Raw genomic sequence first — 57,671 nt, forward strand, 5'->3', positions numbered from 1 at the left:
GCTATTTCAGGCGGCTTCCCTTTCTCTTGGGCTGCATTCGGCTTAGATATAGCAGTGTTATTGTTTGTATCCCTCTGAAGCGTCTCTCGAAGCCCCGGAATAAAGTCATCTCTTCGTTCTTGACGGGCAGTTCCCTTCGAAGCTAACAGCACCTCGGCCCGTTTCATCACTTTCTCCGGCAGTCCGAACCGTCTGGCAATTGCAAAGGCATGGCTTTCGCCCGACTCTCCGATTTCAAGGCGGTACAACGGCTGCAGCGTTTCGGAGTCGAAGGCCATTTTGCCGTTCTGGCAGCCAGGCGTGACCGATGCGAAAGATTTGATCTCGTTAAAATGCGTCGTGGCTGCAGCCAGCGCTCCGCTGGCTAGCAGTTCCTCGAGTACAGCGATAGACAGCGCGATCCCTTCTGTCGGATCCGTGCCTGCGGCGAGCTCATCGAGCAGCAATAACGATCGAGGCGCGGCGCATTTGAGCATCTCGCCGAGCACGGTAATATGGGAAGAGAACGTGCTGAGCGACTGCTCCAGACTTTGACCGTCGCCGACATCGGCAACGACATGACGGAAAATGCCAATCTCGCTTCCTTCATCCGCTGGGACGAGCAGCCCGGATTGGATCATGAGGACGAACAGCCCGATCGTCTTCAACGTTACCGTTTTGCCGCCGGTGTTAGGTCCGGTAATAATAAGCTGCTTCCAGCCGAAGCCGAGCTCCGCGCCTAGAGGCACGGAGCTCGCGCCGAGTAACGGGTGACGTGCGTCAATGAGTCGTATAACAGGTTTATCCGACAACTTGATCCGCTTGCCTGCAATCGATCTCGACTGCTTCGCCCTTGCCGTAATAAAGTCGAAGGAGGCCATGGCCTCGACATTGCGTTTAAGCTCATAAGCGTATGCCTCCGCCTGTTCCGATAGCGCGGACAACACGATCGTCCGCTCTCGATCCTCCTCTGCCTTCCACTGTCCCAATTCCTGCTGCAGATCGGATACGTCATTCGGCTCAACGAACAGCGTCTGGCCGCTTGACGATTCATCCCACACCGTACCGGGCACTTGCTTTCTTAATTCGCGTTTAACCGGTATGACGTACCGATCCCGTCGCCTGCTCACGATCGGTTCCTGCAAGGCCGACTTGTATTTGCTAAGCGTCTGCTCCAGCTTGCGCTGGATCTTGTCTTCCGCCGCATAAATATGTCTGCGAATATAAGCCAGATCAGGACTGGCCTGATCGGTCAGCAGTCCGTAGCGGATACAGCGGGCAAGCTCCTCTCTGAGCTCCGGACAATCGAACATCGAATCCGCGTAGGCGGCTATCGTCGGGGCGATATGCCTCTTGCTGTTCATATATTTCTTCATCTGGGCGACCGATGTGAGCCATACGGCCAATTGATCTAGCTCGGCCTCATTATAGATGCGCCCCTTGCCCAGCAATGCCATGAAAGGCTCTATCCCTTCCATTGCCGAAAGCGGAATGCTTGCGCCGCTTGCAAGAAGGTCGCTTGCCTCGGCCGTCTCCTGCAGCCATGCTTCGACTCGGCGCTGCTCGGTGCTCGGCTGCATGCGCTCGGCTAGCGCTTTGCCTGCGGCAGATACCGTATAACCGATCACTTGCTCCTTAATTTTGTCGTACTCCAACCGTTTCAATGTTGCTTCATTCATTGTTTATAAGCCTCCTTTTGGTTATAAAAAAAGACAGGAACAGAACGCGGGCGCGTTCCATTCCTGTCATCATTAATCGACTTAGCCCATATGCAGACGAATCAGTCATTCACCGTAGGCTAAACAACGCTACGATTGCTTATTCGAATAGATCTGCATAAAAAAACCGTGCTGCTAGAGCACGGTGATGGGCCGCTGTCGAATGCATTCAGGCGGAAATCCTCATGTTCTTAACTCATGGCGGCAGATGACGAAATAGAGCCCTGCGCATACAGCTGAGCTGACATGCGAAACAAGACTTGTCGTGCATCTGACCTTATCCAATTTAGGAGTTAAGAACACCGGTAATCATTAAAATTTCCCCTTTTCCATAAACATCGCCATTTCATGCGATGAAAACGTGAATAGCCTAAAGGCATGTTATACAATAACTTTACATAAAAACAAGCTCCTCTGTCAAGGGGCACGTAACGATCTGCCTCTACACTGACAAGGCGGTGCCTCAGACTTCAAGCTCTAAGCCCGTGTAAGCGAATGAAACACCGTCAGGCAGCGGATACGAATGACGCAGATCGATATCATGAGACATATGGGTGAAGTAGGTTGTCCGCGGCTTCCACTTCTGAATGAGAGCAAGCGCCTCCGTCACATCGTATACGGATCTTGTGTCATAGGCAAATGGCTCTTCATAGAAGCTTGTACCAAAGATAAGCATATCAAGGCCATAGAGAGGCTCTTGCTCATGTTCGGACAAGCCGATCGAATCCGAACAATACGCCCAGGCAACGCCTGACTCCTTATGATCGAAGCGGAATGCGTAGGAATAGCCGTTCTTCCCGTGATTGACACGCCAGGAACGGACATGCCAGTTGCCGATTGTGATCGGTGCATCGAAAGGACGGAACTCAATATGGCCAGGCAGCCAAGGAAAGCGAGCCAAAATTTCCGCGGTAACTTCCGTTGGCGAATAAGCGATCCCCTTCTTCCCGAGCCAACGGCATGCATCCGCCCATTCGACGAGGCCGCCGATATGGTCAAAGTGCGCGTGCGTTATAAGTATCGCATCGACATTGCGCGTTAATGCCGCTTCCATTTGCTTCGCCCAATCAGGCCCGCAATCGATAAAGATCTTGCCTGCAATCTCGTCCACGATCTGCAAGGAAGAACGGTAACGCTTATTCACTAGCGTCGTCCTCGCTTCTTCGCAAACCGGACACTCGCAATAGACGCGGGGAACGCCCATCGCGTCGCCCGTACCTCTGAATATCAGCTTCGTCATAGCGGCAGAAGTTCCACCTTATCCGCTTCGCGAAGCTTGGCCATCATATCCAGCCATTCCTGCGGCTTATTGGGGAGCGCTGCATAGTAACCTTCAAGAAACTGCGCGACAAGAGCTGCATCGATTGCATCGAGCGACTCGTCTTGCGGCAGGAAGCATAGATCAAGCTCCGATACGGCTTTGCCCTCATGATCCCATGAAGGATGCACATACGGGAAGTTCATGCGCATATATCCGATATGCGACAGCACTTCGCGTCTTACGATCGGATTCATTGGCGATATGCCGCCGAATTCATGCGCGCCTGCGCGGTACGGGTCGTATACCTCGGCGAACATGCCGATCGACGTTGTGCCGGATTGCTCGGCAAGCCGCTGCAGATCCGCTTCGCGTTTGCGATACAAGAAACGTCCGATGCCCATTGAAGGACGACCGATAATCGTGAAATCGGTCATCGCTACACGAAGCTTCGGGTAATAACGATATTCGGTTGAGCCGACAACGTCTTCCCCGTGCAGCGCCGCGTACACGTGTATAGAAGGATCTTCGAGCGGCTCGCGCCATAGTTCGTATTCAAGCACTTCTTCCGGCGGGAATATCGTCCGCAGCAGTTCGTGCAGCTTTTTAAAATAACGATCCTCAATGGATGTAATGCGGTGATAGATAAGCATAATGACAGCATCTCTCCTTAAATATGAAATGGATTGCGCCACTCCATTATGGCAGCGCAGTTATGAGACTGTTCGTCCTCCAAGTAGCGATGAGCGACGCCTACCGGCATTCTCCCGCAGCGAAGCAGGAACGAAATAACCGGATCGTTCCATTCGCCCCGAATAACCCGCTCCAGATATTGCTCAGGCGTTGCTTCATGAGCTTTGGCGGCAAATCCCGGCATTCTTCCTCCGCCAAGCAGCCTCGCTAGTCCAAGCTCTACTACCGTCTCATACATCGATTGCATGAGCCATTTGCCGATACCCGACTTGCGATACTCGGGGATCACGCATAGATCGACAACATAGAGCGTATCTCCGTTCGGATTGTGATTGCGTATGTATCCGTCATCTGTAATCGTTGCCCAATCGTGGATATGACCGTAGCTGTCCATATGGACAATGAGTCCCGTCATGGATGCGATTATTCGTCCATCGGCTTCGGCACATAGAGCTCCGCCTGGAAACCTGTCGACATGCTCGGCAAGCTGCTCCTTGTTCCAGAGAAGCTCCTCGGGAAAGGGTGGAGGGAAGCTTAGCCGCTGTACACCGATAAGCGACTCAAAGTCCTCATGACCGTAATTGCGAATCGTTGTCCGATTCGGCTTGCCTTCCGTAAAGATGTACAATTGCTTATTCAATCCATCGCCTCCCCATTATCCCGTCAGCGATTATTTCCAATCGGGATACAAATCGGTGCGCCGATCGCGCCAAGTCGTGACAGAACCGGCAGCCCTTACATCCTCCAGCAAAGACAGGTCAAGGTCGGCAACGATGAGCATATCGTCGTTGATCACGCCCTCAGACAGGATGCCCGCCGGCGGGAACGGGATATCGTTAGGCGCGATAACAACCGCTTGTCCATAATTGGCGCGCATGAAGTCTACTCTGCGAAGCGATCCGACAGTGCCGGCTGCCACGATATACACTTGATTCTCAACCGCCCGCGCATGGCAACAGTAACGAACGCGATAGAAGCCATGCCTGTCGTCCGTACAGGACGGACAGAAGATGACGTCCGCGCCCTTGGCACGCGCCATCCGCACGATCTCGGGAAACTCGATGTCATAACAAGTAAGCATTGCGATCGTACCGAATTTCGTTTCGAACACTTCAAGTCCGTCGCCCGGGGACATGCCCCATTCGCTGACTTCCGTTGGCGTCAAATGAATCTTGTGCTGCACATCGACTTTCCCGTCCGGATGGAACAAATGCGCCGCATTGCGAAGCTTGCCTTCGGCCGCTTCCACAACATGCGTTCCTCCGATTATATACACTTCGTATTCTGCCGCCAGCATGCGAAACAGCCCTATGTAGGAATCGGTATAGGAAGGCAGCTGACCGATCGGCTGCGGCTTGCCGTCCGCGCCCGGAATAGACAACAATTGCGTTGTCATAAATTCGGGGAATAAAATGAACTCCGCCCCGTATTCCGATGCATTGCGAACATAATGGGTCACCTGCTCCGCGAATTGTTCAAAGCTAAGAATATCCTCTAATCGATATTGAACGGCAGCCGTACGGAATTTCATGTTACTTCCACCTCTCCCCGCATTCCCTTGCATATAACGAAATGCCCTAATGATAATAGGCTGCATCTATCTACGCTGTTTGAATTGAATCGTAATCGTCGTTCCGAGATCGGGCAAGCTGAACACGTCAACCTTGCCTTCATGCAAATCGACGATCCGCTTGGCAATGGATAAACCAAGTCCTACGCCGCCCGTCGTGCGGCTTCTTGCTCCGTCTACGCGGTAGAATCGCTCGAACAGATGCGGAATTTCGTTTTCCGGAATGCCGATTCCTTTATCTTTCACTTCGATCTTTACGATATGCTTGACAAGGGTGACTGAAACTTCGATCGGATCCTTCGAATATTTGATCGCATTATCCAGTAAAATAACGAGCAATTGTCTGATCTTATCCTTATCCCCGACCATGCGGACAACCTTGGACAATGCCTTAACCCGGATCGGCCGCTGGAACGTCGTCTGCAGCATCGTCGCGAGCTCGTCCACCACCTGGACGACGTCGAAGTTTTCCTGCTTCAGCCAGTCTTCTTGCTCGGCCTCGGCGAGCATCAGCATCGACTTCGTCAACGTTTGGAGACGGTTCGCCTCCTTGTCGATCGCTTCGATCGCTTCGTTGCGCACGTTCTCGTCATCGCGGCCCCACCGCTTCAGCATCCCCGCATAGCTGCTAATGACCGTCAGCGGCGTCTTCAATTCATGAGAAGCGTCGGCCACGAACTGCTTCTGTCGGGCGAACGTACGATCGAGCCGTTCAATCATCTGATTAAATGCCCTGACGAGCTGCAGGAGCTCCGCGGATTCCTCCCGATTGCTTAGCTCGATCTTCCTTAGCTTCCCGCTCCGGTCGATTTCCCGCATCGTATTGACCATCTGCTGAATCGGCGCCGTTAATCGGGACGTAAACCAGTACGTACCGAAGATCGCGAATAGAATCGCACCGCCGCTCGTTACGCTGAGCGCAGCGACGAGCACCTGCAAATAATTGTCGAGCTCGTCCAATATGCGGTTAACCTCAAGCATCGCAATGACGCGATCGCCGTCGTACAGCGGTACGCGCATGAACAGAATGCGCTCGCCGCCCTTCGTAATCATGCCCGTATGCGTATACATCTCGAAGGCGGCCGGAAGTTCCAGAAGCACTTGATCGGATCCGGTTATATTGACGACCCGGTTATTCGGCAAAATAATGCGGATCATTTCATTGACATTATAATATTCATTGAGAAGGTCGGCCGAATTAAGTCCCCTGCCGCTCTGTATTCGCGGATTTTCCAGCATCAGATTGACCTTGTTGGCGATCACTTCTTCTTCGCTTTCGGTCGTAATCTTAATGACATAGAAATAGACGAATATATTAAACAGAATCAGAATGAAAATTAACCAAAAAATCGTAAACAGCGTGAATCGTTTGCGCAGCGTCATGCATCGGGCTCCTTAACCATATAACCGACGCCGCGAACCGTATGGATCAGCTTGTGGCGATACCCTTTATCAAGTTTTTGCCGCAAATAACGGATATAGACGTCAACGAGGTTCGTTTCGCCGATAAAATCATAGCCCCATACTTCGGACAAAATATCTTCGCGCGATTTCTCTTCGTTCTTATTCTCCACCAAATAAACGAGCAGCTCGAATTCGCGAGGCGTGAGCTCGATCACGATGTCCTTCCGGAACACTTTGCGCGTACGGAGCTCAATCGTAAGATCGCCGACTTTAATCATGTCAGAGCCTTCCGCTTCCTTCGGATACTGTTGGAAGATGCGCAAAATATTGCGCACGCGGGCAAGCAGCTCTTCCATGGCAAAAGGTTTCGTTATATAATCGTTAGCTCCATGCTCGAAGCCGCTTACCTTGTCCGGCACGGTATCGCGAGCGGTCAGCAAAATAATCGGCACCGGATTTCCGGCCTGTCTGACAAGCCTGAGCACCTCGATCCCGCTCATTTCGGGCAGCATCACATCAAGAAGAACCAGCTCCCATTCACCCGAAGACGCCATCTCATAGCCTGTACGCCCATCGGCCGCCGTTCCTACAGTGTAACCCTCGTGCTCCAGCTCTAGCTGCAAAATACGGGCAATGCCCGCTTCGTCTTCAACGACAAGAATACGCTCTTTCATATTGTAGTTCACCTGCTTCCAGTGGTCGTTTTCATAATCGTTCGTCTATAATACATAGCCGTATAAAGCTATGGCGACTTGAACCCTAATCTTAATTTCATCATAATGAAGCCGTTTCACAAAAGCAAGCGGCCCTTAGGACTCCATCGACCAAGCTTCAACGTCCCATGTTTTCGTTACCCAATCCTCGTAAAACTCAGGTTCATGGGAGACGAGCACGACCGTACCCTTATAAGCTTTAAGCGCTCGCTTCAGTTCGGCCTTCGCAATGACGTCCAAGTGGTTCGTCGGTTCGTCGAACAAAATCCAATTGCTTTCATGCATCATCAGTTTGCATAGACGCACCTTCGCCTGCTCCCCGCCGCTGAGCTGATTCAGTGCACGCGTAATATGCTCATTCTTGAGGCCGCACCTCGCAAGCGCCGCTCTCACTTCATGCTGATTCATGAACGAGAACTCGTTCCAAACATCGTCAAGCGGCGTCATTGTCGGCGCCTTCGATTCCTGCTCGAAGTAGGCCGGACTTAAATAATCGCCGCGATATAGCCTTCCGTCAAGCGGTGGAATGACGCCAAGAATCGTCTTCAGCAGTGTCGACTTTCCGACGCCGTTGCAGCCGACGATCGCGATCTTGTCGCCGCGTTCGATGAGCATATCCATATTTGGCAGAAGGGGCCGATTATAGCCGATGACCATATTTTCCGCTTCGAATACGACTTTACCGCTCGTTCTTGCTTCCTTGAAATTAAAGGTCGGCTTCGCCGCTTCCTCCGGCCGATCGATGCGATCTATCTTGTCAAGCTGCTTCTCCCGGCTCTTAGCGCGGCCCGAGGTCGAAGCTCTTGCCTTATTTTTCTGAATAAAATCTTCTTGCTTCTTAATGTAATCCTGCTGCTTCTCGTAGGCATCGATATGCTGCGCCTTGTTCAGATCGGCCATCTCCAGAAACTTCTCGTAGTTGGCCGTATAACGCGTCAGCTTCGCAAACTCCAGATGATAAATGACATTGGTGACATTGTTCATAAATCCCGTTTCATGAGAGATAAGAATAAAGGCGTACGGGTAGTTTCTCAGATAGTTCGTCAGCCAGTTAATATGCTCTTCGTCCAAGTAGTTGGTCGGTTCGTCAAGCAGCAATACGGACGGCTTCTCAAGAAGCAGCTTGGCCAGCAGCACCTTCGTACGTTGTCCGCCGCTAAGCGCCGCTACGTCGCGATCAAGACCAATTGCGCCAAGACCTAGACCGTTCGCCATCTCATCGACCTTCACGTCGATCAGATAGAAGTCGCCGATCTCCAGCTCCTCCTGAATTTCTCCCATCCGGTTAAGAAGCTGCTCAAGCGTGTCCTCGTCGGCATCTGCCATTTGCTCTGCAATTTGGTTCATCTCCTGCTCTAGGACGAGCATCGGTAGAAAGGCGTCCTTCAATACGTCGCGGATCGTTTTGCCCGGCGTTAACAGCGTATGCTGATCCAAATATCCGTAACGAACCCGCGGCGTCCATTCCACCTTGCCGTCGTCCTTCAGGAGCTTGCCGGTCAATATATTCATCATCGTTGATTTGCCCGTTCCGTTCGCGCCTACAAGCCCTACATGCTCGCCTGCCAGCAGTCTGAACGAGACGTTCCTAAACAACGTTCGATCGCCAAAGGTATGTGATAATTGCTCTACTGTTAATAAACTCATGTTTGTATTTACTCCATTCATGCTTGTTCGATTTGATCGGCATTGGCATCGGCCATTGCTTCAAATAATCCGTATAAGTGTACCACAATTAATGCGATTTTGCGTTATTTTCATTGGCGAGCAGCGCAATAATAGGCTTAAGCGCCTCTTTAAGCTGTTTGCCTACGGAAAAATGGTCCGTCATTCGCTTGCCGCTCCACAATATATTCAACAAGGCATCATTCGGCAATAAAGGAATCGTTGCAACCGGACGGTCGGGAAACAGCCTTAACCAATCCTGTCTGCAAATGAAGCGTACGTCCTTATTCGCAATCCAGACCAGTTCCATCCCTTTATGCTTAAGTTCCTCGGATAATATCCTCAGCTTGCGCATCTTTCCAGCTTGCCACTTGGCTACGAACGGGTCCGCAACTACGATGACATACCGGGATTTGGTTAGCCAATAATAGCTATCCGCTTGCTCCCAATCGCTGGAGAAATCGATCAGCGTAATCGACTCGTCGCTGCGCCTGAGCAAATCCTCAAGCGCTTCACTTGGATCGCCCTGCCTAGTCCCTGCTTCATCTTCATGGTTAACCGCGTACCAATGTATGGAACGACCTTCTTCGTAACCGTGCAAATAACTTTGCCGATCTTTGATTATGCCCGTTGCAGTTGCATTCCAACGTATTTCTTCATGTAGACTTTGCCGCCATTCCGGTTCATGACGGGGCTGCTCAATCGCCGCGACAGTCTTCGCCGTTGCCAGACCTTGGAGCATCTCCGCGATAAGCGGAGTAAGGAAGGTCGCGCCTGCCCCGGCATGCAAAGAAATAATGCTTACCAGCATTCGTTGTCTCATACCGGCAAGCGCCACCGCTTGACTATCCGATGCCGTACGCCCGCGGCTATCATTGATCAATGCTTTCAACGCATGCTCAACTTCAACCATCGAAGCATATCGATATGACGGGTTCATCTGCAGCATTCGCTCCAAAATAACGATGAACGGAAGGGAAGATCTGCCTTTCAGCAGCTTCCGAATCGACTGCCCCTGCTGGGTAATGTAAATACTGCCTCCGCTAGCCATATAATAGAGCAGCATACCTAGTCCGTATATGTCCGTTCGTTCATCGCTTTGCTTCAAAGCAAGCTGCTCGGGCGCCGCGAATTGCAAAGTTCCGAGCTGAATCGTATCCTGCAGCTGCCCCGCCTTGAAGGTGCGCGAGATGCCGAAGTCAATGACCTTCACATTGCCGCCGTAATCGATCATAATATTGGAGGGTTTTAGATCGCGATGAATAATCGGCCTCGGTTGTTTATGCAAATAGGCAAGCGCCGAACATAGCTGCATGCCGATCCGGACGAGTTCTTCGAATGTAAGGGTGGTTAATGGGTCGGATAGCAGCTCCGATAGCGTATGCCCCTCGATAAAGTCCATCACAAACGCTTCTTCCCCTTGCTCTTCCAGCCGGAAGTAATCGAATATAACCGGCAAATGAGGATGATTGAGCCGCATGAGCGTCGCTGCTTCCGTGTACAATCCGCTGCCCGCACCCGCTCCCTTAACTACTTTAAGCGCTCTTCTTATGCCGTTCAGCTTTCTATCCAGTACGGAATAAACGACACCCATGCCGCCTTGTCCGATCAAACGATCGATCTGATACCGATCGCCAATCATTCGCCCTCGCTGCCACCCTTGTTCATGTTCGTCTCTATGCATCGTTATCGCATCTCCTCTTTAATGTAACAAAAAAAGCATCCCGATGCCGCCTGTTCAATCACAGGCGGATCGGGATGCTTTCCCTGGTCCCGCTTATTTTGTTACACCTAATTTAGCATAGGAGTGAACATGTCATCAAGCTTTTAATAGACGTATTTCTTCGAACGAAGAAGCTCCGAGAGGAACGCAAGCGCAAGTCCTTGACCCCAGCCTTGAACGCGCTTATGCGCAACGTCCTTGTAGCCCTGTTGGTCGTTCATGACAGCGGTACCCGCAGATACGTTCATTACGCTGCCGTCCTCCGTAATTTGGCTCAATATGCCGTCGATCGACTTCTGTATATATTTGTTGTAGAGCGAACCGAATGCGAACAAGCCGGTTGCGATGCCGGCCGAGCCGGAGGTTTCGCAATAGGACGTATTGTCGGTAAGCACGGTGTGCCACAGCCCGTTATCGGCCTGCAAGCGAACGAGCGTGCTAAGCTGATCGCGCATCGAGCCTTCGATAATCATGAATGCAGGGTGTTGTACAGCAATCAGCGGAAGAGCCTTCGCCATTGTCAATGCCGCCCATGAGTTGCCGCGCGCCCAGAAGATACCCGACATATGGTTCTGCGCGATGTTGTCCCAGCCATGATAATACAGGTTGGATACCGGATCTTGCAAAAAAAGTTCATGACCATGGTACTGCTTGATGCCATCCTCCAAGTAATCGTTGCGGTTCAACAGATGCCCCATCCGAACGAGGAAGTAGCCAGCCATCATCATCGTGTCTACCCAAGCTTGCTCGGGGAAGTTGTACGTCTCGGAATTAACCGTATGCTGGAAAATACCGTCCGCGAATCGAACCGCGTCATTTTTCAAATATTCCGCCATCTGGATCGCAACATCCAAGTAACGCTGCTCATCCGTCGCTTTGTAGAGCGAGATCAGCGCATGGCCGATGGATACGCCGTTGATCGTCAACCTAGGCAATCCGTCCTCGAGCTTCTCGTCTACCCACTCCCGGAGTAGCTTGATATATCGCTCATTGCCCGTTGCTTCATAAGCTTCGGCAACCCCATAGAAGGCGACGCCGCCCGGCCAATCCCAACTAAAATCCATGCGGAACGTCCGGTCAACGACACGGTCGATGACGTCTTTAATATGGTTTTCGTCATATTGAAGTTGCGGCATTTCCATCTTCCTCTCTCCTATATGTTGTTGATTTTCCTATACGTTATTTTAGTCCGCTCGTACTGATGCCTTCCACGATGTACTTCTGGAAAGCGAAGAAGATTGCAAGCACGGGCAGCAAGCTGACGATCGACATCGCGAACATCGCGCCCCAGTTCGATACCGTATCGCTGTCGAGGAACATTTTTAGACCCATCGATACCGGATACAGGCTTGGACGATTCAGGTAAAGAACCGGTCCAAGCAGGTCCTCCCAGCGCCAGTAGAACGAGAAGATCGAAGCCGTCGCAAGCGCAGGCACGACCAGCGGCAAAATGATGCGGAAGAACAAACGAAACTTGCCGCAGCCATCGATCGTTGCCGCCTCGTCCAGCTCGGTCGGAATGGTCCTAATGAACTGAATGAGCAGGAAAATAAAGAACGGAATTCCGAAGTATTGCGGTATGACGATCGGTTTGATCGAGTTCAGCCATTCCATCTTCGCGAACAAAATGTATTGCGGGACGAGTACGACGTCATGCGGCAGCATCAGCGTTACCATCATAATGCCGAACCAGAACGACTTCCCGACGAAATTCAAGCGCGCAAATCCGAATGCGATGAATGCCGATGACAATACGGCGCCGATCGTGGAAATAACGACGATCTCGAGCGAGTTCATAATGAACGTCCCGAACGATTGACCTGCAATGCCGATCCAGCCGATTTTGTAATTTTCCCATATCCATGGCTGTGGAATAAGCGAATCTGCGGTCGCGAAGATCAGATTGCTTTCCTTGAACGAACTCATGAGCAGCCATAGCACCGGATAAACCATGCCTACCGCTAACGCTGCGACAAAAATGTGATAGATTGGCCACTTCAGTTTTTTGATCATCATGATTAATGGCCACCTTTCGACTCGTAATGAACCCAGCGCTTAGACGTCCAGAACAGCAGACCCGTAAGAATCGCGATAATGATCAACATGATCCAAGCCATTGCGGATGCATAACCCATATCGAAGTAAACGAAAGCTTGGCGGAATAAGTACAGCGAGTACAGCAGTGTGCCGTCAAGCGGTCCGCCTTCGCCCTTGGAAATAATGTAAGCCGGAACGAATGTCATGAATGCGCCGATCGTCTGCATAATCGTGTTGAATAGAATAATCGGGCTAAGCATGGGCAGCGTGATTTTGAAGAAACGGATAACCGGGCCGGCGCCGTCTACGTTGGAAGCCTCGTACAGCTCTCCCGGGATGTTCTTGAGACCTGCCAGGAAAATAAGCATAGAAGAACCGAATTGCCATACCGACAACGTGATGAGCATCCAAAGAGCTGCTGCCGGTTCAGCGAACCATCTGACGCTATCTAAACCGAGCATATTCAGAAAATGATTGATTACTCCTTCGTCGCCATAAAGATTGCGCCACATGATCGATACGGCAACGCTGCCGCCGATAATGGAAGGCAAGTAATAAACCGTCCGATATAGCCCGATTGCTTTCGAGGCTGTGTTCAGAATCATTGCGACGAACAAGGCGAATGCCAGACGAAGCGGCACGCCGATGAATACGTACAGAAACGTAACTTTTAGCGATGCAAAAAACTTCGAATCGTTGGTGAACATTTCCGTATAGTTTTCCATACCGATGAAAGATGGCGTCGATAACAAGTCGTAATCCGTGACCGAAAAGTATAACGATGCAAGCGCAGGAACCAAAGTGAATAATAAAAATCCGATAACGAACGGCCCGATAAAGGTATAGCCGATGAGGTTGTTTTTAAGTGACAGCGATTTCATATTATCCAACTCCTATCGAATCTGACGTACAAGTAGGAGAGAGAAAGCGATGGCCGATCATGTCGACCAGCCATCGCTTCTACTCAAGCAATATTACTTGTTTTTCTTGAGAATGGAGGTAGCTTCGTCTCTGAATTTCTTAGCTGCTTCTTCAGGCTTGATCTTGTCGTAGTTCATTTGCTCAGCAAGGCTTGTAAGCGATTTGAACACTTCCGCGGAACCGATCGGATCTGCTGGATCCATTGGGGAGCTGTTCGATTCTGCCCATGCCACATAGTCATAAACTTGGATTTGAGCTTCGGAGGAAACTTCTTTCAGCGCTTCTTTTACCTTCGCCGATACAGGAACGCCGCGATCGCCAAGGATCAATTTGTTCGCTTCGATATCGTTAACGAAGAAGTTGATGAACTTCGCCGCTTCTTCCTTCGCTTTCGAGTTCTCCGATACGGAGAAGAACATCGACGGCTTCAAGAACAAGCCTTTCGTCATTTCCGGACCAACCATTGGCGCCAGAGCCATCGGACGGTTAGCTACTTGCTGCAAGCCTACATACTGATTGGACCATTGCCATACGCCGATGCCTTGGTTTAGAACAAGGTGGCTGTCTTCTGCGCCTTTTATCTGAGCAAGTACGTCGGGCGATGGAACTGCGCCGTCGATAACGAGTTTGGACAACATGCCGAAGAAGTCGACGAACATTTGGTCATCTTCGTAACCAAGGCCTGTACCTTCGGCGTTAAACAACGTTTTGCCAAGCGTACGGAGGTAGTAGCCGAAGAATACTTCGGCGCGCATGCCGCTGTCGAAGAACAATCCCGCTTCCTTCGCTTTAGCGGCCATGCCTACGTAGTCATCCCAAGTCCAGTTCTCGGGAATGGATTCGATGCCGGCTTTCTTGAGCAGCGCCGGGTCGTAGTTTAAGCCGAGTGCGTTCACGCCAAGGTTCATGCCATACAGCTTGTCGCCCAGCTTGCCGCCGTCAATCGCATTCTGCGAAATGTCTGAAACGTCGATTTGATTGCCGATGTAAGGAGTTAGATCAGCAAGCTGGTTTCTGCCCGCGTATTGGGTATAGTTTTGCGTGTCGATTTGGATAATGTCCGGGAGCTCGTTGGCAGCCGCTTGCGGCGCCAGCTTCTTCCAGTAGTCATCATAGTTCGCGTATTCCATTTCGATCGTTACATGCGGATTTTTCGATTTGTACATTTCAATAACTTTCATTGTGTAATCGTGTCGAGGCTGTCCGCCCCACCAAGCGATTCGCAGCGTGACCGGATCCGGTTCCTTGTCTCCGTTCGTTGCCGCATTTGTGGCGGCCGGCGTGTTGCTGCTGTTTGAGTTGCCCGAATTATTGCCTCCGCAAGCACTTACAAGCACCAGTGCGAAAGCCATGAGCAGTAGAAGAATTTTTTGACGAGCTTTCATTTTTGATACGCCCCTTCCAAACTCTTAATGTTGTCTACATCGCTAATTATAGGACGAATGTCGAATTGTCGGAATTCAAAAAACCGCTTTCTTTGTTAAAAAAACAGAGGTCGCCATCAAGGCGACCTTTTGTATTCCGATGGCGTGAAGCCGGTATGTTTCTTGAAAACCTGACTGAAATATTGCGGATTATCGCCGAAGCCGAACTTTTCCGCAAGCTCGAAAACTTTCACGTCGCCTGTCGTTTCGATTTCCTTGATCGCCAGCTCCACGCGCATCTTGACGACGTAGTTGGAGAACTTCTCCCCCGTCTCCTTCTTGAACAGCTTGCCAAGATAGTCGGCATTCATATATAGAATCTCGCTCGCCACCCAGTTCAAAGACAGATCGGGATTCGAGATATGCTCTTCGATGACGCGAACCATTTTATGAATAATGAAGGAATGTTTCTTCGTATGCAGATTATAGTTGGTCATGCAGATGAGCTCTGCGTTATCCGTGACGAATTGTTCAATCATGCGAAACGTGTTCAAGCTGTCGAAGCTTGCTATTTTTTGTAAATATTCGTTAATCAGTTCCGGTTGTCCTTGCCTCGCGATCGATACATATAAAGGGATGACATACGATTTGGATAAATGCATATCCATGCGATGCTCCGTCAGCTGCGTGAAGAATTGGCCCAGCTCCTGCTTAGCAATCTCCCAATCGCCGGACTTTATGTGCATGCACAGGTTTTCATCGTCATATATGAATGTCGTCTGCGCCTTGCCTGCCGCATCGTCAATGTCATTTCTCGTGATAATGCTTCCTTCGCCCAAGTAGAATTGGTAGTTCAAGCATTCCAGCGTCTCGCGATACATGCTGCGGGCTTCCGTAATAGGACCGGGAGTGCTGACTGCAATGGTCGCATCAAGCTTGTAATAAGAAGCAAACGTATGCTTGATTTGCTTCAGCCGATCGAACAGCAAATTGCTTTCGGACGTCACTTTGGTTAGCAGCAGCACATGCTTGCCGATGGTCGTGCTGAGCAATACCGTAGCATGGCTTAAATAATCGCCGGCAATGTTTTTGATCGCGAACAGATGCTCGAACTCGAACTTCCCTTCGATCTGGAACAACAGCAGCTGTACGCTGTCATTCTCGATTTCAATGCGGAACAGCTCGCCGTAATCGTCCCAATCGCGCTGGCCGTAGGTTTTGTTCGTAACAAGCTCCTTCAGAAACTGCTCTTTCGCATGCGGCAGCACCTTCGTAAGCTCTTGCTGAATATTCGCCATGAAGTTCGCTTGCGAATGCCTCTCGTCAAGCTGCCCGATCACTTCGGTTAACGCTTGGATGATCGTATTTTCATTGCATGGCTTGAGCAAGTAATGTTTCACTCCGAATTGCATCGCCGTTCGCGCATAATCGAATTCGCTGAAGCCCGACAACAGAATGAATGCGATTTGCGGGTACAGCTCGTATACTTTCTCGACTAATTTCAAACCATCCATACCCGGCATTTTAATATCGGAGATGATAATGTCCGGCTCATTGTCCGTAATAAAAGCTAACGCTTCAAGTCCGTTGCGCGCCGTACCTATAAGCTCCATATGATGAGCATGCCAGTTAATCGTCCGGGAGATGCCTTCTACGATAATTCGTTCGTCGTCCACCAGCAGTACTTTATACATCCGGATCCCTCAATTCGTACGGAAGCATGAGGGTAACCTTCGTGCCCCCGTTTACTTTACTCTCTACGTGTATGCCGTACGCATCGCCGTATAAGAGCTTGATGCGGTCCTCGATATTTTTGAGCCCGAGACCGGAGCCCTTCGTCTTCACTTCGCCGCTTAGCAGCTTGGCGACTAACTGTTCTTCCATGCCCGGACCGTTATCCGTTACCGAAATGAACAGTTTATCGTTCTCATCAAAAGCCTGAATCCGAATGGAGCAAGTATCAATCATCTGTTCAAGCCCGTAATTAACCGCATTCTCGACGATCGGCTGCAGCGAAAGCTTCGGAATCGAGCCATGCAACAACCGCTCCGGCACGTCGATATGGAAGTCCAACCGCTCCTCGAACCGATATTTCTGGATCGTAATATAATGACTCACGATTTCCAGTTCCTTGCTAAGCGGAATAATCGGCTCTTTCAGATTGATCGAAGTGCGAAGCAGCGAGCCGAGCGCTTCAACCATTTGGGAAATATGCGTCTGGTTGCTCAGCTTGGCCGACCAATTAATCGATTCCAGCGTATTGTATAGAAAGTGCGGGTTGATCTGCGCTTGGAGCGCCTTGAACTCGGTATCACGTATCGTAAGCTGCTTCACGTAGTTCTCATGGATCAGCTCGTTTATTCGCTCAACCATAATGCGGAAGTTGCGATGCATCTGGCCCGCCTCGTCCATTGCAAGCGCGCGTTCGTTGGGCTCCTCGGCATATTCGAAGTTGCCTAACTGCACTTTCTTCATCTTCGCGTTCAAACGTTCGATTGGCTTAATGATACCGTTGGCAAATCGGATCGAGAATAAAATAATGCATAGGAACAACACGGCAAAAATCACGATGATCGTTCTCTTGACCTTCACGATGCGCTCGAAAATATCATCGAACGGGATAAGCGTATAATAATTCCAATCGGTATACGTACTGGCAATATAGGTGACAAAATATTGCTTGCCGTTCACCTTCATCGTTTCGTATCCGCTGTCCTGGCCCATTCCTGGCAGACGGTTAATCGGAAAATCGGTCGCACCCGGGTCCGGGTAAATCGGTTTGTTGTCCTGCATAATGATAAGCTGCGCATCGGAGCTATTAATCCGCATCCCCTTCGCAAAATCGTTAAACAACGCTTCCATATTGATACGAATGGCAAGCGTCCCAAGATTATCTAGCTTCAGTTGCTCGAAGGAACGAATCTCTCGCGCCGCTATCAGAGCATTATCCGTCGAATCGGGTGCAACCCAAGTGTTGCCCCCTTTGTTCGGATTCGTCTCGGCCTTGATCTGATCGAGACGGTTCTTGAACATCGTAATCGAGCTTGTGCCGACGAAATACTCATTGTCGAACGCATCGTAGAGCTGAGTCGAAAGAATATATTTATCAAGTGCGCCGATATTGACCATTCGCTCCATGATCTTCGTTCGGACGACATAATTATCGTAATCGGAACCGCCGGATTTAATCGATCGGAGATAAACCTGCAATGTCGGATCCGTCATGATCATGAAAGACAGCTTCTCCATCTTCTTAAGCTCGTTCTCGATGCTGAGCGACGATAAGCTCAGTGCCTTCGACGATTGCTGATAAACCTCTTCATCATAAAATTCAAATGCATATTGTTGAACGACGACACCAATAACGGCAACGACACCCATGATGACCGATATAAGCACAAAAAGCTTATGCTTAATTCGCAAATTCGTATAAAGCGCTTTCAAGTCGGTCATCGCGTATAGCCTCCAATCAGGGTATCAGGCCCTTACGGGAAGGGCCTGACGCTTGTCATGCTTGTCCACATTGCACTGCTAACTATTTCTTCTGCAAATATAGCGTAATTTCCTCGCGGTTATGAAACAATTGCTTCGCCTTCTTGAGCTCGAATACGGTTTCCAGCTTGGCGATGACTTCGCGAATCGTCTGCATCGGCTTACGGTGCATAAGCTTAATCGTTATGATCGCTGTTGCCCTTTCCGTAAGCGCTTGTTCCAAATCAAGGACGAGCTTGCTCATCAGCATCGGGCTCCAGCTCATATCGCATACGAATAGATCGAATGATCCCGGCTTCAGCTTCGCTTCCGAAGCGTTCCGTTTCAAATAAGTGAGCGCCGGGTGATCGATGAGCGACGGATGTAGATCAGCCGGATCAACGGCCGTTACGCGAAGACCGCGCTCCAATAGCAGCGATGTCCACCCGCCTGGAGCCGCGCCTACATCGAGCGCTCTGCGAAATTGTTCATAATGCAATTCGAACGCGCGCTCCGCTTCCAGCAGCTTGAACTTGGCGCGGGACACTTGTCCTTCTTCCCGCTGGAAGCGAACGGCGCCGCCAGGCCAGTCGGAGAGCATGTCCTGCGGAGAGCCGAAGCCGATGCACAGCGTGGATGCCGCAGCATAGATTGCAATAATGACATCCGGCTGCTGTACGACAGGCTCTGCATCCACCTCTGCCAAGACGGCATCCATTACCGCCTTCGTATCGGATGCCGAATAGATGAACGATGTAGAGGACATTCTTCGAATATGAACGGCAGTCCGTTTGCCTGCAAACATGAAGGCTGCGCTGCGTACCATTGCAGAGAGCTGCTCCAAGTCTTCGGCGTTGCCGTTAATTTCGATCGTTCTATCTACCGGCTGTATGTGCCGCAGGAAGATCGGTTCGCGTTGCAGAATGGTCTGCAATGTCTCTACCCTGTCAAGCGGACTGTTCATAAGGAACACTTCTCCCGCAGCAAGCTGTGTGAAGGAAACGCCGTCAATTAAGCGGCGAAGCTCCTCTATTGCATAGGGCGAATAGCTTTGATTCGCCGTTCCGATCCACTCAGTCAATGTTTTGTGCCTCTATTCTTAAATTTATCAACCAAACCTTCAAACGATTTCAAATACAATTATCGTGAATTGGATTTTTTTCCTTTTCCCGTTAATGTTGCGGACTGCGATCAACACGGTACTTACGTCGATGCCATTTGTTGGAGGAGAGAGTCCGGCATCGGGCCGTTGTGAAGCTTGGTCGTCTCCGGTGCGTTCTGATAGAGCTCTTGATACATTTGCACACGTCCAGCCATGCTCGACGTGTGCAAATAAATTTGTTCGGGATATCGGCCGGTCGCTACGATATGGCGGACCACTTCATACCCCGTAGGCTGAGCCCAGCCCAAGTCGTAGTCGAGCGATAAGATGCCGACGGGCTCTTGATCTAGCAGCAGCTTGCATTCCTCGGCGTCCTTGGCGAGTACGAATCCTTTCGGACAGCCGCGATAATCGTCCAAATAAATATGAATCATGAATGAATCCTCCGTTCAAACATTAGATTCAAAAGCTCCGATTTAAAGATCCTTTTGGCATCCCGGACAATAATAAGCTTTACGTCCCGATTGCTCCAGCTTGTCGATCGTCGAACCGCATACAAGACAAGCCTCGCCTTCCCTGTCATGCACTCGGAATTTCTGCTTATGACCGCCTGTATGCCGGTCGTCGGCCGTTAACGGAAAGTCGCCTGCGCCGCCGTTTGAAATCGCTTCCTTTAGCACATTATGCATCGCTTCATACAGTCGTTCCCAAGTCGCCGGCTCAAATAAAGGAATTTTTGCATCCGGGAGCAATTCTGCGCGGAATAATATCTCATCTACATAAGCGCTTCCCAATGCATTCAGCACGTTTGTGTCAAGCAAAGCCGGTCGGATTGCCCCTCTTTTCTTCGCGAATCTGTCAATGAAACGTTTCAGGGTAAGCTTCTTATCGAGCGGATCCGCGCCAAGTCCGCCGAACAGCTCTTCTACTTCCCGAACGGTCATTAATTTCAAATGTTCGGAACGCAGACCTATCAGATAGAGAATCTGCTCGCCGAGTTTTACTCGAACCTGCGTCGACTTATCCGGCATATCTTCCAGCGTGCCGATATATAAGTAAGCCGCACCCGTCAATTGAAGCACGAGCCGCTTGCCGTTATCCAAGTGAAACAGCAAATGCTTGCCTCTACGTTCTACAAACCATACGACAGCGCCAACAACCTCTTTACGCAACTGCTCAGCGTCAATCTGAAACGTCTTGCTGCTCGTTACCTCAATACCGGTAATCTGGGCCCCGGCGAACCTGTCCGCCAGCACCTCTCGATCATTCTCTAATTCCGGCAGTTCCAACATGAAAGCTCTCTTCCTTCCTGTTCCTTCGTTTGTTTCTCTTATATCCCTCTGTATGTAGAAATATACGAGCGAAGCTCATCTAATCGTGTGCAAATAACATCCGGCTTGCAGCCGGCTATCTCCGCATAATATTCATAATTGTCCGACCTTGTCAAACCCGTTAATACAAGTATCGTCCCGCATCCGGATGCATGACCCGCTGCAATATCCGTTGCCATATTGTCGCCGATCACCCATGTATCCGCTGCCGTCCGTCCCAGTCTGTTCAATGAATAATTCATTAGGATTGCCGAGGGCTTGCCGATAACGACGGGCTGTTTGCCTCCGGCCGCGGTTAGGCTTGCGCCAATCGAGCCTGCACCGGGTTGCAGTCCGTTCTCCGTTGGAAGCAGCAGATCGGGATTCGTCATCACGTAAGAAGCGCCGTCCAAAATATAACGAACCGCTTTCGCTAACCGGCTATAATTGAACTCGCGATCAATCCCTTGCAGCACATAATCCGGATTGTCCTCGGTAATCGTAAGTCCTGCACAAACAACCGCTTCCCGAAGCCCCTTTTCGCCAATGACAAAAACAGAAGCGCCGGGCAACTTCTCGGCAATATACGATGCGGCAGCCTGCGCCGATGTGCATACATCATCGGCATAAGCTTCGATCCCCATCGCCTTCAGTCTATCTGCGACATCCTCGGGTGTTGCCGAAGAATTATTCGTCACGTATTTGTAAGCTAAACCACCGGTCCTTAAGTCCGCGATAAGCTTATCCGCATGCTCGATTCGCTTCGATCCGTGATAAATCGTACCGTCTAGATCAATAAGCAAACCACTCATCTTTCGTTCTATGGTCGTCATTGCGGCATATCTCCTTAATCGTTAGCCAAACCTTCATTATAGTAACCCGTGCCGCTCCGCTTTGCCCGTAAGTCTGGCTATTCGTTTGCGAAGCGCTTCCAGCTCCGCCGATTTTTTCGCGTCTCTTCGCTGCAGCGGATGGCTTCTCATATGTTCAAGCGCTTCCCGCGCATATTGCAATGCGGTCTTGAAGTCCTTCAGCTTATGTTCATAATACATGGCCAACTCCGTGCAGGCCTCTATGGCGAATGAGCCGTATGCTTGCGAGGAATGAATAATGACCTTCTGCCACAATACCACAGCACGCCCCCAATTTCCAGCCTTCTTATCGCGCGCGGCAAGCATGAGAAGCGCCGCTGGCGCTGGGGATTCGGAGCGTAATGCTCCTTCGAACAATACGTCGGGCAGCTTGTAGTTTCCCATCTTCTCCAGCCACAATCCGGTACGGACCATTTCCTCGGGCAGATCGGGACTTTCGAAGGTTGCCCCTTCCATGTCGCCAAGCAAATGACCGAATCGGATCGCTAAGCTGACAAGCGACAGCATATCCGTTTCATTATGCCGGAAGACGCCTTCCAACGTCATCGGTTCTCCTGTCGCGAGAAACTCGAAATAGAGCTGTGGCGCGAGCGAGCCCGGCACGTCGTCATGGCGCGTTATCCCCAGCCTTTCCTCTTCCACATGACTGAGCTTGCATGAAATAAGCGTATTTCTCCAAATCGATCGCGCCGGATGCAAAAAGTCGAGATGCAGCGGCTGCCACATTTTCCGATTGAACCCGTTCAAAATAAAGCGGTTCTGCATAACGGGCCAGTCAAATGTTTTGCCGTTATAGGTTGCCAAATACGCGTAGTCGCTCAGCTTCTCCGACAAATAAGCGATCATGGCCCGCTCCTCGGCCGGATGGCGAATAACCGCTTGCTCGACTATGATCCCCTCGTCCGTTTGATAAGCGAGCCCCACCATGAACGGAACGTTGCCCGCTCCGACGCCGAGCCCGGTCGTCTCCAGATCGAGAAACATGATCCGATTCGCCATTGCTCCCTGTGTTTGACCGGGATGGAAAGCTCCGAGTTTGTCCGCAACCAGTTCCAGCTCGGCTAACGTGTGAGTACCGTGTCGGTGATGCAGAGGATAAACGATTTTGCGCAGTAAAAACTGCCCCGTTTCATTCGTCTGAAGTCCGACGCCGAGCTCCTTCCATTTCGGGGACAACTGCTCTATGTCTTCCTCGATTTCCTGTACAATTGCCGCTTGTTCATCCATCACTCGCGCAGCAACGTCAGCATTCTCGACCGCCTGCTCGCTCCCGCCGCTGCCGCGCAGCCGGTTCATCCGATCCCGGAGACCGCTCATTGCGCACCGCCCGCTTCGTTAAGAAGGTCAAGCGCCTGCTGCTTGCCGAGCAGTCCTACCTCTTCGATCGGTCCGACGCAAGCCGGACAGCCGCTCTGGCATGTACATGACAGGATGACCGACTTCGCCTGCTCGATCAACATGTCATGCACATCGAACAGCCGCTCGCTAAGTCCGATGCCGCCAGGATAACGATCATAGAAATAAATCGTCGGCCGCTGCGTATGGACGGCCTTCACTTGTGGAACGACGCGAATATCGAACGGATCGCACATCAGGTAGAGCGGGGCGATATGAACGAGTACGTTCGCGATGCCCAGAAGCGCATACTGCATCTCGTTTTTGCTTTTGCGGGCAGCTGCCTCCTCGCTGAACGAGAACCAATAGCCGCTCGTATGAAGCTCTTCCTCCGGCAGATGAATCGGTCCGGAGCCGATATTTTCGTGACTGCGAAGCTTGATTTTTTTGAAAATCGTAGCCTTTGCGTTGACCGTTACTTCGCCATACTGGCGGACCAGCTCGCCGGCTTCGCGCTCTTTGTCGACATGCAGCACCTTCAGCTCGACTGCCATGTTCGCGTCCGTATAATAGTCGACGTTGACCTCTCGGACGTAAGCTTTTTTCTCCGGATAATCCAGCTTCTCGACCTGATATTGCACGCCCTCATGGATGTAAATGGCTTCTTCGTGAATGAGGGTCGGAGCGCTGAACCGATCAACCTCGCCTAACACGCGGCTGCCGTTCGATATATCGATAATAACGAAGTTTTCCTGCGCTGCCGAACGAAGGGAGATGTTATGCGCCGGAAACGACTGCTCCATCCAGTACCAGCGACCGCCCGCCTTATGTAGCACTTTCTCCTCCACGAGGAATTCCATCATATCCTCAAGCGATTCAGAACCGAACTTCTCACCGGCTTCGAAAGGCAGCTCATAGGCCGCGCATTTCACATGATCAATTAAGATGAGCAAATTATCGGGATGGATAAGCGCCCGTTCGGGAGGACGATTGAAGAAAAAGTCCGGATTTTGAATCATATATTGATCGAGCGGATTGCTGCTGGCTACCATGAACGTTACCGAGCTCTCCTGCCGTCTGCCTGCTCTTCCCGATTGCTGCCAGGTGCTCGCCACGGTTCCCGGATATCCGTTCAAAACACAGGCTTGCAGCTGTCCGATATCGATACCAAGCTCGAGAGCGTTCGTACTGACGACGCCTCGAATCTCTCCGGTACGCAAACCATGCTCGATCTCCCGACGAAGCTTAGGCAAGTAGCCGCCGCGATAGCCGCGAATCGTCTTCGCATCCAGCTTGTCCTTAATCATGTCCTGCAAATAGGTAAGCAACAGTTCAACCCTTACGCGGCTGCGTGCGAAAACGATCGTCTGAACGCCTTGCTTCAATAACAGCCCGGCCAGCTTCTGCGTCTCGAGCACGCTGCTTCGGCGAATGCCAAGCTGCTTGTTCACAACCGGCGGATTGTAAAATACAAAATGCTTCTCTCCCATCGGAGCGCCATTGTTATCGATCAAAGCTACGCTCTCGCCGATCAGCCTCTCCGCATGCTCCTTAGGATTGTCGATGGTAGCCGACGCGCATATGAACTGCGGATTCGAGCCATAGAACTTGCTTATCCGCTTTAACCTTCGTAGGACATTCGCCACATGGCTGCCGAACACGCCTCGATAAGCATGCACCTCGTCTATGACGATATACTTCAAGTTCTCGAACAGCTTCACCCACTTCGTATGATGGGGCAATATAGCCGAATGAAGCATATCCGGATTCGTAACAACGATATGGCCGGCATTGCGAATTGCCGTTCTTACCGTTGGCGGCGTGTCTCCGTCATACGTATGCGTCTTGATGTCTACTTCCATAATATCCGCAAGCTTCTGCAGCTCCGTCACCTGATCCTGCGCCAGTGCCTTCGTCGGGAACAAATAAAGCGCCCTGCCCTCTTCGTTGTCCAACAACGACTGAAGGACCGGCAAGTTGTAGCAGAGCGTCTTGCCCGATGCGGTCGGCGTTACCGTTACAACGTGCCTGCCTTCGCGCACCGCTTGGAACGAGCCGGCTTGATGCGTATATATTTCGCTTATCCCTCTCGCTTGCAATGCTCCCCGCAAGGCGGGGTGCAAACTAGGCGGCAGAGGAACCGTTTGTGCTTTGCGTGGTTCAATAGTGCGCCAATGCGTCACGTTTGTCATTATATCTTCTCTTTGTTGTATATGCTGAAGCCACTCCTCGAGGCTTCCAGCTTTGCCTGTCCAACGGTTCATGACCGTTCACTCCTCGTCAAACCCATGTTGCTATTTATTTTACAGAATACATGTTCGTGCTGCAATTTTATTTTTTGACATTTGGGCTATATTGAACTTGAACATCGTTGCGATGTTTGATAGTATAAAGTTAAACATTTAGATAATTATCTAAATATCTAATCTAATGAAATGGCTCAATTGAAGAAAAGAGGAAGGCTATGTCCATTAACCAGGCTTTCAAAGCGTTGTCCGATCCAACCCGTCGCAAAATATTGGATTTGCTTCGCGAACGCGATATGACTGCCGGAGAAATTGCCGATCACTTCCAGATGACGAAACCAAGCATCTCCCATCATCTTAGCCTATTGAAGCAGGCGGAGCTCGTTTGGGATGAGCGGCAAGGTCAGCATATTTATTATTCGCTGAATACGACCGTATTTCATGAATTAATGAAATGGATCGTATCTTTCCAACAATCCAAACAAGAAGGGAAGTAATTCTGATGAATATCAAACGTTTAACGTGGTTAATTGTAGGGGCAGCTTTTATCGCAAGCGCTATTGTGTACAGGGATATGCCGGGGCAAATGCCGGTACACTGGAATGCCAACAATGAAATCGACAACTATGCGCACAAAGCGGTTGCTTTATTCCTGCTTCCGGCCATTATGCTGCTTCTAAATGCCATGCAATCCGTACTGCCTAAAATTGATCCTAGACGGAGCAATTACGCTCCATTTCAATCAAGCCTGGATATCATTCGCCTTATCACGACGCTTGGCTTGTTGGTCATTCACGGCTATACAATCGCAGTAGGCTACGGCTATACATTCAGCATCACGTATGTCGTTCTGCCTTTCTTAGGGTTGCTGTTTCTCGCGACCGGCAACTATATGCCAAGATTCCAATACAACAGCTATGTTGGGATTAAAACTCCGCATACGCTAGCGAACGAGCATGTATGGCGCAAGACACATCAATCGGCCGCTAAGCTGTTCGTAATCGGAGGACTAATGATTATCGCTTCACTGGTTTTACCAGTACCTATCCAAAGCTATATCATCATCGCGATCATTATAGCAGTTGTCGCAGCTTCATACGGACTTGGTTTCTATTTCTCCCGCAAAACGATTAAATAACCGTTCTTCATTGAATACAATGTATTTACCTTAGCCAAAAAGACGTAAGAGCATGTTGAGCTCTTACGTCTTTTTATTATATTAATATTTAATTACACTAATTATATAAGCTTCAACTATGTACGTCTCTCGATTTCAATGCAAGTCAAATCGGTAGCCGCTGTTGCCGCGCCAAACAAAGTCTGCGCTTCTTCCTCGAGCTGAAGCAGATTCTCGTTATGATAACGTCCGCTAAAATGCGTCATGACCAGCTTCCTTGCCCCCGCCTCGGCTGCCGCTTTAGCTGCTTCAACGGTTGTGCTGTGCCCGAACAAATGCGCCTTCTCTTCCATGCCCGCGGCAAAAGTCGCTTCATGGACGAGCAAATCCGCTCCCATCGCTAGTTCTATCACATTGGCGCAAGGAGTCGTATCGCCGAGAATCGTAACGACTCTTCCGGGCAAAGAGGGAGCCGTTACTTCATTTGCATATATTACCGTTCCGTCCTGCAACGTAATATCCTGTCCCTGTTTGAGCAAGCCATATTGCGGCCCGGGAGCCACACCAAGCTGCTTCAGCTTATCGGCGAGCAGCCTCCCGGGCTGATCGTGCTCGACAACTCGGTAGCCGAAACATGGTACGCGGTGGATCAGAGTGGAGGCGACCACGGAGAAGCGCTCATCCTCATAGGCAAGTTGACCATCCGCTTCGCCCAGTTCAACATATTCAAGCTCATAGTCGAGGGTCGTGCCGCTAATCTCGAACACTGTCTCGATATAGCGTCTTAACCCGCGGGGACCGATCATCCGAAGCGGTGTGACGCCCCCATCGAATGAACGTGTGCTTAGCAGGCCTGGCAGTCCGTATATATGATCGCCATGAAGATGCGTAACGAAGATCGTATCCAGCTTGCTCAGCTTAAGCGGGGTATTCATTAATTGATGTTGCGTCGCTTCTCCGGCATCGAACAGCCACCAATTGGAGCATGGCTCCGGCAGCTGCAACGCGATCGAGCTAACGTTCCGTTGCTTGTTGGGACGGCCTGCCCCTGTCCCTAAAAACCATATTTGCATTGCCCCATTCACCTCGCAGCATAGCTTTTGCAATTTTGGTACTGTCTATGAATGAAGCCCGACAGATCGGTTACGGAACCGCTGCAGGGCTTCAAAGCGATTTATAAGTTAAACTATAGTTTCTCGACGTTGAAGTATTGCGCCTCGGGATGAGCGAATACCATAGCGGATACCGATGCTTCCGGTTCCATCATGAAGCCCTCCGTCAACTGAACGCCAATGTCCTCTGGCTTCATCAGATCGAACAATGGTTCTTGATCCTCCAGATTCGGACAAGCCGGGTAACCGAACGATACGCGAATGCCTTGGTAGCGGGCGCCGTGACGCTGCTTCATCGTCATCTCCGCCGGGTCCGGGTATCCGCAAATATCGCGCATTATATGATGGACGCGTTCCGCCATCCCTTCCGCTACTTCAAGCGCAACGGATTGGAGCGCATGGGAACGCAAGTAATCGCCGTTGTCCTTCCACTCATTCGCAAGATCGCGGATGCCTTCGCCAGCCGTTACGACAAGGAAGCCTACATAATCCATGACGCCGCTCTCAACCGATTTCAAGTAATCCGACAAGCATAGGAACGGTTCGACTTGTTGACGCGGGAATGTGAACCGCTTAATCTCTTGCGTCTGATCCTCAGGATTGTAAATAATAATATCGTTGCCTGACGATTGCGCAGGGAAGAAGCGATACATGCCATGCGTGCGAATGAACCCTTCAGCACTTCCGCGGCGCAGAATATCGTCCACCGTTGCTTTCAGTTGCACGGCTTTCTCGTTACCTTCGGCGAGAAGATTCTCGACATTGCCTTTCAAGCCAAGATGATGGCCGAGCAGCATCTGCATATTCACATACGGAATGACATGCGGAATCGGAACATCGCGAAGCACATGACGCTCGAGGTCAGGCGGCGCGAATACCGGTGCATCCGGCGATATTTTGGAACGAACCGCACGCGTAAGCTCAGGCAGCTTCTTCTTGTCTTCTTCTGCTTCGCCGCCCGAAGCTTTGTAAGCAGCCATCTCCTCTTCCAGCCGTGTACGATGCACGGTATCCATTAGCTTGTTCGCAATATCGAGACCGTCCATCGCATCTTTCGCATACAAAACAAGTCCGTCATACTCAGGGCCGATTCTTGTTTTCGTAAATTTACGCGTAAGCGCAGCGCCGCCGACAAGAATCGGAACATCGATGCCCGCATTGCGCAAATCTTGCGCCGTTACGACCATTTGCTGTGCCGACTTGACAAGCAGTCCCGACAAGCCGATCGCATCGACCTTCTCCTTGCGATAAGCCTCGATAAGCTGCTCAGGAGGTACTTTAATGCCGAGATTGATAATTTTGTAGCCATTATTAGACAAAATGATTTCAACCAGGTTTTTGCCAATGTCATGGACATCGCCCTTGACCGTTGCGAGCAAAATCTTGCCTTTCACCGAGGATTCGTTTTTCTCCATAAACGGTTCCAGGTAGTTAACGGACGCTTTCATGACTTCCGCGCTTTGAAGCACCTCCGCCACGATAAGCTCGTTGTTGTTGAAGAGACGGCCTACCTCTTCCATCCCTTTCATGAGCGGTCCGTTGATTACGTCCATCGCCGAATACTTCTGAAGCGCTGCGTCAAGGTCGGGGATCAACCCTTCCTTCGTCCCCTCAATGACGTATGAGCCAAGACGTTCTTCGAGCGAAAGGTTCGAAATTTTCTCCTTCTTTTCGACCTTTTTGTCTCGGAAAGCAGCCACGAAGGAAGCTAACGTCTCGTCGTTCGTATTGTAAATAAGTTCTTCTGCCAAGCGGCGCTCATGCTCCGGAATCGAAGCGTAACGTTCAAGCTTCTCCGTGTTCACGATAGCATAATCAAGACCGGCCTTCGTCGCATGGTACAAGTAAACCGAGTTCAGCACTTCCCGACCCGCGTCCGGCAAACCGAATGAGATGTTGCTAAGGCCAAGAATCGTTTTCGTTCGCGGATACTTTTCTTTGATCATCCGGATGCCTTCGAGCGTCTCGACCGCTGAGCCGATATATTGAGGATCGCCCGAGCCGACCGGGAACATGTTCGGGTCAAAAATAATATCCTCGGCGTTCATGCCGTATTTATTAACGAGCAGTTCATAAGAGCGATCCGCTACTTCAAGCTTTGCTTCGCGCGATACGGCCTGCCCTCTCTCATCGATGAGAATCATGACGACAGCAGCGCCATAACGGTGAATAAGCGGCAATATTTTCTCGAACTTTGACTCGCCGTCCTCTAAGTTAATGGAGTTAATAATCGCCTTGCCCTGCGAATATTTTAAGCCTAACTCAATAATATGGTCATAGGTGGAATCGAGCATGATCGGCGCTTTAATTTTCTTAACGACCTGCGGCAAAAACTGATGGACGGCATAAGCCTCATCGATGTCCGTGTCCTGCAGGTTAATGTCGATAACATGCGCTCCGCCTTTGACTTGTCCTCTGGCGATTTCCGATGCTTCGTCGAACTTCTCTTCCTTAATAAGACGCTTGAATTTGCGCGAACCGGAAATATTGGTACGTTCGCCGATCATGATCGGACGGTTATCCGCTTCAATAAATACGGTATCGATACCGGATACCGCATCAGGGTGGCTGCCCATTTCCGAACGCGGCGCATATTTTGCCATTGTCTCCGTGAGTGCTCGAATGTGCGCAGGCGTCGTGCCGCAGCAGCCGCCGGCTATATTCAGCCAGCCTTGTTCGGCAAATGCCGACATTTTCTTCGCGAGCGATTCAGGCGATTCATGATAATGTCCGTTCTCGTCCGGCAAGCCGGCATTTGGATAACAGCTAATCGCGGAATTTGCGATTTGGCTAAGCGTCCGAATATGGTCGCGCATAAATTCCGGTCCGGTCGCGCAGTTTAACCCAATCGAAATCGGCTTTAAATGCTCCAACGAGATGTAGAACGATTCAATCGATTGACCTGCAAGCGTCGTACCCATCGGTTCGATCGTACCGGAAATCATAATCGGCAATTCCACGCCAAGCGTATCGAATGCATTGCGAATGCCAATGCTGCCCGCCTTCACGTTAAGCGTATCCTGCGACGTCTCCAGCAGCAAAGCGTCAACATTCGCTTCAATAAGTGCAAGCGCTTGCTCATAATAGCTCTCTACGAGCTCATCGAACGTAACGCCGCCCGTTACGGATAGCGTTTTCGTTGTTGGACCAAGCGCTCCCGCGACATAACGCGGCTTGTCTGGCGTACTATACTTGTCCGCTGCATCGCGGGCCAGCTTAGCTGCGGCAAGATTGATTTCTCTCGCTTTCTCCGGTATATCGTAATCGGCAAGCACGACGCTAGTCGCGCCGAACGTATTCGTCTCTAGAATGTCCGCGCCAGCCTCAAGGTATTGCTCATGAATCGACTGAATAACGTCGGGACGCGTCAAAACGAGCATTTCGTTACAGCCATCCAGCTCAGGACCGCCAAAATCGTCCTCGTTCAAGTTCGCCTGTTGAATCATTGTACCCATAGCGCCATCCAAAATAAGAATGCGCTCTTGCAGCATTTGTTGTATGGTTGGTTTAGACAATTCGTACACCCTTCCCAAAATCATTAACAATTAGTTTACCAGAATCGCTATGGACTGAAAAGGCAAATCCATCGACATTCGTCATCATTTGTTTTATAATTATTATATCATTTAATTTCTATTGGAAAAGAGGGAATGATCATGGCTGAAATAAGAATTCGCAATACCGAGCAACGCATCTCCGGCGAAGAAAACGTCCGTGCATTTCTAGAACAACAGGAAGTACTATATGAACATTGGAATACGAGCAAGCTAGCTCCGGAATTACAAGAGAAATTCGTTCTTTCCGATGAAGAGAAGCAGCAAGTGCTTGCTACTTATAAAGAGGAAATCAAGGACCTTGCAGAACGCCGCGGCTACAAAACTTGGGATATTATTACATTGTCCGAAGCAACGCCTAACCTGGATGAGCTTCTCAAAAAATTCGAGAACGTTCATACGCATACGGAAGATGAAGTTCGTGCAATCACGGCCGGCAAAGGCATCTTTATCATCAAAGGCACTGACGATGTCGGTTACTTCGATGTTGAACTCGAAGCAGGCGATGTCATTTCCGTACCGGAATACAAGCCTCACTTCTTCACGCTAATGGATAATCGCCAGATCGTTGCCGTTCGCTTGTTCATTGAGACGGAAGGCTGGATCGCTCACCCGTTCGCTGATCCTGTATTCGAAACGAACAAAGCGTAACGAACCCTATACAATCGTGCAAGCCCCTCATGCTGCAGCGTTGCCGTAGCCGAGGGGCTTATTTATTCTCATATAACTTATTGCTCCAAAATTTGAAGCAGTTCTTCCAAATGCTTAATCTCATAAGTAGGAATAATATCGTCATTCCTTACCATGTCGTGGCGGTTAATCCAAACGGATGTCATGCCGATCGTATTCGCGCCGAGAATATCGGTCGTCAGCTTATCGCCTACCATAATGCCATGATCCGGCTCAATGCCCAGACGTTCAAGCGCATGCTTAAAGATCGATGCTGCAGGCTTCCCTTCGCCGAATTCGCCCGAAATAATAATATGATCGAAATACGGAACGAGCTGCGGAACGCCAGCCAGCTTCTCGCGTTGCAAATCCGGCGAGCCATTCGTGAGCAGCAGCAGCTTATATTTACCTTTGAGCGCGTCAAGCACGCGGAATGTTTCATCATATACAATCGGACGAGAGCGGCGTTCGGCAGGGAACTTCTCGGCAAGCTCAGCACCAAGCTTAGCATCGTCCACGCCAAGCGCAAGCAGCCCCTTCGTCCAAGCCTCGCGGCGATAGCCGGGAGCCAGGCTCTCCAGCTTGCGGAATTCTTCCTGTTCGCCTTCGCGGAAGTTCGCCCACAAACCTTCGAACGGATTGATGCCGATCATCTTCGTGAACGGGAACGTCTCGTACGATTCATATAACGCTCTTGCTTCACTGCGCACTGCTTCCTCGAGCGCGATAACTTCCACGCCTGTAAGATCAGCAGCAGCCTTGCATGTCGCTTCAAATGCTTCCTTCACACTGCGGTCGTCCCATAGCAGCGTGTCGTCTAAGTCAAATAATACAGCTTGTTTTGCCATGTTAATCATTACTCTCCCATGCCTTTATTTTTGCTGAAACGAAATGCCGTTCGCTTGTGCGAAATCCTTTAGCTTCTCATTGATTTCATCCGTCGGATAACGATTAATGAGTCTCGAGAACACCCAATTGCCGCCCTTTTGCGGTTCAATGACTACATAACCGGGCTGCACGCTAATGCATTTAATCGAAGAAGCGGAAAGACGCTTGTCCCCCATCATTCGACGCGTCTGCACGTAATCTTTGCCGATCTGAATATAAGGACGGCGCAAGAAAAACAGTCCTGCCAGAACGACATAACATGCGATTGTTACATAAAACATCGTATCGACCTGATAGTCCTTCTGACTCTGTATCAGAATAACATACAACGCGATAAACAAGAGCAGCAGAATCGGCGCAATGTAATTTCGACCAACGATTTTTACCGCTTTGTCGCCATTTAGTACGATAGAGCCTTCGCCATGTTTTTTCCGTTGCTTGTTGACCTGACTCATATTTTTGCGCACTTTGCGCTCCCAAGAACGTGACAAGCTTACTCCCCCTACTTTGGCTTGCTTCCGCAAGCCTTCTATTTTACTTCAACGGACGCTGGAACTTCGTAATGAAACGGTTCGGATAATCGTCCGGCAATGCGCTAATTTCGTCCAGCTTGTCCCATAAGCCGCTCGGCATCTCCCAATCGACGGCACCCATGTTCTGCTCGAACTGGTCAAGCGTACGAGCCCCGAATATCGGTGAGGTAATGCCTTCCTTCTGCAACAGCCACCGCAAAGCGACTTGTGCAGGCGCTTTGTCCAATTGCTTGGCTATCTCAAGCACAGCTTCAAGGATTGCGAAGTTATGATCCGACGCGCGGTTATCCCAAGCGCTCTCGCCAACCTTTGAAGTTAATCGCCCTTCCGTTGGCATCTCGCGATTATATCGTCCAGTGAGGAAGCCGCCTCCAAGCGGGGCCCAAGGAACAATTCCTATCTTCTCCTCCAAGCACAACGATATCATCTCACGATCCATTTGCCTGCTTACTAAACTATATTGTGGCTGAATGGAAATGAACCTAACGTAACGGTTAACATCGCTCAAAGCGAGCGATTTCATCAATTGCCAAGCAAAAAAATTGGAACAGCCTATGTATCGGACTTTTCCCGACGTTACAAGATCGTCTAGCGCCCGCAGCGTCTCCTCGATTGGCGTAGCCTGATCCCATACATGCACCTGATACAAATCAATATAGTCGGTCTGAAGACGCTTCAAACTAGCCTCTACTCCGTCCATGATGTGCTTGCGAGAAAGCCCTGCTCCGTTAATGTCGCCGGAGGTTGCCATTCTTACTTTCGTTGCAAGCACGGTCTCGGATCGTTTGCCTTGTATCGCTTTGCCAACTATTTCTTCCGAACGGCCGTTTACATAAACATCCGCCGTGTCGATAAAGTTGCCGCCCTTTTCGAAGAAACGGCGAATCATTTCAATCGAGTCTTGTTCATTCGTCGTATTGCCGAACGTCATTGCCCCGAGACATAATTCGGAAACGGCCAGGCCGCTTCTTCCAAGCAAACGATAGTTCATGTATGAATCCCCCAAGCGCTTCCGTTTTTGAGCCTTGCATAAGAAGATTATACGAGGAAAGCCAAGCAGAACTTGGCCATCCGGCTATTAATGCTTAACGTTATCTTGATCCCCGTCTTCCACGAATTTGATCGTATCAAGCTGCTGTTTAAAGTTGCTCTTGAAGTTGTTCAAATACTGACGGCGAAGCTCGTCACGCTCTGTCGTTTCTTCGTCGGTCAAGCCTACCGTTTTATTTTTACGAGAAAGCTCGTTGATCCGCGCTATTAACTTGTCGATATCCATCGTTTACGACATACTCCCCTCATGCTGTAAATGTTCTAACCTTTACTTTGACATTTTCGGAGCTCTATTGTCAAGGCGGCAGCATCATCATGTTTGCAAAACGCTAGATTCTTATAATGAAAAAAGAGCATCACACCGTTAATCGGTGCAGATGCTCTCCGCTCGCTGCCTTTATATAGAAGGAATAACTAGCTTCTGGCCAGGATACAAATTCGTGGATTCTAGCCCGTTACGCTCCTTGATCAAATAAATGACGTATCGCACATCTTCCTCGTCTCCGGCGAAACGGTTAGCAATGGCCCACAGCGTATCGCCTGTATATACTGTCACAAGCTCTTCGTTGACGGCTTCAACCGTGTTCTGGCTGCCAGATGCGTTCGTACCCATTAGCAAAAAGCTTGTAAACAAAAGGACGAACAGCATTGCGCAAACGATCAGCTTAATTGCATGTCGTCTCATTACGGCCGCATAACGCTTATATGTGGTATTCGCGTTCATCTCTGGTCTCGTATGTATTGTTCTATAAAAGCTTGGATTCATCATCATTTATCAGCACCCCAAACGTTTGTTCTGTTTTATGATATGAGAATAACACGAACAAACGTTTGCGGTCAATACTAAAATGCGAACCTTTGTGCTTAAGAACTTATGTTTGTGCGAACCCCGGTTCTATGCTATACTTTTGTACAAACCTACTAATGGAGTGATCGCAGTGTCGAAGATTTCCAGCCGACAACAATCTATTCTTGATTTCATTAAGAATGAGGTCCGTGAGAAAGGCTATCCGCCTTCCGTCAGGGAAATCGGCGAAGCCGTCGGATTATTATCAAGCTCCACCGTTCATGGTCATCTCGACCGTTTAGAGAAGAAGGGCCTTATCCGACGCGACCCAACCAAGCCCCGTGCCATTGAGATTTTGGATACGGAAGGCGTGGACGGTATTATCCCGCTTGCCGTCGCCAAAGTGCCAATCGTCGGTAAGGTAACTGCCGGCGTACCGATTACAGCTACCGAGAATATTGAAGATTACTTCCCTCTTCCTTCCCATTTTGTTGGTGACAGCAGCGTCTTCATCCTAAACGTCGAGGGAGAGAGCATGATCGAGGCCGGTATTCACGACGGAGATTATGTTATCGTTCGCCAGCAGCGTACTGCCAACAACGGCGATATCGTCGTCGCAATGAACGAAGATGACGAAGCGACCGTTAAGACGTTTTACAAGGAGAAGAACTACATACGTCTCCAACCGGAGAATTCCTCCATGCAGCCGATCCTGCTGCAGAACGTTACAATCTTAGGCAAGGTCATCGGATTGTTCCGCGACATTCATTAGCCATTGAACAACAAGAAGAGGTAGATCGGTATGCTAGCAGCATACCGATCTACCTCTTCTTTAGTTGTAGGTGAAGACTTCTTCGCTGTAAATTAAAAAATCCGCCGAAGCTTCGGCGGATTCATGTTTCGAATCTTTGATCTTAGTAGAGCGTCAAGTACTGATCGCGTTCCCATTGGTGAACTTGCGTACGGTACATGTCCCACTCGATTTCTTTCAGCTCGTAGAAGTGAGCAAGCGCGTGCTCGCCAAGTGCGTCGCATACGATATCGCTGCGGAGCATTTCGTCGAGCGCTTCCTTCAAGTCGCCCGGCAAGCTTGGAATGCCTGCGTCCAGTCGTTCTTCCTCGGTCATGATATAGATGTTGCGGTCTGTCGGAGGAGGAAGCTCGGTTTTGTTAACAATGCCATCGAGCCCGGCTCTCAGCATGACAGCTAGCACAAGGTACGGGTTAGCCGCTGGATCCGGGTTGCGAACCTCTACCCGTGTGCTAAGACCGCGGGATGCCGGAATACGGATCATTGGCGAACGGTTGCTCGCCGACCATGCGACGTAGACTGGCGCTTCATAGCCAGGTACAAGACGTTTGTAAGAGTTGACTGTAGGATTCGTAATCGCAGCCATTGCGCGGGCATGCTGCAAAATACCAGCCATATAGTAACGAGCGGTTGCGCTTAAACCAAGCTTGTCCTTCTCGTCGTAGAACACGTTCGAGTTGCCTTGGAACAACGATTGATGGCAGTGCATGCCGGAACCGTTAACGCCGAACAGCGGCTTAGGCATAAACGACGCATGCAGGCCGTGCTCGCGGGCAATCGTCTTCACGACGAGCTTGAACGTCTGGATTTGGTCGGCAGCGCGAATCGCATCCGCATATTTGAAGTCGATCTCGTGCTGCCCGGGCGCTACCTCATGGTGAGAGGCCTCGATCTCGAAGCCCATTTCTTCGAGCGTCAATACGATTTCACGGCGACAGTTCTCGCCCATGTCCATCGGCGCAAGGTCGAAGTAACCGCCTTGGTCGTTCAACTCCGTCGTAGGCTCGCCTTTATCATCGGTTTTGAATAAGAAAAATTCCGGTTCCGGTCCAACGTTCATCGCGGAGTAGCCCATTTCTTCCGCTTCCTTAAGCGCACGCTTCAAAATACCGCGCGGGTCGCCGGCGAACGGTGTGCCGTCCGGCATATAAATATCGCAAATAAGACGCGCAACGCGGTCTTGCGTAACCCAAGGGAAAATAACCCATGTATCAAGATCCGGATAGAGATACATGTCAGATTCTTCGATACGAACATAACCTTCAATGGAAGATCCATCAAACATCATTTTGTTGTCGAGCGCTTTCTCAAGCTGGCTAAATGGAATTTCAACGTTCTTGATCGTTCCAAGCAAATCGGTAAATTGCAAACGGATGAAACGTACGTTCTGTTCCTTTGCTATTGCAATAATATCCTCTTTCGTGTAACCCACACAATCATCTCCTTTGTTTGCGTTTCAGTGTGCTTATTATTGTAGGCAAGACTATCGCTTGTTTAAGAAGCGAGTCAGTTGTCCTTGGATCATTGACGCTTGACCGCCAGGTCTCTTCTCGAGCAGCTGCTGCTTCAGCATACGGTGAAGCTGCGCATCCGAAAGCTCGCGCCGCTTGACTTCGGATTGCTCGCTCACGATCGTCGCATCGTCGGATTCCTTTGAAACCGGATTCATGACTTGCTTGATGCCGGCGATATTAACGCCCTTCTCGATCAACGATTTAATTTCTAGTAGCCTCTCAACGTCATTGAACGAAAACAATCGTTGATTCCCTGCTGTTCTTGCCGGCACGATCAGTTCATGCTGCTCGTAATAGCGGATTTGGCGGGCCGTTAAGTCCGTAAGCTTCATTACGATGCCTATCGGAAATAATGCCATATTTCTGCGAATCTCATCAGCCATGTCGCATCAACCTTCCAGTCGCTCTTTTATATGTTCATTTTAACGTCGCACCCGAAACGTGTCAAGTTATGTAAGGTTTAATCACAATTAATCCCTTCGAAACCAGCTGCTTCAATGCGGTCAAAACGCCGAATTTGGCATGGGCATACGTAAGTCCGCCCTGCATGTAGGCAATATAAGGATCGCGAATCGGAGCGTCCGCGGACAGCTCCAGGCTTCCGCCCTGAATGAAGGTGCCTGCAGCCATAATGACCGCATTCTCATAGCCAGGCATATCCCATGGCTCGGGCACGACATGCGCATCGACTGCCGCCGCCCGCTGAATCCCTTGCACGAACGAGATCAGATGCTCGGCTTGTCCGAACCGAACCGCTTGAATTAGATCCGTACGAGGCTCGTCCCAGCGCGGCTTCGTCTCGAAGCCAAGCCGCTCGAATAGCGCCGCCGCAAGAACGCTGCCTTTTACAGCTTGTCCAACAAAATGCGGCGCTAAGAATAGTCCTTGATACATATTCCGAAGGGTGCCTAATGTCGCTCCTACCTCGCCGCCGATGCCTGGAGCAGTCAATCGGAAGGAAGCTGCCTCGACTGCGGCTTCCGTTCCTGCAATATAACCCCCGGTCTCAGCCAAACCGCCGCCCGGGTTTTTAATTAGCGAGCCCGCCATCAGATCAACGCCAACCTGCGTCGGCTCTAGCAGCTCGGTAAATTCACCGTAGCAGTTGTCCACGAATACGAGCACATCAGCCTTGATCGCCTTCACCCGGCTCACGATATCGCCGATTTCGGTCACCGTAAAAGAAGCCCGCCAGCTATAACCGCGCGAGCGCTGAATCCCGATTACTTTCGTCTTCGGCTTAATGGCCGCTTCAATAGCGGGCCAATCCAAGCCGCCGTCCTCTTGCAGCGCTACCTCATTGTAGATGACTCCCCAATCCTGCAGCGAGCCCTTGCCGTCACCCGGCTTGCCTATCACTTTGTGTAGCGTATCATACGGCTTGCCCGTAACGTACAACAATTCATCGCCTGGACGCAGTACTCCGAACAACGCGCAGCTTATCGTATGCGTTCCAGATACGAAGTGAGGTCGCACTAACGCAGCCTCGGCACCCAAGACATCGGCGTAGACGAGGTCCAGCACTTCACGTCCGCGATCGTTGTAACCGTAACCTGTAGAACCATTAAAGTGAAAGTCGCTTACTTTATGGCGCTGAAACGCCTGTATAACTTTCCATTGATTTTGCTCAGCTATCTTTTCGATCCGGTGAAAGGCGGAAAGGGCGCTCAGCTCTGCCGCCTCCGCAAGATCCTCGAGCTGCTTCCAAACTTTTTGTTCCTCTTGATGCACTTGAACCACCATATCTTCTCCTCTTCCGCTTGCAACAAGATTATCTTTACTTCACTTCACATACTCATTCAACGGCTGCCCATGAAGCGCATATTGCTGCCTGCTCACTTGAACAGTTAAGCTTAAGCTGTCTTCCCCTACCTCCTGCTCAACGACCTCGCCGCTGCGGTAGGCAAGGGCAATGAGGTCGCCGCGATCGGCCGGTACGACGAACACAAGCGTATCGCCCGTCAGCTTATCTTGAATACTCTGTCGAAGCAGCGTAAGATCCTCCGTTTCATAGGCGCTAATGACTATATTATCGCCTGCCGTACGGGGCAGCGCATGAATGCTATTATTCGCAAGGAATAGATCCTTTTTGTTATAAACCCTGATTTGCGGTTTACCCGCAGAGCCGAGCTCCTCCAAAATCCGATCAACGACGGCAATTTGTTCGTCTCGCATTGGAGAGTTGCTGTCGATGATGTGCAGGACGAGGTCGGCCTCATTGACTTCCTCCAGCGTTGCGCGGAATGCGGCTACGAGATCATGCGGCAAGTTCTGAATAAAGCCTACCGTGTCAGTCAAAATGACTTCCCTTCCATTCGGCAATTCAAGCGTGCGCGATGTCGGATCGAGCGTTGCGAACAATTGGTTCTCGACAAAGACGTCTGCTTCCGTCAACTCGCGCAACAATGTCGACTTGCCTGCGTTCGTATAGCCGACAAGCGCCACTTGCGTAACGCCAGCCTTCTTGCGGCGCTCCCGGTGCAGCTTGCGATGGCGCACGACTTCTTCAAGCTGGGCCTTCAAATCAGCGATTCGTCCGCGGATATGACGGCGGTCCATCTCCAGCTTCGATTCGCCCGGCCCCCTCGTACCGATGCCTCCGCCGAGCCTAGACAGATTTTTTCCATGGCCGGACAAACGTGGAAGCAAGTAGCTTAGCTGTGCCAGCTCCACTTGAATAATGCCCTCTCTCGTCTTCGCCCGACCGGCAAAAATATCGAGGATAAGCTGCGTGCGGTCAACGATCTTCAGATCGAGCGACTCTTCGAGATTGCGCACTTGCGCACCGGACAGCTCCTGATCGAAGATAGCGGTTGTGGCGCCAAGCTCTTCGGCGACCGCCTTAACCTCTTGTACCTTGCCCTTGCCGATAAACCATCTGGAATCGGCCGTGTCTTTATTTTGCCTAATCGTAGTCAACACTTCTACGCCAGCCGTCTCTGCCAGTTGTTCGAGCTCCTGCAAGGAAAGCTCGGGGTCGCCGCCGGTTCGTTTGTTATCCGAGGTAACGAGCGTAATCAGGATCGCTTTTTCTTTAAAGCCGGTATTCGTGTCGAAGGTTCTTTCGCTCATATTTCGCTCCTCTTAGGGCTCATGAATTCATGAATTACGTTTTCGACTCCCATCTCAAATCCTCTGGCCGAATGGTCATTAACTCCTGCTTGCCGGGAATGGAGCTGGCATATTGGCTAAGGAGACGAACCGCTTGATAGCGAATCGCCTTCTCGATCGTATTGCGTACATACCGGGCGTTGCTGAAAGAGAACATCGCATTGAGCTTCTCTTGCATCAGATGCTGGCGAAGCTTGAAGATCGACTGCGGCTGAAGCACATAATCCCGATCCTTCGCCATTATCTCGGCAATCTGGACGAGTTGGTCGATCGAATAGTCGGGAAATTCGATTTGAATCGGAAATCGCGACGGCAAGCCCGGATTCGTTAACAGGAAGTTCTCAATCTCCGCAGGATAACCCGCAAGTATAAGGACGAATTGGTTGCGATGATCCTCCATCGCCTTGACCAACGTATCAATCGCTTCCTTGCCGAAATCCTTCTCCCCTCCGCGTGCGAGACTATAGGCCTCGTCAATGAACAGGACGCCGCCAATCGCCTTGCGCACGAGATCCCGCGTTTTCTGCGCCGTATGCCCGATATATTCGCCAACCAGGTCGGCACGCTCCACTTCGATCAAATGCCCTTTCGTCAACACGCCCATCTTCTGCAGCAGCTTAGCAACAATTCTCGCAATCGTCGTCTTGCCTGTGCCGGGATTGCCCTTGAAAATCATGTGATACACGTGCGAACCGCCAAACAAACCCGCTTCCGAGCGCATTCTGCTCACATACAGCAGCGCATATATTTCATATACTAACGATTTGACGTTATCCATGCCGACCATTGGCTCAAGCTCTTTCTGAATATCGGCAAAATGGTCCACGCTCGGCAACGGCTTGACGGCCAATTGCGGCTCCGCTTCGTATGCTTGCGCTGCCGCGGCCCCTTGCACCACCGGCTCTTGGCTACGGAGCACCACATTAATTTGGCGAGACGGTCTAGTAGATCCGCTGCTCGTGCCCGTTACAACATGTCCGTTCATCTGTCGCATCACCAATCCTTTCAAGCGTAAACGGTTAACGCCTTATGGTAACGGCTGCCCGCACTACAAGCTTATTCTAGCTTGCCTGCGCTTATTAGCAGATTTACAGCATGGGATCAGGTGAGCGGAGCCCGAATAGCAAAAGCATCGAATCGAGCTTCCATTTCGTAAAGGCGAGCACCTCTCGCGTTTCATTGTAGACCGGGTTCAGCACCTCAGACTTCGTCCCCGCAACCTGCGCATCGGCGAATTTCAAGCGTTTCGCGATCGATGCCGCTCTCGCCGCATGATAATCATGCGTGATGATAATGACGCTTGAATAATTATTGTCATTTGCAATAGCTTGGCTATTGAGCAAATTTTCATACGTGCTGTGCGACTTGTCCTCTAGCAACAGCTTGTCGCCTCTTATACCTTTTGCCAAAAGATAGTCGCGCATGCCTTCCGCTTCCGACTTCGTTGCGCCGTTCGCGTCGTGTCCGCCCGATAAGATAAGCTTGTCTACTTTGCCGTCCTCATACAACCGATAAGCGTATTCTAGTCTTTCCCGTAACGCGGGGCTAGGAGCATCCCCCCACATCGCAGCGCCTAGCACAATGCCGGCATCGGCAGGTGCGAAATCTTGATTAACATGGTTATTAATTAACCACAATAAATAACCGCACCAAAGTACTAAAGCGACAAATAGCCATGCCGACAAACGAAACAAGAGCAGCCACGGCCGAAACTTGTTCGTTCGTCTGCGTGGTCTGCCCTTCTTCTGTGCGGCCGCCTTCACGATTCGCTAAGCTCCCCGGCCCGTTCCATCAAGCTCTTCCGGTGCTTTAAGCTAAGCGTGAAGTACCGGAATCTGCCGTTACGAATGCTTGAGAGCAACCGGCCTGCCGTCTTGCGAGCAAGAGCAACATCCTTGTTGTTCACATCTCCGGATCGATGGGCGTCTTCCAGCTCATCCTCATCCATGAGGAACACTTCACCGCTAGGCAGCACAACGACATCCAGGTATAGATCATCGAACCAAGGAACTTGTTGATCGGTTAAGCCTTGCGTCTTGCATACGTCGATATACCATTGCACGACTCTGCCCTTATCGTCGAACATCGTCGTCACGACGAAATGCTCGCCCTTCGGAAAGTGCTGCATCCACAAATACCCGCGATCCGCCAAGCAATAACGTCGTCCGTTGTATTCTTTCCACAGCGGTTCGCGCAGCTCATGTATGCGGTAAAACGTAACGAGACCTTTGAACTCGTCGCCATCCAGCGCTAGGCATGAATAGCTCTTACGCAGGATGCGCCTCCAGTTGGCTCGGTCAGAAAATTTTCTCTTCATACGGAACGTACCTTTCCGTTCATTTGGGAAAAGCCCGCAAATGAATGCGAATGCTCCTCTTTTCTCGTGATCAAGCCCGCGTCCACCATACGATCATCAGCACCTAAATTTACACTATAAAAAAAGATTACCATATCTTAACGCTCATCTCCAGCGGACTATGAAAATAAACCAAGCAGTGCCTTTACAAAAAGCAAAAATCGCCGTCCTCAGAGGACGACGATCCCTATATTCTTATGATTCGTGAATCGCGATCGATTCAATGACGATCGTGTCCGCCGGTTTGCTATCCTTCACCGGCGTCTTCGCGATAGCCTGTACGACGTCCATCCCGCTCGCCACCTTGCCGAAGATCGAATAGTTCGGCGCTTGGTTCAAGTTGGCGGCATCATCGCCCGTGCAAATGAAAAATTGACTTCCCCCGGTGTTCGGAGCGCTCGCGTTCATCATTGCAAGCACACCAGGCTCGTACTTCAAGTCGGTGTCGAGCTCATCGGGAATGGTGTAGCCAGGCGTTCCCGTTCCGTCACCCTTCGGATCGCCAGCCATTATCATGTAGGATTCAATGATGCGATGAAAGCTAAGTCCCTCGTAGAACCGTTCATTGACTAGAAAAATAAAGTTGTTCACCGTAACCGGCGCTTCGTTAGCGAATAGCTTGACGGTGAAGTTGCCCTTGCTCGTAACGAATGTAGCGGAGTACTCTTTGTTGAGATCAATCGTCATTTCAGGCATCTTGTCCCAGCTCATCGTCTTCTGTGTATCGCCAACCTTGCCGGTATCCGACTTCCCGCCGCAGCCTGCCAATGTCAACGCTGCAGCGAGCAGAACGATCAAGCCGGCAAAGCTGGCTTTCATTCCTATACTCATTACAACCCACCCGTTTCTGCCGTATTGCCGCCCTCCCCTACATCTCCTAGCGTATTGCTAATGTCCGGGCTGCCGTTCTGACCGTCGCCTCCTGCATCAGGGGTAGGGGTAGGCTCTCCGGTATTATCACCCGAATTGCCTGGCTGTTGTGTTTCGCCTTCTGGCAACTCTGACCCACCGTTGCCGTTGCCATTTCCGTTACCATTGCCATTTCCATTGCCGTTTCCGTTATTGCCATTGCCCGGCTCCGTACTTCCGTCGTCTCCCGGATCGACGTCGTCACTTGGCGTCGGTTCCATCGGAATATCCGGAATTTCGATCTCCGCCTCCGGTACGGCGACCTTCACCGTAGCCGATGGCGTACCTTCCTGGTCGGCCTCTGCATCATAAGCCGTTACGTAATACTCATAAGTCATGCCAGGGAATACGCTCATATCGTCGACAGCTGTTGTTGTAAGCGAATCGACGAAGCGGATAAACTCCGTCTCGGAAGCTTCCTTGCGGTAAATCTGATACGTCATGCCGTCTTCTTCAAGCGGATCCCATGACAGTTGAACCTTTGCCTCTTCCGGCAAGTACACCGCAGCGAAGTTCTGAATGCCTTCCGGCGGCTTCTCGTCCTTCACGCCTCCCGGTTGATTGAAGCTGGTCTCGGCCATTCCCTTCATCGCCGATTTCATGACCTTGGAGAAGAAAGCCGCAGCTTGAGGACTGCCCTTTTGGAGCAAGTGCTTCTCATCCGTATAATCGTATCCCATCCAGACAGCCGCTGTCCACTCCGGCGTGTACCCGACGAACCATGCATCGCGTATGCCGTAATCGCCCGATCCGAACTGCGTCGTTCCCGTTTTCCCTGCCAGGGCGCGGCCGAAATTCGCTTTCACGCCGGAGCCTCCGGTCTCTACGACAGCTTGCAGCATTTCGGTCATGTACCATGCTTGCTCTATAGGAATTACCTGCTTCGCAGGCGGCGCTTTATACGTATAACCGGATCCTTTGCCACCTTCGATCTTAACAATGGCGTGGGCGTCGACCGATTTTCCGCCGTTGGCAAATATACTGTACGCCGTTGCCATCTGCAGCGGAGTTGCTTCGATCGTTCCAAGCGCAATGGCAAGATTATTATTCTCGTCCGTCGGCTCTAGCCCGAATTTTTTCGCGTAGTCCAGGCCGCGCTTAACGCCGATCTGGTTCAACGTCCATACGGCTGCCAAGTTGCGGGAGTCCTTTATCGCTTGCTTCATCGATACAGGGACTGGTCCCCACCTGTCTCGAGGACAATAATCGCCAAAACATTCCTTGTCGTTTTCGAGAACGGTCCAAGGATAATAATCGCCTGTTGCGATTGCCGGTCCGTAAACCGAGATCGGCTTGATCGTCGATCCGCTCTGGCGTTTCGCTACGGCGCGATTCGTCCCCTTTATCACGTAGTCGCGCCCGCCGGCCATCGCTTGAATCGTTCCGTCGCGATGATCCATAATGATCATCGCCGCTTGCGATTTCTGATCATCGACGCTTTCCTCGAAGTTGTCGTCGTTGTTGAAGGCGGTGTCGACCGCTTTCTGAGCTTGCTGGTCGAGCGACGTATAAATATGGTATCCTCCGATACGCAGCTCTTCCTCAGATAGCTTCGTCTTCTCGATCGCTTCCTCAACGACGTAATCGACGTAGGCTTGATAAATGCTAGACTGGTCTTGCTCCAGATTCGCGGGCGGTACGTAATCGACGGCCTTCGCTTCTTCCATCTGTTCCAGCGTAATATACTTCTGATCGTACATAAGCTTCAGAACGACCCCTCTACGCGACTTCGAGTCCTCTGGGTGCTTGAGAGGATTGTAACTGTTAGGCGCCTTCGGCATAGCTGCAAGAGTGGCAACCTGCCATAGCTCCAAGTCTTTGAGCTCCGTATCGAAGTAAACCTCAGCCGCCCGCTTAATCCCGTATACCTGTCCACCAAAAAATATCCGGTTCAAATACATCGTAAGGATATCTTGTTTGGACATTTGATGCTCCAGCGCCACCGCGATCGATGCTTCCGTCGCTTTTCGGAAAAAGGTTTTGTCCGCAGTAAGGAATACGTTCTTGGCGAGCTGCTGGGTGATCGTACTGCCTCCTTCTACGGCGCTTCTTGCGATGACGTCCTTTACGACGGCCCGTCCGATCGCGAAGAAGTCGATGCCGGAATGCTCGAAGAAACGCTGGTCCTCCGTCGCTACGATCGCATCGAACATGATTTGCGGTATTTCCGAAAATTCCGCAATCTCTCGTTTCTCATTTGCATCGTAAAGCTTTGCAATCTCGTTGTCGTTCTTGTCGTAAATAATGGATGCCTCACCGAAATTGAGCTTGCTTCCGTTATCCGCTAAGATGCGCTCGCCGTTCAAAACAATGAACAGATAGCCGATGATGCCGCAGACGATTGCGATTACGACGGTAAAAAATAATCCAAAAAACAATTTGCGACCCGATATCTTTTTCTTTTTTCCTTTTTTTGTTGCGGTCTTTCTTCGTGGTTGTTCAGCCATTGCTGATTCCCCTCCTGCCATCCGTATGCTGTCTCTGTTATTTTTCCCGCGAAATGAAAAGAGCAACCCAGCTACGAGCGGGTTGCTCCTGCATGCCGCTATCTAATTAAACGTGACACCTTATTAGAAAGTTTCACATACTGCCGATCTAAGCGTCCGAGCCGCTCTGATCCTGCTGCATGAGCGATACGTTGCGCTGCGGGGTAAACGTCGATATCGCATGCTTATAAACCATTTGTTGACGGCCTTCGCTGTCAATAATGATCGTAAAGTTATCGAATGCTTTAATAACGCCCCGGATTTGAAAGCCATTCATCAAAAAAACCGTGACCGGTATGCTGTCTTTGCGAAGTTGGTTTAAGAACGTATCTTGAATATTGATTGATTTGTTCATTGGACGTTACCCCCGTCTTAAAGAGATTGATTAGAAGTATATTCAAGATTGACTTGAAGCTTTCCTGCTATTATATCATGAATCGAGGTCAAATTGTTGTGAAAATTTTCCCCCATATCGATCCACTGGATGTCTTTCATATGCCTGAACCACGATAATTGACGCTTGGCGAATCTTCTCGTGTCTCTCTTAAGCCGCTCTACGGCTGCATTAAGCGAGCATTCGCCTTGCAAATAATCAACGATCTCTTTGTAGCCAAGCCCCTGCATCGATACGGTTCCCGGCGGCAGATTATGCTCCTTCATAAGACGCTCGACCTCTGCGACCAGCCCTTGCTCCATCATGAGATCGACGCGCTGCTCGATTCTGCGATAGAGCTCCGGGCGATCCAGCGTAAGGCCTACGATGCACAGCTCATAGGGCGACTCTTTTAACTGCCCGGCTTGTTGCTCGCTGAATGTTTGGCCTGTCAAATGAAAAACCTCAAGGGCGCGAATGACTCGTCGCTGATCGTTAGGGTGAAGGCGTCCGGCCGCCGGAGGATCGATCGCTCTTAGCCGTTCATGAAGCGCCTCCGCCCCGTGCTCCTGAGCGAACCGTTCCATCTCGCTGCGGAAAGATTCATCGGAGCCCATCTCGGCGAACTGATATTGATAGCAAACCGATTCTATGTACAGCCCCGTTCCGCCCACGATGAAGGGAAGCTTGCCCCGGCTCGCGATGTCTTCGATGCATTTGACCGCCTCCGTCTGAAAGTCGGCAACCGAATACGAATAATCGGGATCGCAAATATCGATCAGATGATGAGGGATGCCTTCGCGTTCTTCCAGCGGCAGCTTTGCCGTACCGATGTCCATTCCCCGGTATACTTGCATCGAATCGCCAGATATAATCTCGGCATTCCATGCCTTCGCAATATCGAGGCTGGTGCGGGTTTTGCCGACTGCCGTCGGGCCGATCAACACGAGCAGAGGCTGCTTGCGCTTGCTTGCTCCTTCGTAATCCCGCTCCCTCCCGCTCGCGTTATTTTCCAATCTGTATCACTCCATATGCGATTTTCGACGTGTTGACATGCCGGCGTTCGAAGCCGAGCCTCGCGAATTCGCCGCTCGCTTGATGCTCTTTCATAAGAACGGTTTTGCGGGCAACTCGTACCGCTTCGGCAACCGATTGCTCCGACAGTTCGTTCATATTGGCGATCGTGCGCAGAGGCTCCATCGAGCTGGACTCGTGAACCGGCTGCCTGAACATCGGGTCGAAATAAACGATATCGACGCTTCGGTCAGGCAATGACTTCAAATAATCCAAGTGATTCCCGTGTATCATCCGGATTCTGCGCATCGCTGCGTCAACATCCTCTAAGGTCGACCGGTAAGCGGCCAAGCCTTCCCGTACGATCGCGCATATAACCGCTTCGCTCTCGATGGCATCAATGCGGCCGCTCTCGCCTGCCGCATAGGAGAATACAAGCGCATCGGAGGCGAAGCCCGCCGTACAATCCACGACATAATCGCCTGCTTGGCAGCCGGATAGCGCAATTAGCGGGTCGGGTTCCCCCTTGCGAAGCCGTTTCACCCGAACGAACGCCATGCTGGGATGGAAATACAACGGTGAATCGCTTTGTCCCTCATAATAACGCACTTCATTCTCCGTTACAACGATGAGCCGTCCATCGCCGCTCATCTGAACCAGCTTGCGCACGGAAAGATTGCGACGAAGCATAGGCTTCGCGGATAGCTCTAAGGCAAGCCGCTCCGCCTGCTCAGCCGCTCGATCCGACGGGTTAGGCGCCGTCGTAACGATCATGACATCACCCGTTTGAACATCTTTTCCAACTGATAGGTCGATAGATGCACGATAATAGGACGCCCATGCGGACAGGTGTAAGGCTGCTTGCATGCGCCAAGACGGCTGAGCAGGGCGTCGCCTTCCTCGCGGTTCATCCGGTCGTTGGCTTTGATCGATGCCTTGCAGGAGCACATGATGGCCGCCTTCTCGCGCAGCTTCGCAATATCGATCGACTTTCGTTCGGCCATGAGCAGCTCGGCCATTTCTTCGATGATCGCTTTTTCTTCGCCGCTTGGCATCCACTCCGGATAGGAACGGACGAGGAATGTCTGCGAGCCGAACGGCTCAACCTCTACGCCCGCCTCCGCGAACAAATGAAGCTGCTCGCGAAGCTGCGATGCTTCGCCCGGCGTAAACTCCAGCGTTAACGGAACGAGCAATTGCTGGCTTGCCGCTTCGGGATTGCCGAACTTCCGGTAATAGTATTCGTAGTTGATCCGCTCATGCGCCGCATGCTGATCGATCAAATACAGCCCATCGTCCGCCTGCGCCACGATATACGTCCCATGATGCTGACCGATCCAGTGAAGTTCGGGAAAGGTTGATTTCTCCCCTTCATCGGGCAAGTGCCCGGCAGTTTGGCTTAAAGCTCGATCGCCGGAGAACTGGCCTGAATCATATTCCGGTTGATAGTCGTTTGCTTGCGGGATATGCTGAACACCGCTCGCACCTGCTTCCAAGTCGGGGGGGTGCTGCGGCCATGGAGCCGAAGCTTCCCGGATTATACCATTCGGTTGCTTTTCGATATTTTGGGGTGAATAGAGCCTACTTGTTGCATCGCGCGGCACATACTCCTTATCGGCGCTGGCGGAGTAAGGTGCCGAATGCGTGCTTGGACGCGAAGAAGCCGGCGATTGCGGCTTCGCCCAAGAGGACGAGTCGGCGCGAGACGGACCCTCAGCCGGTCTCGATTCGCGCTGGCTGGAAGCCGCTATCTCGGCAATGGAAGGCAGCGAAGATGAGAGCTGATCCTCAGGCCGATGAAACGATATCGCATCCTGAACGAATAGCGGCTTGGAGCGCTCCTGCTTCCCTGCGTCCGGACCCGGGATGTAACGCTGCTTGCCGAGTACCTTGCGAATCGCATCTTCGAGCAGCATGCGAAGCTCGGCTTCCTTGCTGAACCGGACCTCCATCTTCGATGGATGAACGTTCACATCGAGCAAGCTCGGATGCATGCCAAGCTCGATGACCGCTAGCGGAAAACGGTTGATTGGCAGAAGCGTATGATAAGCTTGAAGCAACGATTGATTGATGGCATGGCTTCGTATATAACGGCCGTTCACGATCGCCGTAATCCCATTGCGGTTTGCTCTGGTCAGCTCAGGCCTCGAGATATAGCCGCGAAGCTCGTAATCGGAGCTTTCCGCTTCGACAGCCAGCATCGCCTTGGCTGTGTTCGTACCGTATATAGCCGCGATAACTTGCAGACGGTCGCCTGTTCCAAGCGTTTGCAGCAGCGTGCTGCCGTTATGCTTGAATGTAAAAGCGACGCCCGGATGAGCCAGCGCGATCCGGTTCACATAGTCGGAAATATGACCAAGCTCCGTCTGGATCGCTTTCATGTATTTGAGCCTTGCGGGCGTGTTATAAAACAAATCCCGAACGGTCATATCCGTGCCTTGCGGCGCATTGGCCGGCTCGTTGACGGTCACGTTGCCGCCTTCGATCACGATCTGTCTCGCAAGCCCCGTATCGGTGTCGGCCGATGTACAGGATAGTCGCGATACCGCCGCGATACTCGGCAGCGCCTCCCCCCGGAAGCCGAGGCTGGCGATTTTGAACAGATCGCTGCTCGTCGATATTTTGCTCGTGGCGTGACGCTGAAACGCCGTCAAAATATCCGATGCTTCAATGCCGTAGCCATTATCAACGACGCGCATTAACGTAAGGCCGCCCTCTTCGATCGTGATGTCGATCGTCGTGCTTCCCGCGTCAATGGCGTTCTCGACCAGTTCTTTAATGACGGCGGCAGGCCGCTCAACAACCTCGCCTGCCGCGATCTGATTGGCAAGCTGCTCGTCCAGTATTTTGATTTTTCCCATAACGCCTGCATGACCTCCCTTCGCGATTAGTCGTTCAGCTTGCTCTTCATATCATTCAGCCACTGCATCGCTTGCATCGGCGTTAAATTAAACAAATCCAGTTTTCGCAATTGCTCGGCAAGCAGTTCCGCCTTCGGACTGACTTTGCGCTTCGACTGATCTTGCGTGGCAGCATGCGCGGGCTCATCGAAGATCGACAGCTGTACGACGGTTGCCGAAGCCGATAAAGCGGCAGTCGGTTCATAGCTTGCGGCGGTTTCTGCTACGGCTTCGATAGATGAGGCCGGATTGCCGGCTGCTTGTATTGGAGCCGGTGGAGACGCATGCTCCGCTCCATCAAGAAGCTCGTATGCACGGCCAATGATCGATTGCGGAAGTCCGGCAAGCTGCGCGCAATAGATGCCGTAGCTCGTGCTGGCCGCGCCGGATATCAGCTTGCGAAGGAAGGTGACGTTGTCGCCGCTCTCCTCGACTGCCATCCGCGCGTTCGCTAGTGCCGGAAGCGAATCTTCCAGATGCGCCAACTCGTGGAAGTGAGTCGATACAAGCGCTTTGCAGCCGATATGATGATGAACGTATTCGATAACCGCTTGGGCGATCGCCATTCCCTCGCCCGTCGATGTACCTCGACCAAGCTCGTCAATAATGACAAGGCTGCTCGCCGAAGCTTTTTCGGTCATGATCTGAATGTCCTTCATCTCGACCATGAACGTGCTTTGACCGCCGATCAGATCGTCCGCAGCCCCGATCCGGGTGAAGATCCGATCGATAAGCGGAATAACGGCCGACTTGGCAGGAACGAAGCATCCGATCTGAGCCATGATGCAGATGAGCGCGACTTGGCGCATATAGGTGCTTTTGCCGGCCATATTCGGGCCGGTTATAAGCAGCATCCACTGATCTTCCTTGCGCAAAGATGTTCCGTTGGCAATGAACGGCGTGCCGTCCATCATCGCTTCAACGACGGGATGGCGGCCGTCTTCGATCTGCAGGTCATAGGCTTCATTGATCTGAGGACGCGAGAATCGACGCTCCGCGCTTACATGCGCCAGCGATTGATAGGCGTCAATCTCGGCGATTATAGCCGCGGCGCGCTGCAGCCGGTGCAGATGCAACGACAGATGATCGCGCAGCTCGATGAACTTCTCGTACTCCAGGTCGACCATTTTATCCTCGGCTTCGAGAATGAGGCGTTCCTTTTCCTTGAGCTCCGGCGTTACGAAACGTTCCGCATTCGCAAGCGTCTGCTTGCGCTCGTAACGGCCTTCAGGCAGCATCGACAGGTTCGATTTGGATACTTCCAAAAAGTAGCCGAACACCTTGTTATAGCCGATCTTCAGCGACTTGATGCCCGTTGCTTCCCGCTCCTGGCGCTCCAGCTCGGCAAGCCAGCGCTTGCCATTCGTGCTGGCTTCGCGCAATTGGTCGAGGTAGGCATCGTAGCCCGCGCGAATAAGCCCGCCTTCGCGTATCGTCACAGGCGGCTCTTCAACGATGACCGTATCGATCATATCGGCCAGGTCGGCGCAATCGTCGACACCGGCGACGAGCGCGCGCAGCATCTCCGAACCCGATTGACCGCAAAGCGCAGCCAATCCCGGAATCCGGCGCAGCGAGCTCTTAAGCGCGTTCAGATCGCGGCCGTTCGCGCTGCCGAAGGCAACTCTGCCGACCAACCGCTCAAGATCGTAAATCGGCTGCAGCTCGGAGCGGATATCTTCCCTCAGGATAAGATTGCGGTACAGCTCCTCCACCGCGTCCAATCTTGCATCGATAACCGACTTGCTAAGGAGCGGCTTGTCGATCCATCTGCGCAGCATCCGTGCTCCCATCGACGTTTGTGTGCGATCCAGCAGCCAGAGCAAAGAGCCTTTCTTGCTGCGGTCCCGGACCGTCTCCGTAAGCTCCAGATTGCGGCGCGTATAATGATCCAATATCATATATTGATTCGGTTCGTAAGAACTGATCGTCTGCACATGGCCTAATGAGCGCTTCTGAGTCTCGTCAAGGTAGCCCGTTAGCACGCTGACGGCAAGGAGCCTCGCTTCGGACAGGCCGTCCAGCTCGCCGGGCTTGAAATGCTGCTGCAGCTTGTTTTGTTCCATCGGCTCGCGTGCCGTAAGCAGCAATTGCCGATTCCATACGGCCGCACCTTGAAGCTCGTCCATCAAATCGGAATCGCCGACAATCTCGGCAGGCTGATAAACGTTGATCTCGTCAATAAGCGCTTCAAGCTGTTCGGGCACGGACGTTACGTACAGCTCGCCCGTCGACAGGTCGCAGGCAGACAAGCCAAGCATCCCGTTCGCATTGACTACGGCAACGATAAAATTGTTCGTCTTGCCCTCGAGCGACTTGGTCTCCATCACCGTGCCAGGCGTTATGATTCGAACAATCTCGCGCCGCACGACGCCCTTCGATGCGGCAGGATCTTCGACCTGTTCGCAAACGGCTACCTTATATCCTTTCTCGACCAGCCTGCTTATGTAGTTTTCCGCGGAATGATGGGGAACGCCGCACATCGGTATTTTCTGATCCGTTCCGCCATCGCGGCCGGTCAACGTTATTTCAAGTTCGCGCGAAGCGTTGATCGCATCGTCGAAAAACATTTCATAGAAGTCGCCTAAGCGAAAAAACAAAAACGCGTCCTTCGCTTGCTCCTTAACGGCAAGATATTGTTGAATCATCGGGGTATAGGTTGACATTTCGAGCCTCCTCATGGGCAATGCGGGAGTATGGCAGGTTGATCCAGTCTCCGGGTAACGTAAACAATAGACTTTTATTATACCAAGCGGAACAGATGTACGCCATATCATCATAGAGAAACGGGGGAGGTCAGGGATAAGATGGAAAGTTCCACTTTAGGCACAGTTATGGCTCGTTTGAAGTCGCTAAGTCGGGAAATACGACTTTTTCAAGAGTTGAGACGCGTAATAAGCTCAGTAGTCCATATATTTGAATGGTTAAGACGAAAAAATCCACTTAAGATTTGCTGCTATGGTTAGTTTGAAGTCATTGGTTGGGAAATTCCGCTTACTTCGAAACAGACCGCGAAAGAGAATAAGCCACCGCTTCGCGCCAGGATGAATTGGCGGAAGGGATGGCTTGCGCAGCTAATTCAAAGGGATGCGCCACTTCAGGCGGATGTCCGCTTTCTCGTCCCAGCTCGCGCCGCGGCGGGCCGCATCCAGCAGCGGCTCGATGTATGGCGCGAGCTCACGCCAGCTCGCCGCGGCGGTTAAGCTCGCGGCGATCCGGTCCAGGCAGCCGGCAAGCTCCGCGCGGTCGCCGGCGTAATACGCTTCGACATACCGCTCCTCGAGAGCCGGAATGTATGGCAATGTCCACGCCTCGCGCGCGCATAGTAGCGCAAGCGCGAAGGCGCCCTTCGCCGCTGCCGGCGAGACGAGCCAGCTCGGCAGCGTCCGGTATTCGAAGCCGCCATGCGGCTGCATCCGATAGTCCCCGAGCGTTCCGTAACGGGGACGGCGGCCTCGCCCGGCGGGGTCTTCGATGAGAGCGAGCGGGAATGCCGCGAAGCTGTCGAGCAGGCGGAGCAAGCGCGTTGTAAGCGGCGCTCCGCTGAGATGGATGTGCCCGCCGAGCGCTAGCCCCGGCACGGGCATGGCTCCGGCGGCCCAGCGCAGCGAGGGGTCGCCGATCCGCCGCGCGGCGCGGAGCAGCAAGCGCCGTACGCCCGCGGCGAGCGCGGCCGGGTCGGCGGCCGGCTCGGGGCGCAACTCGGCGACGGGATACAGCAGCCGTCGCCCGACAAGCATCGCGTCCGCGCCCGCTGCGCCGCCCGTGGCCGCGCCGAAGAAACGCGACGCCGCCGCTATCCGCCCCGCCGGCGTCACCAGCGCAAACTCCGGATCGGCGCCGATCAACAGCGGCAGCCGATCCGCTCGTTCCGCCCTCTCCGCCGCATACCAAGCGGCGAAACGCTGCGCCGCCTCTGCCTCCAGTTGCGCATTCCGCAACTGCGGCCAAATCGATCGGACGGCAGTTCGCCCGTCCCCGCCAAGCGCCACCTCGGCCTCGCCGATATCGAGGCCGAGCGCATACAACCCTTGCACGGCGGCGCGGACCACCCGCCGAATCAACGGATCGTCAGTCGCGAGCCGACCGGCGATCGGTTTGCCTGAGGTTTCGAGCCTCTCCACCGATAACGCATCCAAATGAAACACGCGCACCAAGTAAACGCGAACGCTCTCCAGCGGTTTTCCGATAAGACCGGCGCGTTTCCACATACGCTCCTTTGCCGCGCCATCCATGCGTGCGGATTGCGCCGCTTTGACATTAAGTATCCATACGTTGGGGAAGCGGCTCTCGTCGAACGGTCGCGAATCGCTCCAGACGATAACGGCGTCGCCTTCCTTCACGGCCGTCCAGCCTTGCGCCGACAACGGTTTCCCTTCGCGCTCGCCTGCTGATCGGTGAAGCCGGCCGGCCGGATCTACCAGCTCCATCCGATCGTAATTGCCGCGCCATATCCATGTCGAGCCCATCCTCTCGCCGCCTTTGCCGCGCAAATTTTCCTTCGAGCTGCCAACGTTGAAAGCACTCAAATCAGCAACTGTGCCTGTACATGAGCTTATGCTCAGCCCGCTTTCAATCCCGTATGAGGACATATTTGATCTTACAGAGAGAGGCTGGGTATATAACCGCATCGTGAGAGTGCATTTGCGCTTACGGAACGATGTGGTGTAATTCGTCGCCGGATTGCGGCATAGACGGGTTACCTGTATTTTTTCAAAAAAAAGAGGGCTTTCGCCCTCGACATACTGCTCGCGCAGCATATGATACTGTAGAAGTAGCGCTTACCCGCTTACTTAGAGCTCGTCGTCCAGCAAGTCTGGATCCAAATCCTCGTAGTCGCCATCTTCGCCGAGGCTGAATTCCAAGTCTTTGCCGTCCAGGTCGTCGCAACCGCCTGGTATTACGGCCACGCAAACTTTGGTCTCGGCAATCATTTCTACCGAAAACTCCCGTTCGACCCGGATAATGACGCCTGAGCCGTTGGACGAAATGTTCGCTTCGATGCAGTTAGGCTCTTGCAGCACGTCTGCGGACACTTCTTCCGTCGCCGCCCTATGTTTAGGATCTACATAAGAGAGAGCGACATGCTCCACGTAATGTACGGATTCTTTTGCTACGTCTGTTTGCGAGTTTTTGCTGTACGAATACCAAATGTTGATATCGTAAGTACCGATTACCTCAATACCGTCGCCCGAACGAACCGCTTCATACTGATGGTTGATAATCCATGCTCCGAGAATACTCGTCGGATGATGAGGCGGCGTAACGGTATGGGTTACAGTGGAAAACTTACGACCTTTGCCGCAGACAGCTTTCGTAATGATTTCTCTGCACTGAAGCTGTTTATCTGCAATAGTCATCGATTTAACCTCCTCCATACAATCATTCATTTAAAGTGTATGCAGGACATTCGTCTAGGGTGACTGTTTCTTTTTCGGAAATATAAGATAAATATAAGCGATATACTTATATAACAACTTATATTTCTCCGCAAACCTCGCAACGAATTTTCTCCCTCTATATGCTATGACGCCTGTTCGGACAAAATGACTTTTCTTTTTTTGAGTCGCTTCGCGATGGCCAAATATCTCTCCAGCTCATGAAGCAGCGTCAGAAGCGCCGCTCTCACCTCGAATTCCTCGCGTGTCCTAGGCAGCTCCATCCCTCGAAACCGCATGGACAGCTCCTGCAAACGAACTTCGACCGAGCCCTCGTACACATCCGACTTCACATCTGCAGCTAGCCTCTCAAGCAGCTCGGCGATCAGGACGCCCTGCGGCCACTTCTCATAGACGAAAGCCAGCTCGACGAGCATCTTCTGCACGGAATCAAGCTGCTGACGCCTCATCTCGAAGTAAGTCGACCAATAGTGCTCCTGTCCCCAGATCCGATTCTCGCGATTTCGTACCGAACGCTGCGCGCCGTCTTCAATCGCACGGAAAGCGTCAAGCAGCTCCTCCCCGTCCCATAGATGAGCGGGATTGCGAAGCGTCAAGGCCATCTCTGTGAAAATAACGCTGAAATTGTCCTCGATAGCGAGCCGATTGCTCGCCAAATGCTTCTCGTCCTTCGGCATATAGACGAAGTTGAGTACGGTTGCCCAACCGAGTCCGGCGAACAACAGCATAATTTCGTTGCCGATAATATCCGTGGTCACTTCAGCCCTGTCGAACAGATGGAAGACGATGACCGAGCTAGTCACGATTCCGTCCTTCAACTGGAAGCGCGACAGAATCGGGAATGTAATCAGGATGAAGACCGCGACCGCCCAGATATGGAAGCCGAACAGCGTGAATATAAGCGATGCAAAAAAAAGTCCCAGCACCGAAGCGACGAATCGGACGATGGCGCTTTTCAGCCCCTTCATCCTCGTAACTTCGACGCCGAGAATAGCCAATATGCCAGCTCCAAGCGGCGGCTCAAGGCCGAAATAGACGGCAGTATAAATGGCTGCGATGGCAGCCAGCGCTGTTTTGACGATACGTATGCCCATGGTAATGATCCTCGCGATTAGTAAGTTGTTGAATCCATCCTACCTTTCGCGCCAGCCCGCCGTCAACTTTCTCTCGAGCATGGCAACTAACTGATACATAACGGTCGCGACTGCAGCGATAACAACAAGACTTGATAGAACAAGCGTGAAGTTGAATACTTGGAAGCCGTATATGATCAAATAACCGAGTCCGAGCTTCGCCACGAGAAATTCCCCGACGATGACGCCGACCCATGCAAGCCCGACATTCACCTTCAGCGTCGAGATAATGACGGGGAATGACGCCGGCAGTATGACGAGGCGGAACAATTGGCCGCGCGAAGCGCCGAATAACCTGACGACCTTAATAAAGCCGGCGTCTATCTCGCGGAAACGGTTATAAATGTTAAGCGTCGTTATAATAACGGTGACCGACATCGTAACCGCTACGATCGATATGAAGCCCGGCCCCAGTGCGACAATAAAGATCGGCCCGAGCGCAACCTTGGGCATACTGTTAAGCACGACCAAATACGGATCGAATACGCGCGATAGAAAAGGAAACCACCATAGCGCCGCCGCCATCGACGTGCCGAGAAGCATGCCGAGCGCGAATCCGGCAACGGTCTCGCCG

At 51.6% G+C, this 57,671-nt stretch carries 50 protein-coding genes (2 of these 50 running past the window's edge); 4 read left to right on the top strand and 46 right to left on the bottom strand.

What is annotated here, in order from left to right; translation table 11 throughout:
- The 21 genes from J2T14_RS00775 to J2T14_RS00875 all read right to left on the bottom strand — a co-directional run.
- A protein-coding gene (locus J2T14_RS00775) for an endonuclease MutS2 (RefSeq protein ID WP_307466812.1) crosses the window boundary here: on the bottom strand, positions 1–1,658 show its 5' portion. 313 nt of this gene lie to the left of the window's left edge; the window shows 1,658 of its 1,971 coding nt (coding positions 1–1,658); the start codon lies at positions 1,656–1,658; its stop codon lies off the left edge, out of view.
- 502 nt (positions 1,659–2,160) lie between these two features.
- The gene (locus J2T14_RS00780; RefSeq protein ID WP_307466815.1) at positions 2,161–2,937 is read right to left on the bottom strand and encodes an MBL fold metallo-hydrolase; all 777 of its coding nucleotides are present in this window, start codon (positions 2,935–2,937) and stop codon (positions 2,161–2,163) included.
- Positions 2,934–3,608, bottom strand: a complete 675-nt coding sequence (locus J2T14_RS00785; RefSeq protein ID WP_307466817.1) for a GNAT family N-acetyltransferase — start codon at positions 3,606–3,608, stop codon at positions 2,934–2,936. Before J2T14_RS00785 ends, J2T14_RS00780 begins: the two co-directional genes overlap by 4 nt.
- Positions 3,609–3,625: 17 nt before the next feature.
- Complete coding sequence (locus tag J2T14_RS00790; protein WP_307466821.1) at positions 3,626–4,288, bottom strand: GNAT family N-acetyltransferase; 663 nt, start codon at positions 4,286–4,288, stop codon at positions 3,626–3,628.
- A 30-nt stretch (positions 4,289–4,318) separates the two neighbouring features.
- Positions 4,319–5,179 carry a carbon-nitrogen hydrolase family protein gene (locus J2T14_RS00795; protein WP_307466824.1) on the bottom strand — a complete coding sequence of 287 codons (861 nt, stop codon included), beginning with the start codon at positions 5,177–5,179 and terminating at the stop codon, positions 4,319–4,321.
- Between the two features lie 66 nt (positions 5,180–5,245).
- Positions 5,246–6,601, bottom strand: a complete 1,356-nt coding sequence (locus J2T14_RS00800) for a sensor histidine kinase (protein WP_307201276.1) — start codon at positions 6,599–6,601, stop codon at positions 5,246–5,248.
- On the bottom strand, positions 6,598–7,296 hold the full coding sequence (locus J2T14_RS00805) for a response regulator transcription factor (protein ID WP_307201278.1): 699 nt from the start codon (positions 7,294–7,296) through the stop codon (positions 6,598–6,600). The genes J2T14_RS00800 and J2T14_RS00805 overlap by 4 nt, the downstream gene beginning before the upstream one ends.
- Positions 7,297–7,431: 135 nt before the next feature.
- Complete coding sequence (locus J2T14_RS00810) at positions 7,432–8,982, bottom strand: ABC-F family ATP-binding cassette domain-containing protein (RefSeq protein WP_307201280.1); 1,551 nt, start codon at positions 8,980–8,982, stop codon at positions 7,432–7,434.
- Positions 8,983–9,070: 88 nt separating this feature from the next.
- Positions 9,071–10,684 (bottom strand): serine/threonine protein kinase, encoded by a 1,614-nt coding sequence (locus J2T14_RS00815; protein ID WP_307466828.1) that lies wholly within the window; start codon positions 10,682–10,684, stop codon positions 9,071–9,073.
- A 143-nt stretch (positions 10,685–10,827) separates the two neighbouring features.
- Entirely contained in the window at positions 10,828–11,859 is a 1,032-nt protein-coding gene (locus tag J2T14_RS00820) for a glycoside hydrolase family 88/105 protein (RefSeq protein ID WP_307468555.1), read from the bottom strand.
- Between the two features lie 43 nt (positions 11,860–11,902).
- Positions 11,903–12,739 carry a carbohydrate ABC transporter permease gene (locus J2T14_RS00825; protein WP_307201285.1) on the bottom strand — a complete coding sequence of 279 codons (837 nt, stop codon included), beginning with the start codon at positions 12,737–12,739 and terminating at the stop codon, positions 11,903–11,905.
- A 2-nt stretch (positions 12,740–12,741) separates the two neighbouring features.
- Entirely contained in the window at positions 12,742–13,641 is a 900-nt protein-coding gene (locus J2T14_RS00830) for a carbohydrate ABC transporter permease (protein WP_307466831.1), read from the bottom strand.
- A gap of 93 nt (positions 13,642–13,734) precedes the next feature.
- Positions 13,735–15,066 (bottom strand): ABC transporter substrate-binding protein, encoded by a 1,332-nt coding sequence (locus J2T14_RS00835; RefSeq protein ID WP_307466834.1) that lies wholly within the window; start codon positions 15,064–15,066, stop codon positions 13,735–13,737.
- Positions 15,067–15,182: 116 nt separating this feature from the next.
- A complete protein-coding gene (locus tag J2T14_RS00840) occupies positions 15,183–16,739 on the bottom strand; it encodes a response regulator transcription factor (RefSeq protein WP_307466838.1) in 1,557 nt (518 codons plus the stop codon).
- The gene (locus tag J2T14_RS00845; protein WP_307466840.1) at positions 16,732–18,498 is read right to left on the bottom strand and encodes a sensor histidine kinase; all 1,767 of its coding nucleotides are present in this window, start codon (positions 18,496–18,498) and stop codon (positions 16,732–16,734) included. Before J2T14_RS00845 ends, J2T14_RS00840 begins: the two co-directional genes overlap by 8 nt.
- 82 nt (positions 18,499–18,580) lie before the next feature.
- Complete coding sequence (locus J2T14_RS00850) at positions 18,581–19,597, bottom strand: SAM-dependent methyltransferase (protein WP_307466843.1); 1,017 nt, start codon at positions 19,595–19,597, stop codon at positions 18,581–18,583.
- Between the two features lie 122 nt (positions 19,598–19,719).
- On the bottom strand, positions 19,720–20,052 hold the full coding sequence (locus J2T14_RS00855; RefSeq protein WP_307466845.1) for a cyclic-phosphate processing receiver domain-containing protein: 333 nt from the start codon (positions 20,050–20,052) through the stop codon (positions 19,720–19,722).
- 42 nt (positions 20,053–20,094) lie between these two features.
- Entirely contained in the window at positions 20,095–20,910 is an 816-nt protein-coding gene (locus tag J2T14_RS00860; protein WP_307466849.1) for an Fpg/Nei family DNA glycosylase, read from the bottom strand.
- Positions 20,911–20,948: 38 nt separating this feature from the next.
- Positions 20,949–21,761, bottom strand: a complete 813-nt coding sequence (locus tag J2T14_RS00865) for a TIGR01457 family HAD-type hydrolase (protein WP_307466852.1) — start codon at positions 21,759–21,761, stop codon at positions 20,949–20,951.
- Positions 21,762–21,797: 36 nt separating this feature from the next.
- The gene (locus J2T14_RS00870; RefSeq protein WP_307466856.1) at positions 21,798–23,117 is read right to left on the bottom strand and encodes a ribonuclease H-like domain-containing protein; all 1,320 of its coding nucleotides are present in this window, start codon (positions 23,115–23,117) and stop codon (positions 21,798–21,800) included.
- Positions 23,114–25,399 (bottom strand): DEAD/DEAH box helicase, encoded by a 2,286-nt coding sequence (locus tag J2T14_RS00875; protein WP_307466859.1) that lies wholly within the window; start codon positions 25,397–25,399, stop codon positions 23,114–23,116. Before J2T14_RS00875 ends, J2T14_RS00870 begins: the two co-directional genes overlap by 4 nt.
- A 206-nt stretch (positions 25,400–25,605) precedes the next feature.
- Between J2T14_RS00875 and J2T14_RS00880 the strand changes: the two genes are divergently transcribed.
- Together J2T14_RS00880 and J2T14_RS00885 are read left to right on the top strand one after the other, a co-directional pair.
- Positions 25,606–25,878: an autorepressor SdpR family transcription factor gene (locus J2T14_RS00880; RefSeq protein WP_307202316.1), complete on the top strand. Its 273-nt coding sequence runs from the start codon at positions 25,606–25,608 to the stop codon at positions 25,876–25,878.
- Positions 25,879–25,883: 5 nt separating this feature from the next.
- Positions 25,884–26,519 carry an SdpI family protein gene (locus tag J2T14_RS00885; RefSeq protein WP_307466861.1) on the top strand — a complete coding sequence of 212 codons (636 nt, stop codon included), beginning with the start codon at positions 25,884–25,886 and terminating at the stop codon, positions 26,517–26,519.
- 116 nt (positions 26,520–26,635) lie between these two features.
- Here J2T14_RS00885 and rnz read toward each other — a convergent pair whose 3' ends face one another.
- Positions 26,636–27,571, bottom strand: coding sequence for a ribonuclease Z (gene rnz / locus J2T14_RS00890; RefSeq protein ID WP_307466862.1), 936 nt, complete (start codon positions 27,569–27,571; stop codon positions 26,636–26,638).
- Positions 27,572–27,684: 113 nt separating this feature from the next.
- Positions 27,685–31,149, bottom strand: coding sequence for a methionine synthase (gene metH, locus J2T14_RS00895; protein WP_373458087.1), 3,465 nt, complete (start codon positions 31,147–31,149; stop codon positions 27,685–27,687).
- 117 nt (positions 31,150–31,266) lie between these two features.
- Between metH and J2T14_RS00900 the strand changes: the two genes are divergently transcribed.
- A complete protein-coding gene (locus tag J2T14_RS00900) occupies positions 31,267–31,815 on the top strand; it encodes a 1,2-dihydroxy-3-keto-5-methylthiopentene dioxygenase (RefSeq protein WP_307466869.1) in 549 nt (182 codons plus the stop codon).
- Positions 31,816–31,892: 77 nt separating this feature from the next.
- On the opposite strand, the gene J2T14_RS00905 is transcribed toward J2T14_RS00900, so the two are convergent.
- The 5 genes from J2T14_RS00905 to J2T14_RS00925 all read right to left on the bottom strand — a co-directional run bounded on the left by J2T14_RS00905 (position 31,893) and on the right by J2T14_RS00925 (position 35,028).
- Complete coding sequence (locus J2T14_RS00905; RefSeq protein WP_307201315.1) at positions 31,893–32,681, bottom strand: HAD family hydrolase; 789 nt, start codon at positions 32,679–32,681, stop codon at positions 31,893–31,895.
- 24 nt (positions 32,682–32,705) lie between these two features.
- Positions 32,706–33,212 carry a hypothetical protein gene (locus J2T14_RS00910; protein WP_307201317.1) on the bottom strand — a complete coding sequence of 169 codons (507 nt, stop codon included), beginning with the start codon at positions 33,210–33,212 and terminating at the stop codon, positions 32,706–32,708.
- Positions 33,213–33,255: 43 nt separating this feature from the next.
- Positions 33,256–34,245 (bottom strand): aldo/keto reductase, encoded by a 990-nt coding sequence (locus J2T14_RS00915; RefSeq protein ID WP_307466872.1) that lies wholly within the window; start codon positions 34,243–34,245, stop codon positions 33,256–33,258.
- Between the two features lie 87 nt (positions 34,246–34,332).
- On the bottom strand, positions 34,333–34,530 hold the full coding sequence (locus J2T14_RS00920) for a DUF896 domain-containing protein (RefSeq protein ID WP_307201323.1): 198 nt from the start codon (positions 34,528–34,530) through the stop codon (positions 34,333–34,335).
- 171 nt (positions 34,531–34,701) lie between these two features.
- Positions 34,702–35,028: a LysM peptidoglycan-binding domain-containing protein gene (locus J2T14_RS00925; protein ID WP_307466875.1), complete on the bottom strand. Its 327-nt coding sequence runs from the start codon at positions 35,026–35,028 to the stop codon at positions 34,702–34,704.
- 214 nt (positions 35,029–35,242) lie between these two features.
- On the opposite strand from J2T14_RS00925, the gene lexA reads away from it, so the two are divergent.
- Positions 35,243–35,863 carry a transcriptional repressor LexA gene (gene lexA, locus J2T14_RS00930; protein WP_307201327.1) on the top strand — a complete coding sequence of 207 codons (621 nt, stop codon included), beginning with the start codon at positions 35,243–35,245 and terminating at the stop codon, positions 35,861–35,863.
- 142 nt (positions 35,864–36,005) lie between these two features.
- Here lexA and glnA read toward each other — a convergent pair whose 3' ends face one another.
- From glnA to J2T14_RS01020, 18 genes are all read right to left on the bottom strand, one after another.
- A complete protein-coding gene (gene glnA, locus J2T14_RS00935; RefSeq protein WP_307201331.1) occupies positions 36,006–37,334 on the bottom strand; it encodes a type I glutamate--ammonia ligase in 1,329 nt (442 codons plus the stop codon).
- Between the two features lie 51 nt (positions 37,335–37,385).
- Complete coding sequence (locus tag J2T14_RS00940) at positions 37,386–37,799, bottom strand: MerR family transcriptional regulator (RefSeq protein ID WP_307201333.1); 414 nt, start codon at positions 37,797–37,799, stop codon at positions 37,386–37,388.
- A gap of 61 nt (positions 37,800–37,860) precedes the next feature.
- Entirely contained in the window at positions 37,861–39,159 is a 1,299-nt protein-coding gene (locus J2T14_RS00945) for a methionine gamma-lyase family protein (protein WP_307466878.1), read from the bottom strand.
- A gap of 39 nt (positions 39,160–39,198) precedes the next feature.
- On the bottom strand, positions 39,199–40,488 hold the full coding sequence (gene hflX, locus J2T14_RS00950; RefSeq protein WP_307466881.1) for a GTPase HflX: 1,290 nt from the start codon (positions 40,486–40,488) through the stop codon (positions 39,199–39,201).
- Positions 40,489–40,522: 34 nt separating this feature from the next.
- A complete protein-coding gene (locus J2T14_RS00955; protein ID WP_307466885.1) occupies positions 40,523–41,512 on the bottom strand; it encodes an AAA family ATPase in 990 nt (329 codons plus the stop codon).
- 103 nt (positions 41,513–41,615) lie between these two features.
- Complete coding sequence (locus J2T14_RS00960) at positions 41,616–42,290, bottom strand: YdcF family protein (RefSeq protein WP_307466888.1); 675 nt, start codon at positions 42,288–42,290, stop codon at positions 41,616–41,618.
- Positions 42,287–42,844, bottom strand: coding sequence for a DUF402 domain-containing protein (locus tag J2T14_RS00965; RefSeq protein ID WP_307201343.1), 558 nt, complete (start codon positions 42,842–42,844; stop codon positions 42,287–42,289). Before J2T14_RS00965 ends, J2T14_RS00960 begins: the two co-directional genes overlap by 4 nt.
- 234 nt (positions 42,845–43,078) lie before the next feature.
- The gene (locus tag J2T14_RS00970; RefSeq protein WP_307466890.1) at positions 43,079–43,714 is read right to left on the bottom strand and encodes a peptidylprolyl isomerase; all 636 of its coding nucleotides are present in this window, start codon (positions 43,712–43,714) and stop codon (positions 43,079–43,081) included.
- Positions 43,714–46,239, bottom strand: coding sequence for a PBP1A family penicillin-binding protein (locus J2T14_RS00975; protein WP_307466893.1), 2,526 nt, complete (start codon positions 46,237–46,239; stop codon positions 43,714–43,716). The genes J2T14_RS00970 and J2T14_RS00975 overlap by 1 nt, the downstream gene beginning before the upstream one ends.
- A gap of 148 nt (positions 46,240–46,387) precedes the next feature.
- Complete coding sequence (hfq, locus tag J2T14_RS00980; protein WP_307201349.1) at positions 46,388–46,633, bottom strand: RNA chaperone Hfq; 246 nt, start codon at positions 46,631–46,633, stop codon at positions 46,388–46,390.
- Between the two features lie 17 nt (positions 46,634–46,650).
- Entirely contained in the window at positions 46,651–47,667 is a 1,017-nt protein-coding gene (miaA, locus tag J2T14_RS00985) for a tRNA (adenosine(37)-N6)-dimethylallyltransferase MiaA (protein WP_307466896.1), read from the bottom strand.
- Positions 47,657–48,439 (bottom strand): class I SAM-dependent methyltransferase, encoded by a 783-nt coding sequence (locus tag J2T14_RS00990; protein WP_307466900.1) that lies wholly within the window; start codon positions 48,437–48,439, stop codon positions 47,657–47,659. Before J2T14_RS00990 ends, miaA begins: the two co-directional genes overlap by 11 nt.
- A complete protein-coding gene (mutL, locus tag J2T14_RS00995; RefSeq protein ID WP_307466903.1) occupies positions 48,436–50,526 on the bottom strand; it encodes a DNA mismatch repair endonuclease MutL in 2,091 nt (696 codons plus the stop codon). The genes J2T14_RS00990 and mutL overlap by 4 nt, the downstream gene beginning before the upstream one ends.
- A 26-nt stretch (positions 50,527–50,552) precedes the next feature.
- Positions 50,553–53,231, bottom strand: coding sequence for a DNA mismatch repair protein MutS (gene mutS / locus J2T14_RS01000; protein ID WP_307466906.1), 2,679 nt, complete (start codon positions 53,229–53,231; stop codon positions 50,553–50,555).
- A gap of 408 nt (positions 53,232–53,639) precedes the next feature.
- Positions 53,640–55,034, bottom strand: a complete 1,395-nt coding sequence (locus tag J2T14_RS01005) for a putative amidoligase domain-containing protein (RefSeq protein WP_307466909.1) — start codon at positions 55,032–55,034, stop codon at positions 53,640–53,642.
- Between the two features lie 324 nt (positions 55,035–55,358).
- Positions 55,359–55,925, bottom strand: coding sequence for an outer spore coat protein CotE (locus J2T14_RS01010; protein WP_307466912.1), 567 nt, complete (start codon positions 55,923–55,925; stop codon positions 55,359–55,361).
- A gap of 164 nt (positions 55,926–56,089) precedes the next feature.
- Positions 56,090–57,058, bottom strand: a complete 969-nt coding sequence (locus J2T14_RS01015) for an aromatic acid exporter family protein (RefSeq protein ID WP_307466915.1) — start codon at positions 57,056–57,058, stop codon at positions 56,090–56,092.
- A gap of 39 nt (positions 57,059–57,097) precedes the next feature.
- Positions 57,098–57,671, bottom strand: partial view of an ABC transporter permease gene (locus J2T14_RS01020; protein WP_373458100.1) — the 3' portion only. It continues 224 nt past the right edge of the window; only the last 574 of its 798 coding nucleotides appear in the window; its start codon lies beyond the right edge, outside the window; the stop codon is at positions 57,098–57,100.

Source organism: Paenibacillus harenae (genome assembly GCF_030812415.1).
Lineage (GTDB): Bacteria > Bacillota > Bacilli > Paenibacillales > Paenibacillaceae > Pristimantibacillus > Pristimantibacillus harenae_A.

Excerpts from the sequence above, each read along its gene's own strand:
- J2T14_RS01015 (WP_307466915.1), bottom strand. The coding sequence starts at position 57,058 with ATGGGCATACGTATCGTCAAAACAGCGCTGGCTGCCATCGCAGCCATT.
- mutS (WP_307466906.1), bottom strand. The coding sequence starts at position 53,231 with ATGTCAACCTATACCCCGATGATTCAACAATATCTTGCCGTTAAGGAG.
- J2T14_RS00865 (WP_307466852.1), bottom strand. The coding sequence starts at position 21,761 with ATGACGACCATAGAACGAAAGATGAGTGGTTTGCTTATTGATCTAGAC.
- J2T14_RS00940 (WP_307201333.1), bottom strand. The coding sequence starts at position 37,799 with ATGGCTGATGAGATTCGCAGAAATATGGCATTATTTCCGATAGGCATC.
- J2T14_RS00970 (WP_307466890.1), bottom strand. The coding sequence starts at position 43,714 with ATGAGTATAGGAATGAAAGCCAGCTTTGCCGGCTTGATCGTTCTGCTC.
- J2T14_RS00785 (WP_307466817.1), bottom strand. The coding sequence starts at position 3,608 with ATGCTTATCTATCACCGCATTACATCCATTGAGGATCGTTATTTTAAA.
- hfq (WP_307201349.1), bottom strand. The coding sequence starts at position 46,633 with ATGAACAAATCAATCAATATTCAAGATACGTTCTTAAACCAACTTCGC.
- J2T14_RS00965 (WP_307201343.1), bottom strand. The coding sequence starts at position 42,844 with ATGAAGAGAAAATTTTCTGACCGAGCCAACTGGAGGCGCATCCTGCGT.
- J2T14_RS00945 (WP_307466878.1), bottom strand. The coding sequence starts at position 39,159 with ATGGTGGTTCAAGTGCATCAAGAGGAACAAAAAGTTTGGAAGCAGCTC.
- J2T14_RS00800 (WP_307201276.1), bottom strand. The coding sequence starts at position 6,601 with ATGACGCTGCGCAAACGATTCACGCTGTTTACGATTTTTTGGTTAATT.
- J2T14_RS01010 (WP_307466912.1), bottom strand. The coding sequence starts at position 55,925 with ATGACTATTGCAGATAAACAGCTTCAGTGCAGAGAAATCATTACGAAA.
- J2T14_RS00810 (WP_307201280.1), bottom strand. The coding sequence starts at position 8,982 with ATGAGTTTATTAACAGTAGAGCAATTATCACATACCTTTGGCGATCGA.
- J2T14_RS00835 (WP_307466834.1), bottom strand. The coding sequence starts at position 15,066 with ATGAAAGCTCGTCAAAAAATTCTTCTACTGCTCATGGCTTTCGCACTG.
- J2T14_RS00845 (WP_307466840.1), bottom strand. The coding sequence starts at position 18,498 with ATGACCGACTTGAAAGCGCTTTATACGAATTTGCGAATTAAGCATAAG.
- J2T14_RS00830 (WP_307466831.1), bottom strand. The coding sequence starts at position 13,641 with ATGAAATCGCTGTCACTTAAAAACAACCTCATCGGCTATACCTTTATC.
- J2T14_RS00925 (WP_307466875.1), bottom strand. The coding sequence starts at position 35,028 with ATGAACGCGAATACCACATATAAGCGTTATGCGGCCGTAATGAGACGA.
- mutL (WP_307466903.1), bottom strand. The coding sequence starts at position 50,526 with ATGGGAAAAATCAAAATACTGGACGAGCAGCTTGCCAATCAGATCGCG.
- J2T14_RS00900 (WP_307466869.1), top strand. The coding sequence starts at position 31,267 with ATGGCTGAAATAAGAATTCGCAATACCGAGCAACGCATCTCCGGCGAA.
- J2T14_RS01005 (WP_307466909.1), bottom strand. The coding sequence starts at position 55,034 with ATGGGCTCGACATGGATATGGCGCGGCAATTACGATCGGATGGAGCTG.
- hflX (WP_307466881.1), bottom strand. The coding sequence starts at position 40,488 with ATGAGCGAAAGAACCTTCGACACGAATACCGGCTTTAAAGAAAAAGCG.
- J2T14_RS00990 (WP_307466900.1), bottom strand. The coding sequence starts at position 48,439 with ATGATCGTTACGACGGCGCCTAACCCGTCGGATCGAGCGGCTGAGCAG.
- J2T14_RS00815 (WP_307466828.1), bottom strand. The coding sequence starts at position 10,684 with ATGCATAGAGACGAACATGAACAAGGGTGGCAGCGAGGGCGAATGATT.
- J2T14_RS00820 (WP_307468555.1), bottom strand. The coding sequence starts at position 11,859 with ATGCCGCAACTTCAATATGACGAAAACCATATTAAAGACGTCATCGAC.
- J2T14_RS00795 (WP_307466824.1), bottom strand. The coding sequence starts at position 5,179 with ATGAAATTCCGTACGGCTGCCGTTCAATATCGATTAGAGGATATTCTT.
- metH (WP_373458087.1), bottom strand. The coding sequence starts at position 31,149 with ATGATTTTGGGAAGGGTGTACGAATTGTCTAAACCAACCATACAACAA.
- J2T14_RS00805 (WP_307201278.1), bottom strand. The coding sequence starts at position 7,296 with ATGAAAGAGCGTATTCTTGTCGTTGAAGACGAAGCGGGCATTGCCCGT.
- J2T14_RS00825 (WP_307201285.1), bottom strand. The coding sequence starts at position 12,739 with ATGATGATCAAAAAACTGAAGTGGCCAATCTATCACATTTTTGTCGCA.
- rnz (WP_307466862.1), bottom strand. The coding sequence starts at position 27,571 with ATGCAAATATGGTTTTTAGGGACAGGGGCAGGCCGTCCCAACAAGCAA.
- J2T14_RS00780 (WP_307466815.1), bottom strand. The coding sequence starts at position 2,937 with ATGACGAAGCTGATATTCAGAGGTACGGGCGACGCGATGGGCGTTCCC.
- J2T14_RS00955 (WP_307466885.1), bottom strand. The coding sequence starts at position 41,512 with ATGAACGGACATGTTGTAACGGGCACGAGCAGCGGATCTACTAGACCG.
- J2T14_RS00885 (WP_307466861.1), top strand. The coding sequence starts at position 25,884 with ATGAATATCAAACGTTTAACGTGGTTAATTGTAGGGGCAGCTTTTATC.
- J2T14_RS00860 (WP_307466849.1), bottom strand. The coding sequence starts at position 20,910 with ATGTTGGAACTGCCGGAATTAGAGAATGATCGAGAGGTGCTGGCGGAC.
- J2T14_RS00975 (WP_307466893.1), bottom strand. The coding sequence starts at position 46,239 with ATGGCTGAACAACCACGAAGAAAGACCGCAACAAAAAAAGGAAAAAAG.
- J2T14_RS00870 (WP_307466856.1), bottom strand. The coding sequence starts at position 23,117 with ATGAGCGGTCTCCGGGATCGGATGAACCGGCTGCGCGGCAGCGGCGGG.
- J2T14_RS00920 (WP_307201323.1), bottom strand. The coding sequence starts at position 34,530 with ATGGATATCGACAAGTTAATAGCGCGGATCAACGAGCTTTCTCGTAAA.
- J2T14_RS00915 (WP_307466872.1), bottom strand. The coding sequence starts at position 34,245 with ATGAACTATCGTTTGCTTGGAAGAAGCGGCCTGGCCGTTTCCGAATTA.
- J2T14_RS00875 (WP_307466859.1), bottom strand. The coding sequence starts at position 25,399 with ATGAACCGTTGGACAGGCAAAGCTGGAAGCCTCGAGGAGTGGCTTCAG.
- J2T14_RS00855 (WP_307466845.1), bottom strand. The coding sequence starts at position 20,052 with ATGATTCATATTTATTTGGACGATTATCGCGGCTGTCCGAAAGGATTC.
- J2T14_RS00840 (WP_307466838.1), bottom strand. The coding sequence starts at position 16,739 with ATGTATAAAGTACTGCTGGTGGACGACGAACGAATTATCGTAGAAGGC.
- J2T14_RS00905 (WP_307201315.1), bottom strand. The coding sequence starts at position 32,681 with ATGGCAAAACAAGCTGTATTATTTGACTTAGACGACACGCTGCTATGG.